Source organism: Novosphingobium sp. YAF33 (assembly GCF_052113265.1).
Taxonomy (GTDB): domain Bacteria; phylum Pseudomonadota; class Alphaproteobacteria; order Sphingomonadales; family Sphingomonadaceae; genus Novosphingobium.
This window is the reverse complement of record NZ_JBFRCW010000013.1, coordinates 1-57,671: the sequence shown is the minus strand read 5'-3', so window position 1 is coordinate 57,671 and position 57,671 is coordinate 1. Positions and strand designations below refer to the sequence as shown.

The 57,671-nt window shown below is 64.0% G+C and carries 47 protein-coding genes and 1 pseudogene (1 of these 48 running past the window's edge); 28 read left to right on the top strand and 20 right to left on the bottom strand.

Translation table 11 applies throughout. The annotated features are described in order from the left end of the window. The 3 genes in view from AB4Z00_RS21830 to AB4Z00_RS21820 are tightly spaced (at most 49 nt apart) and all read right to left on the bottom strand, a layout consistent with a single transcriptional unit that may run on beyond the window. A protein-coding gene (locus tag AB4Z00_RS21830; protein ID WP_442047227.1) for an L-fuconate dehydratase crosses the window boundary here: on the bottom strand, window positions 1-1,089 show its 5' portion. The gene continues 186 nt to the left of window position 1, outside the view; only the first 1,089 of its 1,275 coding nucleotides appear in the window; the start codon lies at window positions 1,087-1,089; its stop codon lies beyond the left edge, outside the window. Next, entirely contained in the window at window positions 1,086-1,829 is a 744-nt protein-coding gene (locus AB4Z00_RS21825; protein WP_442047226.1) for an SDR family oxidoreductase, read from the bottom strand. Before AB4Z00_RS21825 ends, AB4Z00_RS21830 begins: the two co-directional genes overlap by 4 nt. A 49-nt stretch (window positions 1,830-1,878) precedes the next feature. Beyond that, window positions 1,879-2,769: an amidohydrolase family protein gene (locus AB4Z00_RS21820; RefSeq protein ID WP_442047225.1), complete on the bottom strand. Its 891-nt coding sequence runs from the start codon at window positions 2,767-2,769 to the stop codon at window positions 1,879-1,881. Between the two features lie 165 nt (window positions 2,770-2,934). Here AB4Z00_RS21820 and fucP point away from each other — a divergent pair, with 165 nt between their 5' ends. The 6 genes from fucP (at window position 2,935) to AB4Z00_RS21790 (ending at window position 8,819) form a co-directional block, all read left to right on the top strand. Then, window positions 2,935-4,275, top strand: a complete 1,341-nt coding sequence (gene fucP, locus AB4Z00_RS21815; protein WP_442047224.1) for an L-fucose:H+ symporter permease — start codon at window positions 2,935-2,937, stop codon at window positions 4,273-4,275. Window positions 4,276-4,406: 131 nt separating this feature from the next. Beyond that, window positions 4,407-4,643, top strand: a complete 237-nt coding sequence (locus AB4Z00_RS21810; RefSeq protein ID WP_314466139.1) for a hypothetical protein — start codon at window positions 4,407-4,409, stop codon at window positions 4,641-4,643. A 130-nt stretch (window positions 4,644-4,773) separates the two neighbouring features. Further along, window positions 4,774-5,286, top strand: a complete 513-nt coding sequence (locus AB4Z00_RS21805) for a trehalase family glycosidase (protein WP_442047223.1) — start codon at window positions 4,774-4,776, stop codon at window positions 5,284-5,286. A gap of 131 nt (window positions 5,287-5,417) precedes the next feature. After that, on the top strand, window positions 5,418-6,611 hold the full coding sequence (locus tag AB4Z00_RS21800; protein WP_442047222.1) for a tyrosine-type recombinase/integrase: 1,194 nt from the start codon (window positions 5,418-5,420) through the stop codon (window positions 6,609-6,611). A gap of 84 nt (window positions 6,612-6,695) precedes the next feature. Further along, window positions 6,696-8,264, top strand: coding sequence for an alpha,alpha-trehalase TreF (gene treF / locus AB4Z00_RS21795; protein WP_442047221.1), 1,569 nt, complete (start codon window positions 6,696-6,698; stop codon window positions 8,262-8,264). Between the two features lie 303 nt (window positions 8,265-8,567). Then, the gene (locus tag AB4Z00_RS21790; protein WP_442047220.1) at window positions 8,568-8,819 is read left to right on the top strand and encodes a helix-turn-helix domain-containing protein; all 252 of its coding nucleotides are present in this window, start codon (window positions 8,568-8,570) and stop codon (window positions 8,817-8,819) included. 714 nt (window positions 8,820-9,533) lie between these two features. On the opposite strand, the gene AB4Z00_RS21785 is transcribed toward AB4Z00_RS21790, so the two are convergent. After that, window positions 9,534-10,433, bottom strand: coding sequence for a LysR family transcriptional regulator (locus AB4Z00_RS21785; protein WP_442047219.1), 900 nt, complete (start codon window positions 10,431-10,433; stop codon window positions 9,534-9,536). 51 nt (window positions 10,434-10,484) lie between these two features. Between AB4Z00_RS21785 and AB4Z00_RS21780 the strand changes: the two genes are divergently transcribed. From AB4Z00_RS21780 to AB4Z00_RS21770, 3 genes are all read left to right on the top strand, one after another. After that, a complete protein-coding gene (locus tag AB4Z00_RS21780; protein ID WP_442047218.1) occupies window positions 10,485-11,504 on the top strand; it encodes an SDR family oxidoreductase in 1,020 nt (339 codons plus the stop codon). 156 nt (window positions 11,505-11,660) lie between these two features. Beyond that, window positions 11,661-12,176: an RNA polymerase sigma factor gene (locus AB4Z00_RS21775; RefSeq protein WP_442047217.1), complete on the top strand. Its 516-nt coding sequence runs from the start codon at window positions 11,661-11,663 to the stop codon at window positions 12,174-12,176. Window positions 12,177-12,255: 79 nt separating this feature from the next. Further along, a complete protein-coding gene (locus AB4Z00_RS21770) occupies window positions 12,256-13,260 on the top strand; it encodes a FecR family protein (RefSeq protein ID WP_442047216.1) in 1,005 nt (334 codons plus the stop codon). A 108-nt stretch (window positions 13,261-13,368) separates the two neighbouring features. On the opposite strand, the gene AB4Z00_RS21765 is transcribed toward AB4Z00_RS21770, so the two are convergent. Continuing rightward, window positions 13,369-13,962: a hypothetical protein gene (locus tag AB4Z00_RS21765; RefSeq protein ID WP_442047263.1), complete on the bottom strand. Its 594-nt coding sequence runs from the start codon at window positions 13,960-13,962 to the stop codon at window positions 13,369-13,371. A gap of 453 nt (window positions 13,963-14,415) precedes the next feature. Here AB4Z00_RS21765 and AB4Z00_RS21760 point away from each other — a divergent pair, with 453 nt between their 5' ends. The 6 genes from AB4Z00_RS21760 to AB4Z00_RS21735 are packed head-to-tail and all read left to right on the top strand — an operon-like array spanning window position 14,416 to window position 18,902. Beyond that, on the top strand, window positions 14,416-15,405 hold the full coding sequence (locus AB4Z00_RS21760; protein ID WP_442047215.1) for an aldo/keto reductase: 990 nt from the start codon (window positions 14,416-14,418) through the stop codon (window positions 15,403-15,405). 1 nt (window position 15,406) lies between these two features. After that, on the top strand, window positions 15,407-16,174 hold the full coding sequence (locus AB4Z00_RS21755) for a glucose 1-dehydrogenase (RefSeq protein ID WP_442047214.1): 768 nt from the start codon (window positions 15,407-15,409) through the stop codon (window positions 16,172-16,174). A 53-nt stretch (window positions 16,175-16,227) separates the two neighbouring features. After that, window positions 16,228-16,968, top strand: coding sequence for a carboxymuconolactone decarboxylase family protein (locus AB4Z00_RS21750; RefSeq protein ID WP_442047213.1), 741 nt, complete (start codon window positions 16,228-16,230; stop codon window positions 16,966-16,968). Further along, window positions 16,965-17,450 carry a (R)-mandelonitrile lyase gene (locus tag AB4Z00_RS21745; protein WP_442047212.1) on the top strand — a complete coding sequence of 162 codons (486 nt, stop codon included), beginning with the start codon at window positions 16,965-16,967 and terminating at the stop codon, window positions 17,448-17,450. Before AB4Z00_RS21750 ends, AB4Z00_RS21745 begins: the two co-directional genes overlap by 4 nt. Before the next feature lie 22 nt (window positions 17,451-17,472). Further along, window positions 17,473-18,441, top strand: coding sequence for a LysR family transcriptional regulator (locus AB4Z00_RS21740; protein WP_442047211.1), 969 nt, complete (start codon window positions 17,473-17,475; stop codon window positions 18,439-18,441). Between the two features lie 29 nt (window positions 18,442-18,470). Next, window positions 18,471-18,902, top strand: a complete 432-nt coding sequence (locus AB4Z00_RS21735; protein ID WP_442047210.1) for a putative quinol monooxygenase — start codon at window positions 18,471-18,473, stop codon at window positions 18,900-18,902. A gap of 10 nt (window positions 18,903-18,912) precedes the next feature. Here the strand turns inward: AB4Z00_RS21735 and AB4Z00_RS21730 are convergent, their stop codons facing one another. Together AB4Z00_RS21730 and AB4Z00_RS21725 are read right to left on the bottom strand one after the other, a co-directional pair. After that, window positions 18,913-20,409, bottom strand: a complete 1,497-nt coding sequence (locus tag AB4Z00_RS21730; protein WP_442047209.1) for an ATP-binding protein — start codon at window positions 20,407-20,409, stop codon at window positions 18,913-18,915. After that, entirely contained in the window at window positions 20,399-21,079 is a 681-nt protein-coding gene (locus AB4Z00_RS21725) for a response regulator transcription factor (protein WP_442047208.1), read from the bottom strand. Before AB4Z00_RS21725 ends, AB4Z00_RS21730 begins: the two co-directional genes overlap by 11 nt. 250 nt (window positions 21,080-21,329) lie before the next feature. On the opposite strand from AB4Z00_RS21725, the gene AB4Z00_RS21720 reads away from it, so the two are divergent. Next, window positions 21,330-23,486, top strand: coding sequence for a TonB-dependent receptor (locus AB4Z00_RS21720; RefSeq protein WP_442047207.1), 2,157 nt, complete (start codon window positions 21,330-21,332; stop codon window positions 23,484-23,486). Window positions 23,487-23,907: 421 nt separating this feature from the next. Here AB4Z00_RS21720 and AB4Z00_RS21715 read toward each other — a convergent pair whose 3' ends face one another. The 3 genes from AB4Z00_RS21715 to AB4Z00_RS21705 form a co-directional block, all read right to left on the bottom strand. Further along, window positions 23,908-25,410, bottom strand: a complete 1,503-nt coding sequence (locus tag AB4Z00_RS21715) for an aldehyde dehydrogenase family protein (RefSeq protein WP_442047206.1) — start codon at window positions 25,408-25,410, stop codon at window positions 23,908-23,910. Between the two features lie 73 nt (window positions 25,411-25,483). Continuing rightward, complete coding sequence (locus tag AB4Z00_RS21710; RefSeq protein WP_442047205.1) at window positions 25,484-27,832, bottom strand: TonB-dependent receptor; 2,349 nt, start codon at window positions 27,830-27,832, stop codon at window positions 25,484-25,486. An 82-nt stretch (window positions 27,833-27,914) separates the two neighbouring features. Beyond that, complete coding sequence (locus AB4Z00_RS21705; protein WP_431569096.1) at window positions 27,915-29,216, bottom strand: cytochrome P450; 1,302 nt, start codon at window positions 29,214-29,216, stop codon at window positions 27,915-27,917. A 216-nt stretch (window positions 29,217-29,432) separates the two neighbouring features. Between AB4Z00_RS21705 and AB4Z00_RS21700 the strand changes: the two genes are divergently transcribed. Next, window positions 29,433-30,533 (top strand): NAD(P)-dependent alcohol dehydrogenase, encoded by a 1,101-nt coding sequence (locus AB4Z00_RS21700; protein ID WP_442047204.1) that lies wholly within the window; start codon window positions 29,433-29,435, stop codon window positions 30,531-30,533. A 36-nt stretch (window positions 30,534-30,569) separates the two neighbouring features. Here the strand turns inward: AB4Z00_RS21700 and AB4Z00_RS21695 are convergent, their stop codons facing one another. From AB4Z00_RS21695 to AB4Z00_RS21675, 5 genes are all read right to left on the bottom strand, one after another. Next, on the bottom strand, window positions 30,570-31,226 hold the full coding sequence (locus AB4Z00_RS21695) for a MerR family transcriptional regulator (protein WP_442047203.1): 657 nt from the start codon (window positions 31,224-31,226) through the stop codon (window positions 30,570-30,572). Window positions 31,227-31,257: 31 nt separating this feature from the next. Then, on the bottom strand, window positions 31,258-32,511 hold the full coding sequence (locus AB4Z00_RS21690) for a Bcr/CflA family efflux MFS transporter (protein ID WP_442047202.1): 1,254 nt from the start codon (window positions 32,509-32,511) through the stop codon (window positions 31,258-31,260). Further along, window positions 32,511-33,557, bottom strand: a complete 1,047-nt coding sequence (locus AB4Z00_RS21685) for an aromatic ring-hydroxylating dioxygenase subunit alpha (RefSeq protein WP_132265454.1) — start codon at window positions 33,555-33,557, stop codon at window positions 32,511-32,513. Before AB4Z00_RS21685 ends, AB4Z00_RS21690 begins: the two co-directional genes overlap by 1 nt. Window positions 33,558-33,697: 140 nt before the next feature. Next, window positions 33,698-34,477 (bottom strand): SDR family NAD(P)-dependent oxidoreductase, encoded by a 780-nt coding sequence (locus tag AB4Z00_RS21680; RefSeq protein WP_442047201.1) that lies wholly within the window; start codon window positions 34,475-34,477, stop codon window positions 33,698-33,700. 69 nt (window positions 34,478-34,546) lie between these two features. Continuing rightward, the gene (locus tag AB4Z00_RS21675) at window positions 34,547-36,826 is read right to left on the bottom strand and encodes a TonB-dependent receptor (RefSeq protein WP_442047200.1); all 2,280 of its coding nucleotides are present in this window, start codon (window positions 36,824-36,826) and stop codon (window positions 34,547-34,549) included. Window positions 36,827-37,075: 249 nt separating this feature from the next. On the opposite strand from AB4Z00_RS21675, the gene AB4Z00_RS21670 reads away from it, so the two are divergent. The 5 genes from AB4Z00_RS21670 to AB4Z00_RS21650 all read left to right on the top strand — a co-directional run bounded on the left by AB4Z00_RS21670 (window position 37,076) and on the right by AB4Z00_RS21650 (window position 44,070). Beyond that, window positions 37,076-38,401, top strand: a complete 1,326-nt coding sequence (locus AB4Z00_RS21670; RefSeq protein ID WP_442047199.1) for a Rieske 2Fe-2S domain-containing protein — start codon at window positions 37,076-37,078, stop codon at window positions 38,399-38,401. Window positions 38,402-38,550: 149 nt separating this feature from the next. Then, complete coding sequence (locus tag AB4Z00_RS21665) at window positions 38,551-39,483, top strand: PDR/VanB family oxidoreductase (protein ID WP_442047198.1); 933 nt, start codon at window positions 38,551-38,553, stop codon at window positions 39,481-39,483. A gap of 94 nt (window positions 39,484-39,577) precedes the next feature. Beyond that, entirely contained in the window at window positions 39,578-40,933 is a 1,356-nt protein-coding gene (locus AB4Z00_RS21660) for an MFS transporter (protein WP_314466118.1), read from the top strand. Continuing rightward, on the top strand, window positions 40,930-42,558 hold the full coding sequence (locus tag AB4Z00_RS21655) for a GMC family oxidoreductase (protein WP_442047197.1): 1,629 nt from the start codon (window positions 40,930-40,932) through the stop codon (window positions 42,556-42,558). Before AB4Z00_RS21660 ends, AB4Z00_RS21655 begins: the two co-directional genes overlap by 4 nt. A gap of 27 nt (window positions 42,559-42,585) precedes the next feature. Beyond that, window positions 42,586-44,070: an aldehyde dehydrogenase family protein gene (locus AB4Z00_RS21650; RefSeq protein ID WP_442047196.1), complete on the top strand. Its 1,485-nt coding sequence runs from the start codon at window positions 42,586-42,588 to the stop codon at window positions 44,068-44,070. A gap of 6 nt (window positions 44,071-44,076) precedes the next feature. On the opposite strand, the gene AB4Z00_RS21645 is transcribed toward AB4Z00_RS21650, so the two are convergent. Further along, window positions 44,077-45,309, bottom strand: a complete 1,233-nt coding sequence (locus AB4Z00_RS21645; protein WP_132265442.1) for a LysR family transcriptional regulator — start codon at window positions 45,307-45,309, stop codon at window positions 44,077-44,079. Between the two features lie 145 nt (window positions 45,310-45,454). Between AB4Z00_RS21645 and AB4Z00_RS21640 the strand changes: the two genes are divergently transcribed. Continuing rightward, on the top strand, window positions 45,455-46,594 hold the full coding sequence (locus AB4Z00_RS21640; RefSeq protein WP_132265440.1) for an acyl-CoA dehydrogenase family protein: 1,140 nt from the start codon (window positions 45,455-45,457) through the stop codon (window positions 46,592-46,594). A gap of 42 nt (window positions 46,595-46,636) precedes the next feature. Here AB4Z00_RS21640 and AB4Z00_RS21635 read toward each other — a convergent pair whose 3' ends face one another. Together AB4Z00_RS21635 and AB4Z00_RS21630 are read right to left on the bottom strand one after the other, a co-directional pair. Next, on the bottom strand, window positions 46,637-47,500 hold the full coding sequence (locus AB4Z00_RS21635) for a shikimate 5-dehydrogenase (protein WP_442047195.1): 864 nt from the start codon (window positions 47,498-47,500) through the stop codon (window positions 46,637-46,639). Window positions 47,501-47,505: 5 nt separating this feature from the next. Next, entirely contained in the window at window positions 47,506-48,513 is a 1,008-nt protein-coding gene (locus AB4Z00_RS21630; RefSeq protein ID WP_442047194.1) for a LacI family DNA-binding transcriptional regulator, read from the bottom strand. Window positions 48,514-48,690: 177 nt separating this feature from the next. On the opposite strand from AB4Z00_RS21630, the gene ptsP reads away from it, so the two are divergent. Genes ptsP through AB4Z00_RS21610 form a run of 4 tightly spaced genes read left to right on the top strand, consistent with a single transcriptional unit; the run spans window position 48,691 to window position 55,298 of the window. After that, window positions 48,691-51,213 (top strand): phosphoenolpyruvate--protein phosphotransferase, encoded by a 2,523-nt coding sequence (ptsP, locus tag AB4Z00_RS21625; protein ID WP_442047193.1) that lies wholly within the window; start codon window positions 48,691-48,693, stop codon window positions 51,211-51,213. Continuing rightward, window positions 51,213-52,193: a 1-phosphofructokinase gene (pfkB, locus tag AB4Z00_RS21620; RefSeq protein ID WP_442047192.1), complete on the top strand. Its 981-nt coding sequence runs from the start codon at window positions 51,213-51,215 to the stop codon at window positions 52,191-52,193. Before ptsP ends, pfkB begins: the two co-directional genes overlap by 1 nt. After that, entirely contained in the window at window positions 52,193-53,884 is a 1,692-nt protein-coding gene (locus tag AB4Z00_RS21615) for a fructose-specific PTS transporter subunit EIIC (RefSeq protein ID WP_442047191.1), read from the top strand. The genes pfkB and AB4Z00_RS21615 overlap by 1 nt, the downstream gene beginning before the upstream one ends. A 52-nt stretch (window positions 53,885-53,936) precedes the next feature. Further along, window positions 53,937-55,298 carry a carbohydrate porin gene (locus AB4Z00_RS21610; protein WP_442047190.1) on the top strand — a complete coding sequence of 454 codons (1,362 nt, stop codon included), beginning with the start codon at window positions 53,937-53,939 and terminating at the stop codon, window positions 55,296-55,298. 54 nt (window positions 55,299-55,352) lie between these two features. On the opposite strand, the gene AB4Z00_RS21605 is transcribed toward AB4Z00_RS21610, so the two are convergent. Both AB4Z00_RS21605 and AB4Z00_RS21600 read right to left on the bottom strand, forming a co-directional pair. Further along, on the bottom strand, window positions 55,353-56,543 hold the full coding sequence (locus tag AB4Z00_RS21605) for a CaiB/BaiF CoA transferase family protein (protein WP_442047189.1): 1,191 nt from the start codon (window positions 56,541-56,543) through the stop codon (window positions 55,353-55,355). Window positions 56,544-56,624: 81 nt separating this feature from the next. Further along, window positions 56,625-57,377 carry a FadR/GntR family transcriptional regulator gene (locus AB4Z00_RS21600; RefSeq protein ID WP_442047188.1) on the bottom strand — a complete coding sequence of 251 codons (753 nt, stop codon included), beginning with the start codon at window positions 57,375-57,377 and terminating at the stop codon, window positions 56,625-56,627. A gap of 127 nt (window positions 57,378-57,504) precedes the next feature. On the opposite strand from AB4Z00_RS21600, the pseudogene AB4Z00_RS21595 reads away from it, so the two are divergent. Next, a pseudogene (locus AB4Z00_RS21595) lies at window positions 57,505-57,671 on the top strand (electron transfer flavoprotein subunit beta/FixA family protein); the annotation flags it as partial.

Sequence of the window (57,671 nt, the reverse complement as noted above, 5' to 3'; positions counted from 1 at the left end):
CAGATGCTGGACATATTCGCAGAGGCCCACCCCGCCGGCATGGGGCCAGACCGGCAGGTCGTACTTCGCGGCCATGAGCAGCACGCCCAGGATCTCGTTCACCCCGCCGATGCGGCAGCTGTCGATCTGCACCACATCGATGGCCTCGCGCATCATGAACTGCTTGAACAGCATGCGGTTCTGGCACATCTCGCCCGTGGCGACACGAACCGGGTGGATCGCCTCGCGGATGGCCCGGTGCGCCTCGACATCGTCAGGACTGGTCGGCTCCTCGATGAACCAGGGCTTCGCGAAGGCCAGCGCATTGACCCAATCGATGGCCTGCTGCCGCTCCCATATCTGGTTGGCATCGATCAGCAGGCGGCAATCCGGCCCGATCACCTCACGCGCGATGCGCACGCGGCGGATATCGTCCTCGAGATCGCGACCGACTTTTAGCTTGATCTGCCGGAAGCCTGCATCGACGGCCTCCTGCGCCAGACGGCGCAGCTTGTCGTCGGGATAGCCGAGCCAGCCTGCCGAAGTGGTGTAGCACGGGAAGCCGCTCTCCAGCAGCCGTTCCACCCGCTGGGCCTTACCTTGCGCCTTGCGCGTCAGCAGTTCGAGCGCTTCCTTCGGGCCGATGCAATCGGTCATGTAGCGGAAGTCGATGGCGCGCACGATCTGCTCGGGGCTCATCTCGCCGATCAGCCGCCAGAGCGGCTTGCCCTCGACCTTCGCCCACCAGTCCCACACCGCATTGACGACGGCCCCGGCAGCCATGTGCATGGCGCCCTTGTCGGGGCCGATCCAGCGCAACTGGCTGTCGCCGGTGACATGACGCCAGAACCGGCCCGGATCGTCCCTGATCCAGTCCAGCTCCAGCCCCACCACCAGCGGCCGCAGGGCTTCGATCGCGGCGACGCAGATCTCGTTTCCGCGCCCGATGGTGAACGTGAGACCGTGCCCCTCGATATCGAGATCGTCGGTCTCCAGGATGACATAGGCCGCCGAATAATCGGGGTCGGGGTTCATGGCGTCCGATCCGTCCAGCGCCAGGCTGGTCGGGAAGCGAATGTCGGCGGTGCGCAGGGCGGTGATGCGGCTCATTCGACGGTCCATCCGCCGTCGATCACGGCCGTGGTGCCGGTCGTGAACGCGCTTTCGTCCGAAGCGAGGTAGGTCGCCAGCGCGGCGATCTCTTCCGGCCGGCCAAGCCGGCCCACCGGCTGACGCGCGGCGAAGGCGCTGCGCGTCTCCTCGAAGGAGTTGCCGGTCGCCTCGGCCTGCGCCTTCATGCGCCCTACCAGCGACGGGCTTTCCACCGTGCCGGGACAGATCGCGTTGCAGCGGATTCCCATCTCCACGTAATCGGCCGCGATGGACTTGGTCAGCCCAATCACCGCCGCCTTGCTGGCGCCGTAGGCGAAGCGATTGCGCACCCCGATGATCGAAGAGGCGACCGAGGAGATGTTGACGATGGATCCCGTTCGCTTGTCCACCATGGCCGGGAGATACTCGCGGATAACGCGGAAAGCGGCCGTGACGTTGAGATCGAGCGCCTGCGTCCATTGTTCGTCGGTGCAGTCCAGCAACGTACCGGGATGGACGATCCCGGCGCAGTTCACCAGAATGTCGCAGCTCCCCGTGGCGCGCGCCAGTTCCCGGATAGCCCCGGCATCGGTGAGGTCGACCACATGGGTCTCCACGCCCACAAGGTCCGCCAGCCCTTCGCGGTCCCGGTCGACGGCATGAACCGCCGCGCCTTCCGCCACGAACCTTTCCGCGATCGCGCGGCCAATCCCTGCTGCCGCAGCGGTCACGACCGCGCTCTTACCGGCAAGTCTCATCAAGTACCTCGTTCGAATGGAGTGTCGGGCGATCCGGCTGGGCGTGACGTCAAGCGCCGGTTCCCATGGCCGTTTCGCGGCAGGCAGCCAGATCGCCGTCACCGGCAAGCTGGAAATAGGCACGGCGGGCATTGCCGCCCATGATGGCGTCACGGTCCCCCGCGCCGAGCGGCGCCAGGAGTTTCAACGCGAGCGCGTGAACCTCGCGGTAACTGGCGGCCAGTTCGCAGACCGGCCAGTCGGAGCCATAGATGAGCCGCCCAGGTCCGAAGCAGTCTAGCAGATGCTCCATGTAGCGCAGCATCTGCAACTCGCTCCAGTCCCGTCCGCGCGCCTGGGTAACGAGGCCGGACAGCTTGCAGAACACCGGATAGGCCTGCGCGACATGGGCGATCCGGCTTGCCCAGGGCTCCCATTCGCCCGTCGCAATTCCCGGCTTGGCACCGTGATCGATGACGATGCGGCCCGGCCCCACGGCATCGAGAAAGGCCGGAACGCCGTCAAGCTGCGGCGCGTGAATGAGAAGGTCGTAGGCGTAACCGGCTTCCAGAACCTGCCGCACGCCGCGCCGGAAATCCGGGCGCTCCAGGAAGTCCGGATCGGGCTCGTCCTGCACATGGTGGCGAAAACCGATCAGGCGCGGCTCGTCTGCCAGCACGGCAAGACGTTCGGAAAGATCGGGAGCGGTCAGGTCAACCCAGCCCACCACGCCCACGATAGCGGCATGGTTCGCGGCCAGGTCCAGCAACCAGCGAGTCTCGCCTTCGCTCTGACGCGCCTGGACGGCAATGGAGCCCGCGATTCCGCAAGCGGTGAGATCGTTTGCAATGAGGTCGGGAGTGAAATCCCGATCGATGCCGGAGCCCGCCTCGATCCACGGGTATGCCCCCGGATCATAGGCCCAGAAATGCTGGTGCGCATCGATATGGCCCGACATCATCGATCGGCGCTCCTCTCTCTCACTGCCGTATTTGACAGCATCTTCTATATGTGAAAATTTAGCGAGCGATCGGGCATAGCGCAAGCGTCAATCTTTTGTGGAAGACGGTTGCGCGCGAAAGGCCGGCGAAGCACAAGTCCTGAGGACGGGACGGAGAGGATGGAAATGGAGACGATCCTGGCGGCAGACTTGCCGGCGGTTCCACCGACGGGGCAACTTGCACCGGAAGAACCCGGCACCGTTTCGCGCTTCGTATTTCCGGGGTTCTGGCCCGGCTTCGTGCTGGTAACGAGCGTGTTCTTCGCCTGGGCCCTGGCAAACAACCTGAACGACATCCTCATCCGCCAGTTCCAGAAGGCCCTCGCCCTCTCGCGCGGAGAGGCCGGTTTCATCCAGTTCGTGTTCTACCTCGCCTATTTCGTCTGGGCGCTCCCTGCCGGCTTCCTTCTCAAGCGCTTTGGCTACCGGGCGGGACTGCTGACAGGGCTTGGCCTCTACGCGCTGGGCGCGCTGCTGTTCTTTCCCGCGGCAGAAGTGCACCGCTACTGGGCCTTCCTGCTCGCCTTGTTCGTAATCGCCTCGGGCGCAGCATTTCTAGAAACTTCGGCAAACCCCTATGTCGCTCGCTTCGGCGACCCATCGCGCGCCTCGCAGCGGCTCACTTTGGCGCAGGGCTTCAACGGGCTTGGCGCCGTGGTCGCCCCGATCCTGGGCGGGCTCTTCATCTTCTCGGGCGTAGAGCACAGCGCGGCCGACCTCTCGGCCATGACTCATGCCCAACTCGAAGCCTGGCGCGGCACCGAGGCGGACATGGTCAAGATCCCTTACTTGTGCCTTGCCGGCTTCGTCGTGATCCTCGCCGCCGGACTGGCGCGGGTTCGCTTGCCGCGAATCGAGAGCGCGCCGAACGATGCCCTGACCGGTGCCTCCACCGGCAGCTTGCGCACCGTGCTGGCCAATCGCCTCCTGCTCGGCGCCGTGATCGCCCAGTTCTTCTACGTCGGCGCGCAAGTCGGGATCTGGAGTTTCTTCGTGGACTTCACCAAGCACCTCGCCCCGCAGACTCCCGAGCGGACCGCTGCATTCCTGCTCTCCGGCAGCCTCGTGCTGTTCATGGCGGGCCGCTTCGTGGGCGCCGCCCTGATGCACCGCGTGCCGGCGGCTAGGTTGCTCCTGGGTTTCGCGCTCGCCAACATCGTCATGGTCGCACTGGCCATGTCGCTGAGCGGCGTGGCCGCCATTGCCTGCCTGGCGCTTACCAGCTTCTTCATGTCGATCATGTTTCCCACGATCTTTGCGCTGGGCATTCGCGATCTGGGTGCGGGCACCACGATGGGGTCTTCGCTGATCGTCATGGCCGTGATCGGCGGCGCCGTGTTCCCGCCGCTGATGGGCCTCCTCAGCGAGCGCGCGGATCTTCAGGTGGCGATGGCGCTGCCACTGTTCTGCTTCGCCGCAGTGGCGCGCTTTGCCTGGGGCGCAGCTTCCCGTCCCTCGCCTGGATGACAATTGGCGTTAACTTCCTGGCCCTGGGAACTTTTCCGGATTGTCCCGCATTCTCAAGCCGGCAATGACAGGGCAGACAAGGCGCGGCGCCAGTGAGGACCGCAACGGTTCCCGGCGCCCGGAGGATGCAAATGAAGATCTACACCCTGAAGTTCGCACAGCCACACGGGGCTGGCGAAACCATCCATTTTGAAGCGTTCGATTTGCCCGAGGCCCTCATGCTCGCCCACCGAGAGGCCGCCACCCGCGACGCCGAGCTATGGGACGGCGAGACCCGGCTCTGTGCGATCCGCCGCTCGAAGGACGCCCCCTTGCGCCGCTCCCCTATCGTCGCGGCGCCCGATATCGACACTGACGTCGCCGCCTGAGCCTGCTCCACACCGTCCTCGAATAGAAATCCAGCGCGGGAAAAACCGGTTTTCCGCCACATACCGGGCACTTTGGCCCGGTATATCGGTTGAGCCTGCTGAACGCAGGCAAGGCTGGATGGGACCGGGCATGAGCAACAAGACAACACCTCGCGGCACCGCGCTGCGCCTTCGATTGGCTTCCGCGCTTGTCGTGACCAGTATCTGCGTCGCTCTTTGCGCCAACACGGCGCCGGTGCCTTCGCCTGCAGACCAGTATGGCGCCCTGTTCTCGGACGTACAGGAGAACAAGATCTTCGAGGACGGCAAGACGTTCGTCGATGCCGTGCCCCGCACTGATCCCGCAACGATCATGCGCAAGTTCGAGGCAGCGAAGCCCACGACGCCTCAGGAACTACGCGCCTTCGTCCTGGCCGAGTTCATCGTCCCCGGCATAAACGACACCGCGCCGACCGAGATGCGCGCCCACATCAAGGCACTCTGGCCGCAACTCGTTCGCCGAGACGCACAAACCCCGCGCGCGGGAGATTCCGCGATCCATCTCGAACAGCCCTACGTCGTTCCAGGCGGCCGTTTCCGCGAGATGTATTACTGGGTCGGAGGAAGGCTGTATGACGGTGTTCGCCAAGGTTCGACTGAGTAAGAATAACATCTATTTATCAGATATTTAATCGGATTTAGACTTCCCTGGCGTTCGATGGAACAAGCCCCGAGTTACCGCCAGAAAGCCCCTATGCGGCCCCTGGAGTTCGGGATCAGGTGAGGACTACTCAAATGCCAATCGCCAAATTGAACAGACGAACTCTCGACGCTTCCCAACCTCAGACCACGGAGTACGAGCTCCGCGATTCAGTTTTGCCAGGATTCCTTTGCAGGATCGCGCCAAATGGCCGAAAAACCTTCATGCTACAGTACCGTACCACCGACGGCAGGAGACGCAAACCAGCGATCGGCGCTTACGGCGAACTTACCGCAGAACAAGCGCGGGCCATTGCTCAAAAATGGATGGCGGATGTTCGAGCCGGAGGAGACCCACTCTTCGACAAGCAGCATCGCCGCGAGACCCTCACCCTCAAGCAGCTCTTTACTGAGTTTATGGATCGCCATGTGGCAAAGCGTTGTCGTCGGACAACCTACACGACCTACGACACCGTAATCCGCAGGCATATTTTACCTGTACTCGGTCATGTGAAGATTGACGCTATATCCAAGGAAGCAATGAAGGAGGTCATCGCAGATTTCAATAATTCACGTGGAATTGGCAATGTAATCATTACATCTCTAAAAAAGATGTTCAATCAAGCTGAATATTGGGGTTACCTCGAAAAAGGTAAAAATCCTTGCAAAGGCTTTAAGCCGTTCCCAGTTCAAGAATCTACGCGGCTCCTCCTGGACGATGAGCTAGCCAGGATATTCCGATATCTTGATTTGGCACATGAACTTTGTCTGGAAAATGAAGGGGTCTTGCTGGCGGCTCGGCTTCAATTCGCTTTTTCCGCTAGGATATCCGAAATCCTCACTCTTGAATGGAGTTGGATCGACTTCAGCACTCGTCGTGTCGTTTGGCCTGACACCAAGACTGGACGCCTTTGGAAACCCCTCAGCGTGGAGGCACACAAGCTTTTGAAGAAGGCCGAGCTCAGCGCGACGTCCATTTATGTCATTCCCGCGCCCGGCGATCAGAAGAGGCGTATGCCTTATGCCACCTACTGGGCTGCCTGGGGCAGAATCTTAAAACAAGCGAAAGTCACACATGTCGGTACTCACGCTGTCAGGCATCGTGCAGCAACTGATATCGCGAACTCAGGACTTCCCCTGAAAGTAGGCATGGCGCTCACGGGTCATAAGGACATCCATGTTTTCATGAGATATGTTCACATAGTGGACAATCAAGTTCATGATGCGATCAACCTCGTCGAGAAAAACCGCAGTGTGGCGGTCAATAACCATCGAAAATATCACCCCTAATTGGCGCAAAGCCAAGCTGTTAGATCGACGATCGCACCCAGCGACATAGCTGGTCACCACTTGCGCTACACCAAGGATTGCCTCGTGAAAAACAACCGTAAGATCCTTCGCCTTCCCGTTGCATTCCTCGGCTTGGTGCTGTGTGGTAACGCGCCGTCACCATCGCCAGCGGATTTGTATGGTGATCTTTTCTCGGCAATCCAGGAACAACATGTGTTTGAAGACGGCAAAACCTTTGCAGATGCCGCCGCGAAAACTCCCCCTCAAGACATCGTTGCTGCTTACAATCGCGAAAAGCCGAACACACCAGCCAAGCTGCGTGCTTTCGCACTGCGGTTTTTCATTGTGCCAGGAGTGAATGACAAAAATCCTTCAAACATCCGGGAGCACGTAAGGTCACTGTGGCCAACCTTGACGCGTATAGATAAAAGTTCTCTCGCAGAAGAAAACTCATCTCTGATAAACCTCCCTCATGATTACATCGTTCCAGGCGGTCGTTTCAGAGAATCCTACTATTGGGACTCTTATTTTACCATGCTCGGCCTCGTTGCAGACAAACGTGACGATCTTGTCGAAAGCATGATCGACAACTTCACCAGTCTGATCGAACGCTTCGGCCATATTCCCAACGGAACCCGCACTTACTATCTGAGCCGTTCACAGCCGCCGTTCTTTGCGCTCATGCTCGACTTGTCGAAGCAAACTGACTCCGCGGTGCGTGCCCGCCGTCTTGCGGCACTGCGCAAGGAATACGCCTATTGGATGGCCGGCGAAGGTTGCGCGCAGAAATCCAAGAAGCCTTGTGACCGCGTGATGCCGATGCCGGATGGCAGCCTGCTCAATCGCTACTGGGACGATCGCCATACGCCGCGCGACGAGTCCTTCGCCGAAGATCGCGCAACCGCAGCAAAAGCATCCGGCCGTCCACCCGAGCAGATGTACCGGAACCTGCGCGCCGGCGCGGAAAGCGGATGGGACTTCAGCTCACGCTGGCTTACCGATCCAAAGGATCTCTCGACGATCGAGACGACATCGATCGTGCCCATCGATCTCAATGCCTTGCTCTGGGCGATGGAGAGGCACATTGCCAAGCAATGTGCGCAAGCGGGCGACAGGCCCTGCGCTAACGAATTCGTCAAACGGGCCGATCTACGCAAAGCCTCCGTCGATCGGTATCTGTGGCTGGGCAAGGAGGCCCGCTACTCCGATTGGGCCTGGTACGATCGCAAGGCAACGCCCGTCCTGTCGAGCGCAACTCTCTATCCTCTGTTCGTCGGCATGGCCTCCACCGGACAAGCCAGAGCGGTTGCAAATACGACCCGGGACAAGCTGATCGCGCCAGGCGGCCTGCGCACGACAAACCTCCGCACGGGCCAACAGTGGGACGCTCCGAACGGCTGGGCTCCCCTTCAATGGGTCGCCATCGAGGGTCTGGAGCGCTACGCCCACAAAGACCTGGCGCAGAACATCGCGACCCGCTGGATCAAGACGGTCGAAGTCACGTACCATGAAACCGGCAAAATGCTCGAAAAGTACGATGTCGAGGAGCGTCTGCCCGGCGGCGGCGGTGAGTATCCGCTCCAGGACGGCTTTGGCTGGACCAACGGCGTGGCAAGCGCAATCCTGGAGCGCTACCCGATCAGCACAAACTGATCGGCACGGCGGGCGGGAATGTCTGCCAAACCCACCCAACAGGCGCATCTGATAACGGGCGGCCTCACAAGAGCGTGGCCGACACCGGGCAATTTTCCGGAAGGTTGCCCGGCTGCTATCCGTTGTATCCATGTGCAGAGAACAGCTAAGTCCTTTTCTCCAGTATCGCCGAGCCCGAGTCTGAGTTTAAACAAGCGATGGGAGCTAAGGCATAAGGGCACCCCCCAACCTTACGCACGAAATTCGCCCGAGAGGCACACTCCTGCACCGCATTGAACATGTTAGACGATCTATTTTTCTAATATGATGCGCCTCCTTGCGCAGTCATTCAGCTCGGGAGCACCCATAATTATGGCAGCAACGACGTCCCCATATCTCACAAATTCTGAAGCGGCAGAGTTTCTTCGTCTTTCCCCTAGGACACTTGAAAAGCTGAGAGTGATCGGCGGGGGCCCACCGTTTAAAAAATTTGGCCGTCGGGTGCTTTATTCGCTTGTGGATGTTGAGCTCTGGGCCAATCGCCGGTCATTCGATAACACCAGCCAAGCGAATTGAACTTGGCGACGCCGATGCCTAATTTCCGAAGGCGCAACCAGGTACAGCGCGCATCGCCATCGGAGCGGACGTAGAGAACTGATCTCGGATCTCTGTTGCGGCGCCCAGTTTATCGAATTGTCGATTAGCCGGAATAAGCGGAGGTGGTCGCCACTTGTCGATGGTCCAGGGGCCACCTGCGGCACCCAAAACGCCAACAGATTAGCGCTCCATATTTGCGATAGGCCGCCCGACAGCTGCGATTATACGATATTAACTCATAAAATCAGTATGTTAATAAATAGCCAGCAGGGCGCGTAGTAGGTCAATTTCCGGCTGGGAGCCATATAGGAGCCACGCGGATGGAAGTTGAGGGGTGTGTGATCGCATCCAACGAGCGCAATTTCGCGTGCGAATGAAAGTGTTGATCGCGGGATGCTATGGGCATCCGGCCGCGCTAACAGAGTCGACGGAGGTTATTTTCTTTCGGGGTGCCTTGGCCGAAATATTGCATAGACTTTGTTGTAGTGCTCGGCGCCCTCATTCATTCCTCACGGCGAGCGCCAAACCCTGTAAGGGTTGGATCAGACCGACCACGTCAGCATGCCTTGGAGCGGACATTCGGCTCCTGACCGGAGCTGGGACAGAACTGCCGTTCGAGAGCGATAGGCCGAACGGCAGCCCTTTCCGGGAGCGGTCCGACCGTAAAACCTCGGTTGATTGCTCCGTGAAGCTTCAGGATCGTGCAAACGATCGTTGTATGTGATCGCAGCACACATCGAAGGCGAGCCTAATCTGAGGCTCTTTAAGCCCATCGGGATGTGCCACGACATATACGTCAAGCGGCGGCAGTTCGACATGCGTGAACAACTGGACAAGACCTTCGGCGGATATGCAGGGCAACACTCCTACCCCCATTCCAGCTCTGATAGCCATCGTGAGTGCGTCGAACGAGGATAGACGGAGCGGCCTGGCGGCGAAACCCATGGCCCGAACTGCCCGCATTACCGCCATTTCGCTTAAGGGCGAGGCAAGATCGATCAGTTCTGCTTGATGCATCTGCGGATGCGATCCGAGGGTTCGGAAATACTCTTCACTGGCGTAGAACCCGAATGGAATCTGCGCCACCGTGCGATATATCAGCGACGGCTCGCCCAGGTGCACCGTGCGGACCGCTATGTCTACAGCGCCTTTCGCCATTTTGACCAGGCGCTGATCGGTCAATAGTTCGACCCAGCATCCCGGCATCACGCTACGAAGTTCTGCAATCACGTCGATCAGGATCGGTGTAAAGCCCTCTCCCGACGAGAGGGTGACAGTGCTGCCGGCCCCGTCACTAACGCCCACTTGTGGGGCAAGGGTCCGCTCCATCGCTTCGGCAACCGCCACAAGTTGCCGTCCTCGTGCCGTTGGCCTCACTCCTTCCGAACCACGATGCAACAGAGCTTGGCCCAGTGCGTCTTCAAGCCGGTCCATACGCCGCGAAAGGGAGGACGGTACCATGCCGACAATTCGGCTGGCCTGAAGGAAGCTCCCGCGCCGAACTACCGCCAGAAAGAGGCGAAGATCGTCCCAATCCAGATTTTGTTTTGCATTCATGAAAAGCTGATTTGCATGGGTGATCGTTCTACGCAAATCAATCTGTCGCTAAGTCGCAGATCCCGCTTTCAATCAAGGACGCCGATCATGTCGACTGCATTCGTAACCGGAGCAACCGGATTGCTGGGAAGCAACCTCGTTCGCCTCCTGCTGAAGCAAGGGTATCAGGTGAAAGCTCTCGCCCGATCTCGCGAAAAGGCACACCGGCAATTTGCCTCTGAGAAGGAAATCTCGGCGCTGACGGTCATCGAGGGCGACATGGCGCAGATCGACCAGTTTGCTGCAGCCCTACAGGGCTGCGATGTGGTCTTTCACACGGCCGCGTACTTTCGCGAAAGCTACCGCGGCGGCCGGCATTGGGCCGAACTGCAAGCCATCAATGTCGACGGCACCCGGCAGCTGATCGAGGCGGCCTACCAGGCCGGAGTGCGAAAGTTCATACACACGAGTTCGATCGCCGTGCTGGACGGCCCGCGCGGCGGCCTGATCGACGAGACGATGATCCGCGACGAAGCCGATGCTGACGATTATTATCGCAGCAAAATCCTATCCGACCGGGCAGTGGCAGAAGCGCTCGATCGCTATCCGGACCTCTTCGCCTGCTTCATCCTGCCCGGCTGGATGCACGGCCCCGGCGATCTAGGGCCAACCTCGGCGGGCCAATTCACACTCGACTACCTGCACGGCCGCTTGCCGGGCGTGCCGCCGGGCACCTTTGCGTTCGTCGATGCCCGGGATGTTGCGCACGCCCTGATCATTGCCGCCGAAAAAGGAAGGCGCGGCGAGCGATATCTTGCCGCCGGTCGGCATGTTGCGATGCGCGATCTTATGCAATGCTATGCGCAGGTCACCGGCATCGCGGCCCCAAAGCGAGCCATACCTCCCGCCGTGTTATGGGTCGTGGCCGGCTTTCAGGAACTGTCGGCCAGATTGATGGGCAAGTCTGCCCTCATGGGACTCGCCACCGTTCGTCTCATGTTGCGCGAAGCGGATCGTACCCGCTTCGACCACCGCAAGTCGGAGCACGATCTCGGTCTTTCCTTTCGGCCGATCCACGAAACCGTTGCCGACGAGGTGACATGGTTACGCAACGCGGAACGAGCCTGAAATTCGAACGGAAACCGTGTGTCATTAACGAGCGGCCGCTTGGGCTGCTCTCTTGATGATGCAAGAACGGCCAATTCCTCTCTCCCGGACGCTGCGAAGCCGCGATAGCTCTCGACTTATTGCGAATTTATCGCAACATCGCTAAGCGCGCACGAAATGTCCTCGAACGCCAGTGCCTTGACGCCTCTGCTGTTGACGGAACGCCGCTCGCTTCTGCGGCTGGCGCAGCGCATCGTCGGCAATGCGCCGGCGGCAGAGGATGTGACGCAAAGCCTGTGGTTCCGCGTCCAGCGGGTGGAGGACGATCCGCCTATCCTCAACAAGAAGGCATTCCTCTACCGCCTCGCCACCAACCTGGCGACCGACCATGTGCGTGCCGCTGCGCGCCACGGCAAGCTGTTCGACGGCGGCGAACTGCCATTGGAAGTAACGGCGGATACCCCTTCCGCCGAAACCCGGATGGTCGATCGGGAGCGGCTGCAACGGCTTGAGGCAGCTCTGGAGGAGTTGCCGTTACGCTGCCGTCAGGTCTTCACGCTTCGGCGCATCGACGGGCTGCCTGCGCAGGAGGTAGCGGAAAGGCTGGGCATCACGCTCAATGCCGTAGCGAAGCACGTACGCATCGCGGTGCGGCATTGTCATGCCAGACTTCAGGATGATACGGACGCGTGACGTTCTTTTTTCGCAGCGAACAGTCCCGATCCGCGCACGCCGGACGTCTCATTTTTGAAGGCGCCGACATGGCCATGGCATGTCGCAAGCCCAGGGAACCGCGCTGGTGATGGCAGACGACACCATTCCTGACAAGATCGCCGACGAGGCGGCGCGCTGGTTCGCAGAGCGCGACAGTGGGTTGCTGAACGACGAGGCGGAACTGGATGCCTGGCTCGCGGCCGACCCGCGCCATGCGCAGGCTTTCGCGGAAATGGAAGTCGTGTGGTCCGATCTTGGCGGCGTGACGGTCGCGCCGGACCTTCGTGAATCGCTGGCTCCCCACCGCGTCTTGCCGATGCCGTCTTCGCGCACGCGCGCTCCCGTTCGCCGATGGGTACCGACCGCACTGGCCGCCAGTCTCTGCTTGTTGATCGTCGGCAAAGTCTATGACGTGCCCACCCGCCTGCAGGCCGATGCCATGACCGCGACGGGCGAGCAGCGCACGATCGACCTGCCGGACGGTTCGCGCATCCTTCTCAATACCCAAAGCGCCGTGGCGTTCGACTATACGCCCGGCCAACGGATGATCCGATTACTGAAGGGAGAGGCCGCCTTCGCCGTGGCCCCCGATCGCGCCCGCCCGTTCACGGTCGAGGCGAACGGTGGCAGCACGACGGCACTGGGAACGCGCTTCCTGGTGCGCGCGGTCGATGACGTTACGCGGGTGAGCGTCACCGAGCACCGTGTGCGCGTGGCCTATCCGGCACCGGGCGACACGTCCGTCGATATCGGCGAGGGCGACAGCGTCACGTATGACGGCAAGCGCGGTATCGGTCCGCTGGAAGCCGGCAAGGTCGCCGATGCGGATGCCTGGACGCAAGGGTTCCTGACGTTCGAGAACCGACCGCTGTCCGAAGTCGTTGCCGAACTGGGCCGCTATCATCCGGGCTTCATCCAGGTCGTCGGCGAAGAGGTACGCGCGCGGCGCGTCAGCGGTGTGTTCAACGTTCACGATCCGGTCGGCGCAGTCGCCAAACTGCTGGGATCACTGAGCCTGAAGTCGGTTCGCCTGACCGACCGCATGATCTTCATTTACGGCTGAATCCGCGCTCCGACGCGGCCCGCGCGAAAAAAAACAAAAAATCCAGCCTCTGCAGTCCCGTTCTTCCTCCGTCACACGTCAAAGTTTTGAGAGCGCGTCGCAATAGCGTCATCCGCGCTCCCAGTTCCAGAAGAGACCATAGCCGCGCGTCGATACCAGCACGGGAACGCCGACATCGGTATTGGCCTGCTGGAGCCGCGTGGTCGTGCCGATAAGGTCCAGAACCCCGGTCTGATGCTGGCCGAGACCGTAAATGCCTTGCGAGCCTTCCAGCCGGAAGCGCTGTTGCACGGCACCGTCGAGATCTGGCGTAGAGCCCATTTTCTGGGTCAGTGGATCGCTCTCGGCGATGATCGGCGCACCATCTTCGCCTAGCATCGCGACTGCGCCTGACTTCTTGTCGACCGTTATTTGCATCGCCGATGTCGTCAGCAGAAACCGGGAATCATTTTCCGACATGGACCAGCGGATCAACTTCGGAACACCTACGATCGCAAGGTCGCGCCCTGCTGACTTTGAAGCAGACGTACCGCTCGTGATGTGCACGGTTCGGTCGTTCCAGAAGGTAATGGTGAAAGAGGTTCCGCTACGCCGAAACGTAGCACCCGTCGCGGTTTTGCTCTCCACGGCAACTGATGAAGACAAGCTGGTAGAGGGTGGCTGCCAAGGCGCCTGAGCCTGAGCCTGAGCCGCGGCCGTCATAAAAATGGCGCATGTCGCTATACAACGCCCTAACGTCTTCATTCCTGCCCCTCTCCTAAGCTATACTGCAAGGAGTATAATAATGACATCGATGGTCAAGGCAATTTTGAATAAATGTAATTGCGGAGTCCGCACGGATACTGGAACGAATATGGTTCATGCGCACTGGTCCATCGTCAGGTCCCCCTGCCGAGTGATTGCCGGAAGCTCCGGGAGCGCTTGAACGGTCCGATTTACTTCAGGGATCAGGCTGTAGCGGCGGCTTGGCCTGTCAACTCCCTCCCATCCCRCACTCCCGAGCATAGTGCGACCGAATCCACAACGAGACGTGAGACTATCTCAACGTTGCATGGCGGCGATCTCATGACACGCAACGGGTCCGATCGTGTTTTTATTACCGACAAGGAGGCACCGCTCCGCCCGGCGCCTGACCTGTAAGCAGAGGAATTCAACATGCAACAGCGTGAACTGGGCGCAAACGGCCCAAACGTGTCCGCCATCGGTCTGGGCTGCATGGGCATGAGCTGGTCCTACGGCCCGCCCAAGGATCGACAGGAGATGATCGCCCTCATTCGCGAGGCCGTGGAACGGGGCGTGACCTTCTTCGACACTGCCGAAGTCTACGGACCGCGCCTCAACGAGGAATTGGTCGGTGAGGCCCTCGCACCCTTCAAGGGGCAGGTCTTCATCGCCACCAAGTTCGGCTTCGAAGCAGCCCCCGGCGACACGGATCGCTGGAGCAAGCTCAACAGTCGGCCTGAGCACATCCGCAAAGTGGTGGAGGAATCGCTTGCCCGCCTGCGGGTCGAGGCGATCGACCTCTATTACCAGCACCGCGTCGATCCCGATGTGCCGATCGAGGATGTCGCGGGTGCGGTCAGGACGCTGATCGAGGAGGTAAAGCATTTCGGTCTGTCCGAAGCTGGCGTCGGCACGATACGCCGCGCGCATGCCGTGCAGCCGGTGGCCGCATTGCAAAGCGAATATTCGCTGTGGTGGCGCGGACCGGAGGGTGATGTCATTCCGGCGCTTCTGGAACTGGGCATCTCGCTTGTCCCGTTCAGCCCGTTGGGCAAGGGCTTCCTGACCGGCGCTCTGGGTGCCGATGCGGCCTTCGGCGGCGATGATTTCCGCAGCACGGTCCCGCGCTTCCAGGCGGAGAACATCAAGGCCAACCAGGCGCTGGTGGACATCATCCGCCGCTTCGCTGCCGATCGGGGCGTAACCCCCGCACAAGTGGCGCTGGCCTGGCTGCTGGCCAAGCATCCTTCGATCGTCCTCATTCCTGGCACCACGAAAGTGGACAGGCTCATCGAGAACCTGGGCGCGGACACGCTCGCCCTCTCTACGGAAGACGTCGAGACATTGGAGGCTGCATCCAGTCAGGTCCGCATCGCCGGGGACCGTTACTCGGCCGCACAGGCTGCGATGGTGGGGCGCTGACATGGCCGTACATTATGACTTCTCCGGCCAGGTCGCCTTCGTCACCGGCGCGTGCAAGGGCATGGGCCTCGCCGCCGCGCAGGCCTTCGCCCGTGCGGGCGCTGCTGTCCTGCTGGTGGATATCGACGGCGATCTTGCCGAAACCGAGGCCGCCAAGCTCCGCGACGCGGGACATCGTGCCGTCGGCATCGCCTGCGACGTGGCCGACGAGGCGCAAGTATCCGCCGCTGTCGACCGCGCGGTGGCGGAGTACGGCCGTCTCGACATGGCGTTCAACAACGCGGGCATCCAGGTGCCGCCCAGCGATGCTGCCGACGAGCCTGCGGAAAGCTTCGATCGGGTCAATGCCGTCAACTTGCGCCGCGTATGGGCCTCCATGAAACATGAGCTGCGCCCCATGAGCGCGCAGGGCTGCGGCGCGATCGTCAATTGCTCCTCGCTCGGCGGACTTGTCGGCCTGCCCGGTCGGGCGGCCTATCACGCGTCGAAGCACGGCGTGATCGGTCTTACCAAGAGTGCTGCGGTCGAATATGCGCCGCGCGGTATCCGGATCAACGCCGTGTGCCCCGGCACCATCGACACGCCGATGGTCGCCGAGATGCTCGACGGTCAATCGGACGCCATGACCGAAATCCTGAAGATGCAACCGATCGGCCGCCTTGGGCACGCCGATGAGGTCGCGCAGGCCGTGCTCTGGCTGTGCAGCCCCGGTTCCAGCTTCGTCCTCGGCGTCGCGCTGCCGGTCGACGGCGGCTTCGTCGCCCATTGATCGGCGCCGTTCCCATGCGCCTTCTCCTTACAGCCATGACAGGACTGATCCTCATGACCAGCACAGCACAGGCCCAGCAGCCCCATGTCGAAGGCCGCCGCCTTTCGCCCGAGCAAGTGCGCAAGGTGGCCCCGGCCCTCGAAAAATACACGCAGGACCGTCTCTACGGCGACGTCTGGAAACGCCCCGGCCTTGACCGGCGCGATCGCAGCCTCATCACCGCGGCCGCCTTGATTGCACGCGGGCAGGCGCCGGCGCTCACCTACTACGCCGATCAGGCGATCGAGAACGGCGTGAAGCCGCGCGAGATTTCCGAGACGATCACGCACCTCGCCTACTATTCGGGCTGGGGCAACGCGATGGCGGCAGTAGGCCCCGTTGGCGAAGTCTTTGCCCGGCGCGGCATCGGCAGYGATCAGCTTCCCGCCGAGACGCCGCCGCCGCTTCCTCTCGATGAGGCAGCGGAGGCCGTGCGCAAGCAGCGAGTTGGCGAACTCTATGACAGCGTTGCCCCCGGTCTGGTGGGCTACACCACCGACTATCTGTTCCGCGACCTCTGGCTCCGCCCGGACCTCGCCCCGCGCGACCGCAGCCTGGTGACGGTAGCCGCGCTGATCGCCGCGGGACAGACGGAGCAGGTCAGCTACCATCTCGGCCGCGCGATGGATGCGGGCCTCACCCAGGAACAGGCAGCCGAGGTGATCACCCACCTCGCCTTCTACACCGGCTGGCCCAATGCCATGTCCGCGCTGGCCGTCGCCAAAGACGTGTTCGCCCAGCGCGCCGCGAAATGAGCGGCGCCACGATCCGGCGTTCGGCGAATTTATTGGCGGTGGTCGCCGTTTGCCTGGCGTCTCCGGTTGCGGCGCAGACGGCGGAGGCCGGGGTCAGCCGCGCAGAAGAACGCACTGCCACATCCGGACCGACCTCGAACTTCACCGGCTCCGTCACGGTGCGTCCGGTTTTTCCCGCGTCGCCGCCCAGCGCGGTATCCGCCGGCGAAGTTACCTTTCAGCCGGGCGCCCGATCGAACTGGCATCGCCACCCGATGGGCCAGCACCTCATCGTCACCGCCGGCCTGGGCTGGACCCAGATCGAAGGCGGGCCAGTTGTGGAGATGCGGCCCGGCGATGCCGTCTGGTGTCCGCCCGGTGTGAAGCATTGGCATGGCGCATCTCCCCAAGAGGGCGTCACGCATATCGCGATCCAGGAAACGGTGGGCGGCGCGAACGTCGAACGGCTCGAACCGGTGACGGCCGCCCAGTACCGGCGCTAGGTTCCCGATAGAACAAACCCGCTTGGGATCGCGCGAAAGCACTCCTATGAGCAGAACAGCCACAGGAGTATCTTATCCCGCGATGAGCTTCAGCCGATCAGACATAGCCAATCTCAGCTACTTCCTGGCCATCGCAAGGCACAGAAACTTCCGGCGCGCCGGTGTCGAACTCGGCGTAAGTGCCTCGGCGCTCAGCCACTCACTGCGCGGACTTGAGGAACGTCTGGACGTGCGGTTGCTCAACCGGACAAATCGCAGCGTCACACTGACAGCTGCGGGCGAAGCACTGCTGGCCGAGATCGCCGATCCCTTCGAGCGTATCGATGCGGCCGTCGACACACTGAACCGGTTTCGCGGATCCCCGGCGGGCCGTATCCGGCTGAACGTGCCAGACCAGGCTGCGATCCACCTGCTCGCGCCAGTTATGCCGGCGTTCCTCGATCGCTATCCTGACGTCGAGATCGATCTCTGCGTCAACAACAGCATCGTCGACATCGTCAACCAGGGTTTCGATGCCGGCATCCGTTTCGGCGGAACCGTGCCTGCGGACATGATCGCCCAGCGACTGACGCGCGACTTGCGATGGGTAGTGGCCGGGTCCCCTGCCTATCTGGAGCGCTTCGGCATTCCGCAGCACCCCGAGGACCTGCAGGACCACCGCTGCGTGCAGATCAAGCTAGGCGACGACCGAACTTACAGCTGGGAATTCGACCGGGGTGAGGAAACGCTCTCGATCTCAGTTCCCGGCCGCATATCGATGAATGACAGCGAGACGGCCGTGGCTCTCGCCCGCCATGGTGCAGCCCTGATTTACGCCACGGAAGAAAGCGTGGCGGAAGAGGTGGCGCGCGGGGAACTGCAGCTGGTCCTTACCGAATGGGCTTCGCTCGATGATGGGCTGCACATCTACTATCCCGGCCGCAGGCAGCTGCCCGTCCCGCTGCGGCTGCTGATCGACCTGATCCGCGAATTGAATCCGATCGGCGATTGAAACCGACGACTGCATGCTGGAAGGCAACCATGAAGCTCATTCTGACAACGCTCTGTGCCCTGTCCCTCGCTACCGGCATTGCCCCCGCGTCTGCCCGGGACCAAGGGAAGCCGGATCTTGGCACGGCCATGGTTCGCATGGCCGAACTCGAAATAGATCCCGCACAGCTCGATGCCTATAAGGCGATCCTGGCGGAGGAACAGGAAGCCTCGGTCCGCCTGGAGCCGGGCGTCCTGATGCTCCATTCCTTCGCCATCGCCGAGGCGCCGGCCAAGATCAGACTGCTTGAAGTCTACGCCAGCAAAGCTGCCTATGAGAGCCACATTCGCTCACCGCAGTTCCTGAAGTACAAGATTTCGACGGAAAAGATGGTGAGGTCACTGCGACTGGTCGACATCGACCCGATCCTTCTTTGCGCCAAATCCGGCGAACAGGGCGTTTGCACCGGCCCGGTCAAGTAGCGCGCGCCGCTTACTCGCAGCCAGTGCTCCCTCGATGACGGGCGAAGGCCTTTGCCTTCAGGTTTTCGTCCTGATCTTTGAAAGAAGGAAGCAAGACTTCGATTGCAAGCCCCTCGTTTCCGCAGGAATCGGGGGCAAGCGCGGAGGCCGTGCCGCCATGAGCGGCGGCAATGGCCTGGACCATGCTGAGACCCAGCCCGTACCCCGGTCCGGACCTGCCGGGTTCCAACCGAACCAACCGCTCGAAGATGCGTTGACGATCCTCCACGGCAACGCCCGGCCCATCGTCGCGCACGCTCAACGCGATCTCCTCCGCCAGGTTGCGGACAAGGAGAGTCACGGTGGTACCGCGCGGCGTATGGACCAGCGCATTGTCGAGCAGATTTGCGGCTATTCGCTGAAGCAGCGCCTGATCCCCCAGCACGAAGGCTTGTTCGGTTTCGATCAGGAGGCGATGCCCGCTATCCTCGAAAGCCGGCCGGTGGGCCTCGGCGATCTGTTCAGCTGCCGCGCCAAGGTCAACGCGAACGAAGCGTCGCTGAGCCCGTCTACCATCTATTTCCGCGATGGAGAGCAAGCCGGCGAAGAGGTCGGCCAGTCGGTTGCCGTCGTCTATCGCCGCCTCCAGCAGTTCCTGCTGCTCCACGTCCCTGGCCATGCCGGCCGACCGCTCCAGCTTGGCCTGCATGCGGCTGAGCGGTGTGCGCAAGTCGTGGGCCAGGCCGCTCGACAATTCGCGTAACCGCGTCACCAGCGCAACGATCCGGTCGAGCATGCCGTTGAGAACTGTCGCAAGCTCGTCGAACTCGTCCGAAGTTCCTTCCACCGGCATTCGGCGAGACATGTCACCGGCCATGATCGCCTCTGCCCCGCGTGCCATGGCGTCCAGGCGTCGGCGCACCGCGCGGCCGAACCCGAGAATGAGGGCAAGATTGACGAGCAACAGGATTCCGAAGGCGGCAAGGAACAGCCGCAGGAGGACCGCATCGATCTGGTCGACCGCCGTTCTATCCGCTGCAACGAGCAGATATCCGCCACCGCCGAGCCGGGAATTCAGGCCCTGGGCAATCGCATCTCGCCCGTCCGGATGTCTGAAATGGATGAATTCGCTCCAGCCAGACGGCGGCATGTCCGCGTCTAGCCCTCCCGCCCGGCGCACCCCTTGGCCATCTGCGACGATATAGCCCATCGTCCGATCCAGAGCGATGTCGACCACCGCCAGGTGCCCGGTCGGCGCGGGCGGCGTATAGGCATCCTTGGCACGCACCAGTTGCACCAACGCCTCGAACCCGTGCGTACGCTCGAATTGAAGGAGTGTTCGAGCATCGACGGCAATCCGTTCATCGATCTGACGCTCGACCTCCTCGTGAACGTACCAATAGGTCAGTCCCCCCAAGGCTGCGGTGATCAGGCACGATACCAGCGCCACGACCAGCGCGAGCGTCCGGACGGTTCGAGGATGCGGCAGGCGTCGCGGCAACCGTCGGCCGGGCGGGTCAGTCGGCATCGCAGTTCAGAATATATCCCGATCCCCGGATGGTTCTTATCGCGTTGACGGAAAAGCCTTCGTTCAGCTTGGATCGGAGGCGGCTCATATGGGTTTCCACGATATTCGTCTGCGGGTCGAAGCCGAAGTCCCAGACCTTCTCCAACAGCAGCGTGCGGGTCACGATCCTGTCCGCGTTGCGCATGAGATGTTCGAGAATGCTGAATTCGCGGGGCTGAAGTTCCACGGCCCTGCCCCCGCGCTTTACCGTTCGGCGCAGCAGACTCATCTCGATATCGCCGGCCGTCAGCACTTGCTGGCTTGCGACCGGCGCAGCGCGCCGCGCCAACGCATTAAGCCGCGCGGCCAGTTCGGAAAAGGCAAAGGGCTTGACGAGATAATCGTCGGCGCCTGCTTCCAGTGCTTCCACCCGGTCCTCGATACCCGCAAGCGCGGTGAGCATCAGTGCCGGAGTCTGGCAGCCATCCCGGCGCGCGCGCCGTAGCACGGAAAGGCCGTCCAGTCCTGAAACCATCCGGTCGAGGATGGCGACGTCGAAGGTCTCGTCAAGAATACGGTACAGGGCATCAAAGCCATCGCCGGTTACCGCCACATTGTGGCCCAGCTCGCGCAAACCGTGCTCAAGATAGGACGATAGCTCGGCGTCGTCCTCCAGAACGAGTAATTTCATGCCCCTTCCGTATCCTTGATTACAAAATGTGGCTCGAACATTGGGATGACCTTGGGGTCAGTACAATTATTGTCCATGTTCGCCGCCTCCTCTTGGGCTGGACCATGCCTGCCTGTATCGGCGCCGACAAGTGCGAATGGTTCTCATTATCTTTCGTGCTTTCAATCGCAGGTTCAGGGGAACATTCAAGATGTCAAAACCGCTTTCGATGCGGCACGCCAAAGCGCACGCTCTTACCGCCGGCGCTATCATGGCCGTAGTCAGCGCACAGGGTCATGCTCAGGATGCAGGCAATCTCGGCCGCATCACCGTGATCGGCACGGCCATCCATGACGATGAATCGCAGTCGTCCTATCGCACCGAGCGCAGCACCACGGCGACCAAAACCGATACGCCGCTGCTCGACGTACCGCAGTCGATCAACGTCGTCACGCTGAAGCAGATCCAGGACCAGGCCGCGAACAGCATCGGCGATGCCGTCCGCTACATCCCGGGCGTCTTCTCCGCCCAGGGCGAGGGCAACCGCGAGACGCTGGTCCTGCGCGGCAATGCCACCACGGGCGACTTCTTCGTCGACGGCATGCGCGACGATATCCAGACCTATCGCGACTTCTACAACATCGAACGCCTGGAGGTCTTCAAGGGCCCCAACGCCATGATCTTCGGCCGCGGCGGCGTGGGCGGGGCCGTGAACCGCGTGACCAAGGCAGCAAACGGACAACTGATCCGCGCCTTCCGACTTGAAGGCGGCAGCTTCGATCACGTCCGCGGTCAGTTCGACCTCGGCGCGCCGCTGGGCAGCCTGCTCTCCGCTCGGGTGACCGGCGTCTACCAGAACAGCGACAGCTACCGCGACGGCGTGACCAACCGGCGCTGGGGCTTCAACCCGACCGTGACCTTCACCCCGGGCCCGGAAACCACGGTCACCATGGGCTACGAACACTTCGAGGACGATCGCGTCGCCGATCGCGGGGTATCCAGCTATCAGGGCAAGCCGCTAAGCACGCCGCGCTCGCAATTCTTCGGCGATCCCGACCAGAGCCCCACCTGGACGAACACCGACGCCGCCTCACTCTATATCGAGCATAGCTTCAGCGACCGCATCTCGCTGCGCAACCTCACGCGCTATGCCGATTACGACAAATTCTACCAGAACGTGTTCCCCGGCGCTGTCAACACGGCGGCCATGACCAACCCGGCCGGCCTTCCTGCCGGAATCTATGCACCCGGCACGGTCGTCGCGATCCAGGGCTACAACAACCTGACCCACCGCGAAAACTTCATCAACCAGACCGACCTCAACCTCCAGTTCAACACCGGATCGATCGAGCATACCTTGCTGCTGGGCGGCGAATACGGTCACCAGAAGACCGACAACCTGCGCCAGGAAGGCTTCTTCCCCACCCCGACCAACGCGCTGGGCGTGCAGACGATCTACGCGACGGTGGCCAATCCCACGATTTTCCGGCCGGACATGCTGTGGCGTGCGGCCGCCAGCAGCGGTGCGAACAAGGGAACCACGGATCTCGTCGCCGGCTATGTCCAGGACCAGATCTCTCTTTCCAGCATGTTCGACGTGATCCTGGGCATTCGCTATGAACACTTCAAGACCGACGTCACCGACACGCGCACGGTTGGCTTTCCAGCCACCCAGCAACGGAATTTCTCCACCACGGACGACCTGTGGTCGCCCCGCGCAGGCCTGATCTTCAAGCCGGTCGAGAACGCGTCGATCTATGCCAGCTATTCGCGCACCTACCTGCCGCGCGGCGGCGATCAGCTGACCGGGCTGACCCTCAGTAACGAGAGCCTGGCCCCGGAAAAGTTCCAGAACTACGAACTGGGCGTGAAATGGGACGTGGTCCCCGCATTCAACGTCACTGCTGCGGTGTTCCAGCTCGATCGCGACAATGTGCTGGCGCTCAGCGATCCCAACAACCCGTCATCCGCGACCGTACCCATCGGCCGCCAGCGGACCAAGGGCGTTGAATTGAGCGCAACGGGCAACATCACCGACCAGCTCAGCATAGTGGGTGCCTATACCTATTCCGACGGCACTTTCCTCGACAACGTCTCGGGCACCGTCAAGGCGGGCAACATCCTGCCGAACATGCCCAAGCATGCCGCCTCGCTGTGGACGCGCTTCGATCCCATCGAACAGATCGGCGCCGCCGTCGGCATTCTCTATCAGGGCAAGCGCTATGCCTCGACCGACAATGCAGTGTCGATGCCAGGCTACACGCGGGTCGACGCCGCGCTGTACTATAATCTGAGCGAAAACGTCAGCGCTCAGCTCAATGTCGAGAATGTCTTCAACAAACGCTACTTCGTCTTCGCGCATAGCAACACGAACATTACGCCCGGATCGCCCACAGCATTCAAGATAGGACTGAACGCTCGATATTAACGGCACTCGCCGGTTCCCTGGAATACATCCGGGGGACCGGCTCTGCTCAACCGCACCCTCTCAATGCCGGCTCAACCCAAGAAAAGTAACGGGCAATCCGGCGGCGGTGCATCACTGGCAACGCGCGAACGAAGCGGAAACCAACTCGCGGCAGGCCAAACAGCATAGCATTGTGGCGTTCGGCAGTTCGCCCCGGAATTCGACCTGCACTCCTGTAGTTGGAGTCGCCCAGCCAGGATGCATAATTGTACCTACCGACTGCTCAGCGCGGTCAATTCTAGGTCGGTCGTCGGCAGGTGCGAGCAACCAGTTCGTCGCCTTTTGCCAGTCGGGCAGCCCTACAAGAAAAGGCCATTGCCAGATGCTGCCGACCTTCTGACCATCAAGCTCTTTCGCAGCCGATCTCAGCGTCCAACCATTTTTACAAAAGCACCGTCACGGTTTTCGTTTCAGTGTAATTGATCACGCCCTCCTCGCCGACTTCACGGCCCCATCCCGACTCCTTGACGCCGCCGAACGGTGCAGAAGGATCGTTCATGCCATGCGTGTTCACCCAGACCACGCCGGCCTGAAGACGCCGCGCCGTCAGATGCGCGCGCGAGATATCCCGCGTCCAGATATTGGCGGCAAGGCCGTAGCGCGTGTCATTCGCTGCGCGCACCACCTCGTCGGCATCGTCGAACGGCGTCGCCACCAACACTGGCCCGAAGATTTCCTCGCGCACGATGGCGGCATCGGGATCGGGGTTGGCGAAGATGGTCGGCTCGACAAAGTAGCCCTCGCGATCGCCCGTACCGCCGCCGCAGACCAGTTCCGCACCGGCCTCCTTGCCCTGCGCGATGTAGTCCAGCACCCGGCTCTGCTGGGCACGGGACACGAGCGGACCCAGCATGACCTCGGGATCTCGCCCGTTTCCCAACTTGAAGCCCGCCGCCGCCTCGGCCACCCCTTCGACCACCCGGTCGAACACCGAACGCTCCACATAAAGGCGCGACGCCGCCAGGCAGACCTGCCCGGAATTGAAGAACACCGCCAGCGCCGCCCCCATGGCCGCCGCGTCCAGGTCGGCATCGGCAAAGACCAGCGAGGGCGACTTGCCGCCGAGTTCCAGAGTGACCCGCTTCAGGTCCCGCGCAGCGGTCTGGACGATCTGCTTGCCCACGCGGGTCGATCCCGTGAAAGCGATCTTGTCGATCCCGGGATGCTCGACCAGCGCCTGTCCCGCTTCATGGCCGTAGCCGGTGACGACGTTGAGCACGCCTTCAGGCAGACCCGCCTCCAGCGCCAGTTCGGCCAGGCGCAGGGCAGTGAGCGGGGTCACTTCGGACGGCTTCAGCACGATCGTGCAACCGGCAGCGAGGGCGGGCGCAATCTTCCAGGCGGCCATCGCCAGGGGATAATTCCAGGGCACGATCTGCCCCACGACCCCGATCGGCTCTCGAACGGTATAGGAATGATACTGGCGGCCGTCACCCGAGAACGGGTTGACCTGCCCGCTGATCTTGGATGCCCAGCCCGCCATGTAGCGGAACACGTCGACTGCCGAGGGCACGTCCACCGCAAGCGCGTGATGGTAGGTCTTGCCATTGTCGTAGCTTTCCAGCAGCGCCAGTTCGTGGGCGTTCTCCTCGATCTTGCGCGCGATCGCCTCGATGATGCGGCCCCGATCGAGCGGGCGCATGCGCGACCATTCCGCGCTCTCGAACGCCTTGCGCGCACGCATGACGGCACGGTCGACATCTGCCGCGCTGCCCGCCGGCACACTGGCGAAGACCGTGCCGGTGGCGGGGTCCTCTACCTCGATACGCGCGCCGCTTTCCGCCTCGCAGCGCACGCCGCCGATCAGCATCTGCGTGACCGGCAGGTCCACTTCGTGCCCGGGCTCGCCATGGCGGGTCGCTGCAAAAGTCGAGGGTGCATTCATCTTGTGTCTCCAGTGAAAGCGCAAAAAGGAGCCGCATCGGGATCGGTCCCGGCGCGGCTCATGGGGAGGAGCTTCAGAAACTGGCCGACACGGTGAGGCCATACGTGCGCGGCCGACCGGCGAAGCGCACGGTCGTGTCAGTGATGCGGGTGGCGTTGGACCAGTAATACTTGTCGGTCAGGTTGCGCACGAAAGCGGTTACCTTGTAGCGCTTGTCGTCGAAACTGAGGCCGGCGCGCAGGTCGATCAGGGTATAGTCGGCGATGGTCAGCCCGCCCCTGCTGGTCAGTTCTGCCGAAGGCGTGTCACGCGCATCGCCGAGAACCGCCTTGGTATCGCTCTGGAAGCTGAGGTTGCTGCCGACKAACGCACCGGTGGTTTCGCCCAGTGCCCAATCGTACTGCCCGTCGATCACGATCTGATACTTCGGTGTATAGGGGAACGACGATCCGCCGAAGTCGACCTGATTGCCATAGGAATCGTAGTTGACGAAGCTGCCCTTGATCTTCGTATCGAGGTAGGTCGCCCCGATCGAGACGCGCAGTCCGTCCGTGGGGGCAAGGTCGAGCTGGATTTCGGCGCCCTGCACGCGGGACTTGGGCACGTTCACCAGCGCTTCCAGCGGACCGAAGATGTTGGGATCGGCGACGACCCGGCCCTTGAACTGCTTGTTGCTGTAATCGTAGTAGAACACCGCGCCGTTGACTTGCGCGGTCCTGTTCAGCAGCGTCAGCTTGGCGCCGATTTCATAGGCGGTGACGGACTCCTGCTTGACCGGCGCGAACTGGTTGGCGTCGCTGGCCGAGAGCAGCGGGAAGCTGCCCGACTTGTAGCCCTTGCTGACCGAGGCGTAGAGCAACGCGTCCTTCGAAGGCTTGAAATCCACGCCCGCGCGCCAGGACACGTTGTCTTCGTCCAGGCTATCCTGCACTTCGACTGCCGTCAGTGTGGAAGCGTCGATGGTGACGCAGGCACCGGGCGCGATCGAAATCGGGTCCAGTCCAGCCCCGCCGCGTATCGCGTTGAGCAGGTTCTGGATGCCCTGGCCCAGCGCGAAGCCACGGTCGGCGGTGCATCCGGCAAAGTCTATCTTGGTATCGGTGTAGCGAATGCCGCCGTGTAGCGTGACCATGTCCCCGATGTCGTAGTCGAGATTGGCGAAGACGGCCTTGTTGACGAACTTCTGCCGCGCATACTGGCTGTAGACGAAGAATGGCACGCCCAGTCCGGCATCCACGAAGTTATAGGCCGATGTGGACTGATCGTAAGGTCCGGCGTCATCTTGCTGATAGGTCTTTTCGCGCGCGTAATTGGCACCGATGATCCAGGTGAGGCCGCCCGTCTTGCCCTGAAGGCGAAGTTCCTCAGACAGCGCGGTGATCTTGCCGGTGGTGTTGTAGAAGTAGTCCCGCAGCGCCACGCCGTCAGGGTCGATATCGGCGTCGTTGTGATACTTCGAAAAACTGGTGATCGAGGTCAGCGTGATATCGTCGCTGAGGTCCACGTCGCCGCGCAGCGAGGCCTGATAGAACCAGTCGTCGCGCCTGGGCGCCTGTTCCGGTGTCCAGTCGGCATCGCGGTTGTTGGCAGGCGCGATCGGATAAGTCGCAAGATCACCGAGCCGCGCCGGATTGCCGAGCGGCACCACGCCGATAAGCTGCGCGGCCTGTCCATCGCTCTTGTCGATGAAGCCGTTGAGGTTGAGTTCGAAACGCACGCTGTCGGCGGGCTGGAAATCGAGCAACAGGCGCCCGGTGGTGAAGTTGCGGTCCCCCAGCTTGTCGTCGCGCGTATAGCTGCGCTGCCACGCCCCGCCCTGCTCGGTGCGCACGGCGGCGCGGGCGCTCAACGTGTCGGAGATCGGGCCGCTGACATAACCGCCTGCGGTGATTTCCCCGAAGTTCTGGATGCCGGCATCGACACCGGCCTTGAATGTGGAGGTCGGCTTGGCGGCGATGTAGTTGATCGCGCCGCCCGTCGCGTTCGATCCGAACAGCGTGCCCTGCGGGCCTTTCAGCACCTCCACGCGTTCGAGGTCCAGCGTCGCGCCGCGCGTCATGATCGAGAACGGCAGCGGCACCTGATCCTGATATATGCTGACGGTGGGCTTCGCGGCCAGGCTGGTATCGTAGAAGCCCACGCCGCGCAGCGTGTAGACCGGCGTGGCGTAGGCGCTCTCGGTATAGTTGAAGCCCGGCACGATCTTCACCAGATCGCCGACACTGGTGATGCCCTGATCGCGCAGCTTTTCGCCGGAAGCCGCGGTGATGGAAAGCGGCACGTCGTTGATCGCCTCGGAGCGCTTCTGCGCCGTGACGACGATCTCCTGGATGCCCCCGGTGGGGGCCGATTCCTGAGCATGAGCTTGTGCCGAGATTGCCAGCGACGACGCGCCTGCCATCAACAAGACGTTGCGATTCATGGTTCTTACCTCTCCCGTATGTCCGCGCTTTTGCGCCGGACTGTTCTTGTCTCGGCCCGGTCCCATGCCGGGCCGGTACTCCTCAATTTTTGACGAAGCGGATCGGCAGAGACTTGTAGCCCCCGACGAAATTGGTCTCGACCAGGCGCGGATCGCCCGCGAGTTCCACGGATTTCAGGTGCGGCAGCAGTTCCTGGAACAGCACCCGCATCTCCAGCTTGGCGAGGTGCTGGCCGAGGCACATATGCGGCCCGAACCCGAAGGCGACGTGCTGATTGGGTGAGCGGGTGATGTCGAAACGGTCGGGATCGACGAACACGTCGGTGTCACGGTTGCCGGAGGGGTAGCACATCATCAGGCGGTCCATCGCCTTGATCGACTGCCCGCGCAGGACGGTATCCTCCGCCGCATTGCGCATGAAGTGCTTGACCGGGCTGGTCCAGCGGATCGCCTCGTCCACCAGGCCGGGGATCAGGCCGGGGTCCTCCTTCACCTTGGCGAAATTCTCCGGGTTCACGATCATGCCGTGCAGGCCGCCGGCTGTGGAGGACGAGGTCGTATCGTGTCCGGCCGTCGCGATGGCGACGTAGTATCCGTTGGCCTCAGCGCGCGGGATCGGCTCGCCGTTGATGCGGGAATTGGCGATCAGCGAAAGCAGGTCGTCGGTCGGTTCCGCACGGCGTTTGGCGCTGAGATCGTCGAAATAGGCGTAGAAGTCTTCCAGCGCAGCAGCCCACATTTTTGCCCCGGCCACCGGGTCGGCGATCATCTCGGGCCGTTGCTCCTCGGGGTCGTGGACGCCGAAGAATTCCTGCGTCAGCTTGAGCATGCGCGGCTCGTCCTCGGGCGGAACACCGAACAGCGTCATGATCACCCGGAGCGGATAGTGCAGCGCGAAGTCACGCACGAAATCGCACTCGCCATCGAAGCTCAGCAGGTTCTCGACCGACTGGCGCGCAAGACGGCGCACCTGTTCCTCAAGCTGGCTGACCCGGCCGGGCAGGAACCAGTTCGACGTGAGGTTGCGATAGGAAGCGTGTTCCTTGCCGTCCATGTAGGTCAGCGAGGAAATGATTTTCGTCGATCCGCCGTTGATCGAGCGGGTGAACTCATCGGAGGCCCGGTCGTTCAGCACCGGGTTGAAATCGGCGTTGCGGAACAGCTTCGAATTGCGCTCTGCCTCGCGAATGTCCGCGTGCTTGGTGACGATCCAGATCGGATCGAAACCCGGAACGTGCGCCTTGGCCAGCGGCATGTTCTCGCGCAGCCAGCGGAAGGTGCCGTAGATCAGCGCGTCGTCGGTGTAGGATCTGGGCGAGATCACGATGCGTGCGATCTCCTCCGGTATGACGGGGCAGCTCTCGGTATCGAGCGAAACGGTCATGGGCTCTCCCTCGGGCGGTTGGTTCCGCCCCAAATTGCGTGTTACATACACGTAACTGTGGACAGGGCCCGAGGTCAATCGTAGATCTAGGTCTGACCATTCGAGGGATGAAATGCCAAGAATGGCTGTTTCCCGGTGCCCAAAGCACCGATCAGCCATAGGACCATCCCGCTAATCGAATGGCGAGGCGAAGATCGAATAGGAGAGAGATGCGCCATGGAAATTCGTGCAGCAGTGGTTCACCGCCCGGGCGAGGACTTCGCCGTCGAGACGCTCACGCTTTCAGGGCTGCGACCCGACGAAGTGCTCGTGAAAGTCGTCGCAACGGGCCTGTGCCATACCGACCTCGTCGTGCGCGACCAGATCCTGCCGGTGCCGCTACCCGCCGTTCTGGGTCATGAGGGTGCGGGAATCGTTGAGGAAGTGGGAGCAGAAGTGACGACGCTGAAAGTGGGTGACAGCGTCATCCTGGGCTTCGCCGCATGCCGGGCATGTCCGCAGTGCGACGCCGGGGATCCCGCCTATTGCCGGGACTTCGCAGCGCTGAATTTCGGTGGGCGCCGGATGGACGGCAGCACCTGCATCCACGACGGCGACCACGACGTCAGCAGCCATTTCTTCGGGCAATCGTCTTTCGCCACTCACGCCATCGCCGCCGCGCGCAACCTGGTGAAAGTGCCCAGGGAAGCGCCGCTGGCGCTGCTCGGCCCGCTCGGCTGCGGGATAATGACCGGGGCGGGAGCCGTGCTCAACGCCCTTGATGTCAAGCCGGGTGAGAGCCTGCTGGTGACAGGCGCCGGGCCGGTGGGCCTGAGCGGGGTGATGGCCGCTGCCTGTGCCGGAGCGCGCGCGATCATCGTCTCCGACCCGCTTGCATCGCGGCGTGAGATGGCGCTCGATCTTGGCGCAACCCATGCCCTCGATCCCGCTGAGGGACCGCTGGCCGAGCAGGTCCGTGCCATCCTGCCGCTCGGGACCGAAGCCATGCTCGACACCTCGGGCGTGCCGGGGGTGATCGAGGACGGAATGGGCGCTATGGCCGTGCTGGGGCGCCTCGCCATGGTCGGCGTACCGCGCAGCGCGGACGCCGCAATCTCGCTCAATCTCCTGCACATGCTCTCGCTCGGCCTGAAGGTCTGCGGGGTGACCGAAGGGAACGCCGACCCGCAGGAATTCTTGCCCAGACTGATCGAACTCCATGCCGCCGGGCACTTCCCGTTCGACCGGATGATCCGCACGTATCCGCTCGACCGGATCAACGAGGCCGTTGCAGACCAGCACGCGGGCCGCTGCGTCAAGGCCGTGCTGACGATGTGAACCGATGGACCGGGCGGCCTCGAAGGCTGTCCGGTCTCAGGCTTCCGTCTGCCCCCTGATCGCGTCGAAATGGCGGAAGAACGCGCGCTGGCGCAGGACCCCGAAGAAATCCAGCATCAGCGGCAGCGCCTGTTCTACCAGATCGGCCGCCTCGCCCACTTCCACCCGCCCGGTCACGCGTTCGAGGAAGGTCGTGGCTTCCCACTTGCCGACGAAGTCCGCCGCTTCAACATAGAATCCCAGCACTTCGGGGGTGTAGTCCAGATGCGCGTCGAAGCCGGCCTTGCGCATGTCCCCCCAGATGCGGACCATCTGCGCATCGGAAATGGATAGCGCATCGCCGTCGGGCGTCTCGATCACCGCAAGGACGCCGATGGCCGCGAGGATGCGGGTATCCTCGGCGGCGGAAGGATAGGTTTCCAGCAGCGAGGCGACCGTGACCGGCCCCTGGTCTTCGCCCGCGCGGTGCGCCACGAGTTGTTCCAACTGGTCCAGCGCCGTCGTATCGACGCGGGGCTGCTGGCCCCCGCCCTCCATCAGCGCCTTGATCTGCGACAGGCTGAGGCGACTTTCATGCTGGAGCTTGCGGACCGTGGCGATCGCCTGAACATGGTCCTCGCGGTAGATCGCGACCGTGCGCTTGGGCCGGTCCGGCTCCGGGATGACACCGCTGCGCAAATAGAGGCGGATCACCTCCCGATGCACGCCAGTGCGTTGTTCAAGCTCACGCATCTTCATGGGCACGTTTAGAGCATGGCACGGGGGCCTTCGCAATGCGGCGCGCCCGGCCTGCGAAAAGGCACAGCGCAGCGATCTCGCAGCCGATCAGGATCGCGATGGCCGTCATCGCGCCGTCTCGCCCGAAGCTTGCCCCTGCCGCCGCCAGCGCGCCAACGGCCATCTGGATCGCTCCATAAAGCCCCGAAGCCGATCCGAAGGCGGCGGGATCGACGGACGTGGCCAGCGCCAGTGCCGCCGGTCCGGCAAGACCGACGCCGCAGGTGAAGAGGAACATCAGTCCCGTCACGAGGACCGGACTGGCAAGGCCCGAAAGGAATGCCGCCAGCAGTCCGAAGGCCGCGCCCAGCGACAGCCGGCATCCCAGCGCCAGCATCCGGGGCGCCGACCAGCGGTGGCTCTGCCGCGAGGCGGTAAAGCTACCGATCCACGCCCCGGCCACCACCACGCCAAGGTGCATGCCGCTCGCATCGGGCGTCAGTCCGAAGCGCTGCTGGTAGATGAGCGGCGCAGCGCTGAGGAAGGCATACCAGCCCGTGGTGACGCAGCCGCCACCAATCGCGTAGGCCGCGAAATGACCCGAGGTGACCAGCCGCACATAGTTTCCCAGCACGCTCCGTGTCGTTGCCGAACGCTGCGTACCGGTCTCCGGCAGGAGCGAGACGATCGCAGCAGTGTTGAGCGCGCCCGACAGTCCCAGCAGGATCATGATGGATTGCCAGCCCGCGTGAGTGACCAGGAACCCACCGATCACCGGGCCCAGCCCCGGCCCGACCAGAATCATCAGGTTGAGCTTGGCGAGGCTGCCGGTCGAGCCTTCCTGCGTGCTTACGTCGCGCACGATGGTCCGGGCGATCACCATTCCCGCGCTGCCGCCCAGCGCCTGCGCGAACCGGCACACGTTGAAGAAGCTCGCCGAAAACGCCGTTGCCGCGATGAAGCTTGCCAATGTGAAGACAGCGCTGCCGGCAATCAGGACAGGCCGCCGGCCGAAGCGGTCGGACAGCGGGCCATGCACGAGCTGCCCGAAGGCGAGACCCCAGATGTAGAGACTGATGCCGAGTTGCAGTTCGGCATTGCGAGCACCGAAGGCCTGCGCGGCGACTACCAGCGCGGGGGCGAAGATATGGATGCCCAGCGTTCCGCTCAGTGTCATCGATCCGAGCAACCAAACCGGCACCCTAGCGCGGGTGCCGGTCTCTGCTTCGCTCACATTGGCCTCACCCGAACCGGCAGGCATTACTCGGCGGCGACGAGTTCGCCCTGCTCCGCCTCGAACAGATTGCTCAGGACGCGGCGGGCCTGGTTGACCGCACCATCGCTGGCGATACCCACGAAGCCGCGATGCGGTGCATCGTCGATGCGCAGCTGCTGGGCCTGGAGCGTTTCCTCGTCCTCGGTAATGGTGTCGAAGAACTGGTCGAACAGCACCTCGGGCACGCCGCTTTCCTTCGAGGCGGTGGTGCAGATGGTCCAGAGGTAGTGGCTGGTCCTGTCGGTCTCAGGCGTGATGAAATGATTGTTGGCGAGCATGAAGCCGTTATCGCGCTTGCCTTCGTAGGCTCCGGTCCCGACATCGCAGCCGCCCGCATTGACGCGGCAGGTCATGCCCACGCGCGGTTCGAAGCGCACTTCCTGCCAACGATCGACCCGGCCCTTGAAGCCGCCGGCGTCGATGTAGGAACGCGGCGGAACCGAGTTGGGCATCTTGCGCAGCAGCGTGACCTTGTTGCCGTCGAACTCCACCTTGGTGTCGGCGCCGTAATGCTGTTCCGGATTGCCGCCGATGGTACGCGCGTGGATGTAGGGGACGTGCGTCAGGTCCATGATGTTGTCGATGATGAGCTGCCAGTCGGCCTTCACATGGAAGTTGTAGGGGCGCCAGGTCCAGGCCGGATCGTTGTGCTCGGGACTGTCGATCACGGTGGAGGGATCGGCCAGCGCCTCGTCGCCCATCCAGATCCAGATCAGGTGATCCTTTTCCAGCACCGGATAGTGGCGGACATTGGCCGAGGGCGGGATGCGGGTCTGGTTGGGGATGCGCGTGCAGGCACCCAGGCGGTTGAATTCGACGCCGTGGTAGCAGCAGCGGATGACATCGCCTTCGACATGGCCCGCGCTCAGCGGCATGGCGCGGTGACTGCACCGGTCCTCCAGCGCGGCGATCTGGCCGTCCGAGGTGCGGAAGAGCACGACCGGTTCATTCAGAAACCGCCGCGCCAGGGTCTTGCCGGGCTCGATCTCGGCAGCAAAGGCGGCGACGTACCAGGTGTTGCGAATGAACATGAGACTCTCCTTGTCCGGATCGGTCTTGCCGCCGTCCGGATTGCTTTACGGATAGAAGCTATCCCGGCGGAAATCCCGCCTCCAATCGCAATTGAATAAAGCCATTGGAAAAGCGGGACGAGCGCCGGTTTGCCATGCGCTTACCGGAGGTAGAGGCCGCCGTTCATGTCGAGCGTGGCCCCCACGAAGAACCCGCCGCGATCCGAGGCGACCAGTGCGACGGCAGCGGCGATCTCGCCCACTTCCATGAAGCGGCCGACCGGCACTTCCGCCTCCACGCGGGCGATCTGTTCTTCCGAAAGCCGGCCCTTGGCGGTGTCGATCGGGCCGGGCGCGATGGCGTTCACGGTCACGCCGGTTCCCGCAAGGTAGCGCGCGAAGTACTTCGAGAGCATGATCGCGCCTGCCTTCGAGGCCGCATAATGCGGCGAGGCGACGGTGCCGCCGTTCTGGCCCGCCAGCGAAGTGACGTTGACGATGCGGCCATAACCGTTCGCCTTCATGTGCTCGGAAAAGATCTGGCAGCTGAGGAATACGCTGCGCATGTTGATGGCGACGATCTCGTCGAATTCCTCCGGGCTGATATCCTGCGTCGGCGTGCGGCGCGCGAGACCGGCGTTGTTGACGACGATATCGACCCGTGCCCACGCGTCCGCGATCCGGTCGCGCGCGGCGAGGAAATGGTCCTTGCTGCGAACGTCGAGGGCGATAGCCATGGACGTCTCGCCCGAAGGATCGAGCGAGCGCGCCACCGCTTCGGCAGCGTCCAGATCGAGATCGCTTACGGCTACCCTGCCTCCGCCCGCATGGATCTCGCGCGCAACGGCCTCGCCCACCCCGCGCCCCCCGCCCGTGACGAGCGCGGTGCGCCCCGAAAAGGAGAAGCTGCCGTTGGAAGGAAGCTGGGTCGGCACGGTCATCACGATTTCCTTGATACCTGAATTTCATTGAAAAAGGCGGGGAACGGCGCACCGCTCCCCGCCAGGCCGTCAGCGCCGAATGCTGAGAGTGATGCCGTAAGTGCGCGGCGTGTTGGTGAAGATCTTCCAGTAGGTCGTGCCGTTGCCCGGCACCGCAAGGAAGGCGGTGATGTCGTCGGCATTGACGATCTGGTAGTTGTTGGTGAGGTTCTTGCCCCAGATGCCCAGGGTCAGGCGGCCATCGGAAGACTCGTAGTTCAGGCGCGCGTTAAGCGTGCGGCCGCGGGTATCGTCGTAGAGGTTCTGGTACAGGCGCAGCGTGTTCGCATCGTCGGTCGAAATGCGCGCGGAATAGTTGAAGTCCACCTGCGGTGTCAGGCTGGCGCCATTGCCGAGAAGTGCCTGATAGCTCGCACCGATGGTGAAGGCGTCACGCGGCGCGAACTTCGCGGGATTGCCGGAGTAGTCGAGGCCGACCAGCGGGTCTTCCAGCGAAGTATATTTGCCGATGAGGTGGGTATAGTTCCCCGTCAGGCGCAGTCCGTCCATCGGCCGCAGCACGGATTCGATTTCCCAGCCCTTCATCTTGAGCGTGCCGTTGTAGGTATGGGCGATGCCGCCTGCGCCGGAGAAGTTCTGGAGATCCTTGGTCTTCTGGTGGAACAGGGCGACGTTGAAGTCCAGCATGTCGCCAAACAGGCGGGTCTTGGCGCCGACTTCGTAGTTTTCGGCATGTTCGGGTGCGAGCGGGATGGTGGGATCGCGATAGGCGTTGTCCACGAAGCCGCCCGATTTGAAGCCCTTGGCGTAAGTCGCGTAGAGATTGACCTTGTCGAAAGGCTCGTACTTGACCGTGAAGCGCGGGGTGAAGGCGTTCCAGGTCTTCCCGCCCGAGGCAATCACTTCACCGGGGAAACCGAAGCCCGGGATGGCGCCTGCATCGGTGGTCGAGAAGGCATGGTAGTCGATCTTCTTGCGGTCTGAAGTGTAACGCCCGCCCGCCACGACCGAGATCTGGTCGGTGACGTTCAGCGTCGCCTCCCCGAACACCGCCAGGCTGCGCACGTCGCCGTCCTGTACGCGGGTGATGTTGGTCACACCGGGATTGCGGCGGATGCTGGCGGGCACGGCCGAGCCGGGCAGAGGGCTGTAATTGAAGATATTCTCGGTCGAGACGTCGGCCGAGAGATAATAGGCCCCCACCACGTAGGACAGCACGCCCGGCGCCGAAGCGAAGCGCACTTCCTGCGTGAAGCTGCGGTTGCGCACCACCTGGCGGCGGTCGAAAACGGGCACTTCGGTGCCGACCGGCACGTCGTCGTTGGTCGCCCGGCTGTCGTTCATGCGGTAGCCCGTGATCGAAGTCAGCGTGCCGCCCAGCAGGTCGAGATCGCCGCGCAGATAGCCGCCGCGCAGGCGCTGGCGATAGGGCGAGGCCGCATAGTCGTTGTTCACCCACTCGTCATTGGTGAAGTCACCGAAGGTCGCCGGCACGACCTGGTTGCCGCCGATCCCCAGGCCGATGGCGCCGCCATTGCCCTTGGTGTAGCTGTAATCGCCCGAAAGCACGACTTTCAGCGTGTCGGTTGGCTGGAACAGCAGCTTGCCGCGCATGGCATAGCCGTCCGTCTTTCCGTAGCTGCCCGACTGGTTGGGCGTATCGATCTGGCCGTCCGAAGTCTCGGTGCTGAACGAGAAGCGCGCGGCAATCTTGTCCTCTACGAGCGTGGTGTTCACCATGCCTTCGCTGCGGAAGTAGCCGGCGTTGCCGCCGGTGCCCTGGAGGAAGTAGTCGTCCTTGAATTCCGGGTTCTTGCTGATGACGGCGATGGCACCGCCCACCACGTTGCGGCCGAACAGAGTGCCCTGCGGCCCGCGCAGCACTTCGACACGCTCGATATCGTAGAAGTTGGCGTTCAGGTCGTTGTTGAACACATAGTAGATGTCATCCATGAAATAGGCGACCGGGGTGTCCAGCGTCGCCGTGCGGAACGTCGAGACGTTGCCGCGAATCGCCACGATCGAAAGCGACTTGTCCGAGGTGTTGATGGTGATGCCCGGCATCTGCTGCGTGAGAGCGGTGGGGCTGAACACCTGATCGGTGCGGAGCTGCTCGCCGCCGAACGCAGCAATGGAGAAAGGAACCTCGCGCACGGTGGAGGCGCGGCGCTGGGCGGTGACAATGATATCCTGCGAATCGACGCTGGGGCGCTGAGCGGCACCGGCATTGTCGGCCAAGGGATCGGCCGGCGCGGCGTCGGCAGAGGCCTCCGATTGCGCGAAAGCCGGTGCAATCGTTATAGTAGACAGGGCGCAAACGGCCGCGGAAGTCATATACTTGAATGTCATGGATGGCATCTCCCCAAGGGCTTTATCGCGGCTTCCCTGCCGCCTTGAGACGCTGAGAAGCGGCAAACGCCAAGCCTTGCAATAGTTTCATCCCGGTTTTCGAATGGTAAGACCATATTCCGATTGGGGTTGGCGGAAATCTGCGGCTAGCTCGAATGGGCAAACGAGAACCGCCGCCTCCTCACCTGAAGGACAAGCTTCAAGAGGACGGTCGAGGCGATCGAAGACGACCAAGGAAGAGCCTGAACCATGCAGCCACAAGACAGCACCGACCTCACCCGCGTTGGCCCCGGAACCGTCATGGGTTCCTTCATGCGGCAGTACTGGATGCCTGCCTGCCTCTCCTCCGAGGTGAAGGCCGACGGCGATCCGGTGCGCCTGATGATCCTGTGCGAAAAGCTGATCGCCTTCCGCGACAGCTCCGGCCGGGTGGGCATCATGGACCACCGCTGCCCGCACCGCTGCGCCTCGCTGTTCGTGGGCCGCAACGAGCAGAACGGCATCCGCTGCGTCTACCACGGCTGGAAGTTCGACGTGGACGGCAAGTGCGTGGACATGCCCTCGGTGCCCGCCCGCATGGACTTCAAGGAAAAAGTCCACGCCAAGGCCTACAAGACGCATGAGGCGAACGGCCTGATCTGGGTCTACATGGGCGAGAACCAGGCGAGCCCGCCGCCGCTTCCCGAGATCGAGGCGACCATGCACGCCGATGCCGAGATCTGGTGTCTCCAGCGCGACTGCAACTGGCTCCAGGCGCTGGAAGGCGACATCGACACCAGCCACGTCGGCTTCCTCCACGTCGGCTCGATCGAAGCCGAGGATCTCGACGAAGATCACCCGATGCGCCCGACCGTGCTCAACCGCGCGCCCGAATACGAAGTGCTCCAGTCGGACTGGGGCGTGATGTACGGTGGGTACCGCCCTAACGACGACGGGCAGATGTCGTGGCGCGTGGCGCACTACATGTTCCCCTTCTGGACGCAGACGCCCAACAACCGTTTCGCCACCCGCGCCATCGCCCGCGCGTGGGTGCCGATGGACGACGAGCATTCGATGCTGTTCGACATCACTTGCGGCGTCGATGCCGGCAACCCGGCCTATACGTCCACGCTCAAGGACGGCACGCCGCTGTTCGGCCCGCTGGAATATGCGCCGCAGACCACCGACTGGTTCGGCCGCTGGCGCTCGCCCGACAGCGAGGCCAACGACTGGGCTATCGACCGCGAATCCCAGCGCAACGGCACCCAGTTCACCGGCATCGCCAATATCACGATGCAGGATCAGGCCGTGACTGAAAGCATGGGCCCGATCACCGACCACAGCTTCGAGAACCTGGCCCCAACCGACCAGATGATCGCCCGCGTCCGCCGCCGCGCGCTGATCGCCGCGCGCGCCTTCGCGAACAAGGGCGTGGTGCCGCCGGGGGTCGAAGACCCGTCGATCTTCTATCGTGCCCGCGCCGGATCGTTCCTTCACGATCCGCAGGACAGCTTGCAGAATGCGTATGAGTCCGCGCTTGCGAAGGCCGTCCGCTGGCCCGAAACGGCCCCTGAATTGCTCGGCGCGGCAGAGTAATGAAAACCGGCGGGAGGGTGCGATCCATGCACCGTCCCGCCCGATAGAAAAGGACAGAGGGTGACGAGACGCATGAGGGTCTCCATCGGGCGCCGATCCATCGCGCACCGGGGTGGCCACCGGACGCATCGTGCCTCAAGGAGAGTGTGATGCAGGCATTCATTCGGACCATTCGCTGGGAAGCGGAAGGCATCAATTCCTACGTGCTCGAACCCGTCGGCGGCGGCCTCTTGCCCGCCTTCGAACCGGGCGCGCATATCGACGTTCAGCTGAAGCCGGGCCTTGCCCGCAGCTATTCGCTGGTCAACGATCCCGCCATTCGCGGCCATTACGAGATTGCCGTCCACCACGCGATCGACAGTCGCGGCGGCTCGAAGCACATCCACCAGGAATGGCGGGTGGGCGAGCGCGTGGAGATTTCCGAGCCCAAGAACAACTTCCCGATGGTGGAGGATGCGGCGCATACCGTGCTGGTCGCCGGCGGTATCGGCATCACGCCGATGCTGCCCATGATCGCCCGCCTCGAAAAGCTGGGCCAATCCTGGGAACTGCACTATGTCGCCGCCACGCCCGAGCGCGCTGCCTACGTCGACCGGATCGAGGACCATGACCGCGTCAACGTCGTCTATGACGGACTGCCCGGCGCGCAGCGGCTCGACCTTGCCGCGATCTGTGCCGCTGCCCCCGCCGATGCGCATCTCTATTGCTGCGGCCCGAACGGCATGCTCGACGCTTTTGTCGCCACCAATGCCGCGCGGCCCAAGGGCCATGCCCATATCGAATACTTCTCGGCCGAGACCGAACTGGCGACCGAGGGCGGCTATACCCTCGAACTCGCCCGCAGCGGCAAGACGCTGACGGTCAGCGAGGGCGAGACGATGCTGGACGCCCTGCTCGGCGCCGGGGTCGATGTCGGCTTCGCCTGCTCCGAGGGCGTCTGCGGTACTTGCGAGGTCAAGGTTCTGGGCGGCATTCCCGACCACCGCGACCACTTTCTGAGCGAAGACGAAAAGGCGGCCAATCGCTCCATCATGGTCTGCTGTTCGGGCGCGAAGACAGCCAGCCTCGTACTCGACATCTGACATGCTCGACATCTGATACGCCGGCCACCAACAGCGGGATTGGCCATCCCGGCGATAACAAAAAGGGGCAGAGACCCCATGAAGAGGAGAAGCTGTGGCGATCATCGCGACAGACCGGGACGCGAAGGGCTTGCTGGACGACGCACCGATGTCGTCCTTCCAGGTATGGACGGTTCTGATGATAGCGGCGACCGTCGTCCTTGACGGTCTCGACAACCAGATGCTGGGCCTCGCCGCGCCGTCGCTGCTGAAAGAGTGGGCGATCGGGCGCGAGGCGCTCGGCGGCGTCTTTGCGCTGGGCTTCGTGGGCATGGCGATAGGAACACTGGCAGCGGGCTATATCGGCGACCGTTTCGGACGGCGCGGCGCACTGCTGGCTGGGGTTGCCCTGTTCGGGGTAGCGACACTGCTGACCGGCGCGAGCACCAGCCTCTGGCACATTGCCGCGCTCAAGACCCTGGCTGGGGTCGGCCTCGGCGGCGTGCCTGGAACGGCCAGCGCCATGATCGCGGAATTCACGCCGACCCGCTGGCGCAGCGTGGCGGTGACGTTCGGGGTCGTCTGCGTCTCGATCGGCGGCATCCTCGGCGGGATCGCGGCAGCGGCGGTGCTGCCGGTACTCGGCTGGCGCTGGCTGTTCTATCTGGCGGGCGCCGCGACTATCGCCTTCACCGTGCTGCTCCACTTCATACTGCCGGAATCCCCGCGCTTCCTCGAAAGCCGTCCCGAGCGCCGCGCGCAGTACGAACGGCTGATGCGCCGGATCGGCCATGCACCGCTGCGCAGCGGCCCCGGCACCGCGGAAGCGGGCGAAGCCGCGGGGTTCGGCGCGCTTCTGCAAGGAAAGCTGCTGCGGGACAGCCTCGCGCTTTCGCTGGCGATGTTCTCCGGCATGTTCATGATCTACCTCATGTTCAACTGGTCGCCGACGCTGCTGTTCTCCTCCGGCTTCAGCCTCGCCTCGGCGAGCCTCGGGCTTACCAGCTTCAACATCGGCGGCACGCTGGGCGCCATCGGCGCTTCGCTGTCGATCATGCGCTTCGGCTCGCGCCCGACGCTCATCCTGATGGCGCTGGTCGGCGCTGCGGCATGCCTGTTCCTCGCCTTCCTGAAGACGGGCGGGGGCAGCAACGAGATGGCCGTGCTGGCAGGCCTGGGCGCGCTGGGTCTCTTCGCCAGCGCCGCCCAGTCGGCAATGTTCGCCGTGGGCGCCCATGCGTTCCCGACAGCGGTGCGCGCACGCGGTCTGGGCCTGATGGGCGCCGCCGGACGCGCCGGGGCCATCGTCAGCTCGGTGGCGGGAGCGGGCCTTATCGGCGGCGGCAATTTCCTGTTCTTCGGGGTCCTGGCCGCGCTCATGCTCGTCAATGCCCTGGGTTTCATCGCCGTGCGCGGGCATGTACCGCCGCTCGGCCGCTCCTCATTCGCTCGCAAGGAAATGACCGCGTGAACGACAGCTTCGACTATATCGTGATCGGCTCCGGTTCGGCGGGCAGCCTGATGGCCAACCGCCTCTCCGCCGATCCCGCCAACCGCGTTGCGCTGATCGAAGCGGGACCGTCCGACCGGAAGTGGCCGGTAAATCTCAAGACCGTCATGCCGGTGGGCAACATCTTCCTGCTCCCGAGCGACCAGACCAACTGGAAGCAGGCGCTGAAAGGCAACGCCGCGGTCGGCAACCGCACGATCAACTTCCCGCGCGGCAAGCTGCTGGGCGGATGCAGCGCGATCAACGGCGGCGTCTACATTCGCGGCCAGAAGGAGGACTACGAGGCCTGGGAAGCCGCCGGCAACGCAGGCTGGTCCTACGATGACGTCCTTCCGGCATTCAAGGCGGTCGAAAACTATGCCGGCCCGGACAAGCCGTGGCACGGCAAGGGCGGCGAACTCGACGTGCAGAAGCCGCGCTCGTTCAACCCGGTAACGGGCGCCATTCTCGACGCCGCCGAGCAGGCCGGGCATCACCGCAACGACGACTTCGCCGGAGAGCGCAAGGACGGGTTCGGCCGCTACGATCTCAACCAGCGCAAGGGCACCCGCCTGTCGAGCGCCCGCGCGTTCCTGCATCCTGTGCTGAAGCGCCCCAACCTGACCGTGCTCGACGAGACTCTGGTGCGCCGGATCGTCTTCGATCGTGGCCGCGCGATCGGGATCGAGATCGAGCGTCAAGGCGCAAGCAGCATCGTGGGAGCCCGGCGTGAAATCGTGCTTTGCGCGGGCGCGACCAACTCCCCGCAATTGCTGATGCTTTCCGGCATCGGCCCGGCAGACCATCTTCGGGAAGTTGGCATCGAGACGCTCCACGACCTTCCCGGCGTCGGTGCGCATCTCCAGGACCACCCCACCGTCCATGTCGCGATGGAAAACCCGAGCGGGGAATCCTACGCCGTCTCAGCCAAGTCGCTGCCGCGCATTGTCGCCAGCCCGCTGCAATACCTTGTGAACCGCACCGGCATGCTCGCCTCGAACGTCGCGGAATGCGGAGGCTTCCTCTGCACCGACGGCAGCGGAAGGCCGGATATCCAGATCACCTTCCTCGTTGGCCTGAAGCTCGACGCGCGCGCCATTCCGCGCCGTCACGGCTACATGGGGCTGGTCCAGTTGCTGCGCCCGCGCAGCGCGGGATCGGTGCGCCTTGCCAGCAACCGGCCCGAGGACAAGCCGGTGATCGATCCCAACTTCTTCGCCGATCCCTACGACATGAAGACGCTGATCGCCGGCTTCCGCGAAGCGCGGCGCATCTTTGCCCAACCCGCACTCGCGCCCCTCACCGGCGCGGAGATAGAGCCCGGCGCGCAGCTCCAGAGCGACGCGGAGATCGATGCCGCGCTCCGCAGGATCGTCAACACCGCCTACCATCCCACCGGGACCTGCAAGATGGGGCCGGACTCCGATCCGATGGCCGTAGTCGACGGCCGCCTGCGGGTGCGCGGCGTCTCGGGCCTGCGTGTGGTCGATGCCTCGGTCATGCCCGAGATCATCAGCGGCAACACCAGCGCCCCCACCATGATGATCGCCGAACGCGCCGCGCGCTTCATTCTCGAAGACGCCGCCCGCTCCAACATCGCCGCCTGACCGGCGCTCCATTCCAAGGAAACCGACATGGAACTGACCTCTATCGCCCGCCCTGCCCTGCTCGAAACGATGGAGCAGGACATGCTGATCGGCGGCCGCCGCGTGGCCGCCGCCTCGGGCAAGCGGTTCGAGACCCGCAACCCGGCGACCGGCGAACTGCTCGCGATGGTCGCACAGGGCAATGCCGAGGATGTCGACCGCGCGGTCAAAGCCGCGCGCGCGGCGCTGGAGGGGCCATGGCGCCGCATGAAGCCTGCCGAGCGCCAGCGGATCATGCTGCGCCTCGCCGATCTCGTCGAGGCGCATTACGACGAACTGGCGATGCTCGACACGCTGGACCTCGGCGCGCCGCTGTCCCGCACCGTGCTCGGCAAGACGCGCGCCGCCGCGCTGCTGCGCTATTATGCCGGGCAGGCGACGCTGATTGCGGGCGATACGCTGAACAATTCCGCGCCTGGCGACGTGCTCTCGCACACCCTGAAGGAGCCGGTCGGCGTTGTCGCCGCGATCAACCCGTGGAACGGCCCGGTCGGCATGGCCGTGTGGAAGACCGGCCCGGTCCTGGCGAGCGGCTGCACCTTGGTGATGAAGCCCGCCGAGCAGACCCCGCTTTCGGCCCTGCGCTTTGCCGAACTCTGCCTGGAAGCGGGCGTACCGGAAGGCGTCATCAACGTGGTCACCGGCCTCGGCGATGCCGGAGCGGCGCTCTCGGCCCATCCCGGCGTCGACAAGATCGCCTTCACCGGATCGACCGGCGTGGGCGAGAAGATCATCAAGGCCGCCGCACCGACCATGAAGCGCGTGACGGTCGAACTCGGCGGCAAGTCGCCTAACATCGTCTTCGCCGATGCCGATCTCGACAAGGCGGTACCGGCCGCCGCCATGGCCGTCTTTGCAAATTCCGGCCAGATCTGCAGCGCCGGCACGCGCCTTTTCGTCCAGTCCTCGATCCGCGAGGAATTCATGGAGCGCCTTGCCGCCTTCACCCGCACGATCCGGGTCGGCGATCCGCTCGATCCCCAGACGCAGATCGGCCCGGTCGTCTCGGCCCCGCAGATGGACAAGATCCTGGGCTATATCGAAGGTGCCCGCGGTGAAGGCGCGCAAGCCTTGGTCGGCGGCACTCGTCTTGCAGGGCCCGGCTACGACGATGGCTTCTTCGTCGCACCGACGATCTTCACCGATGTGCAGGACGGCATGACCATCGCGCAGGAGGAGATCTTCGGCCCGGTACTTTCGGCATTCTCCTTCGACACCGCCGAGGAAGTTCTGGAACGCGCCAATGCCACGCCGTTCGGCCTTGGCAGCGGCGTCTGGACGCGCGATCTTTCGACGGCCCACCGCATGGCGCGGGGCATCCGCGCCGGTTCGGTCTGGGTGAACTGCTACCAGATGCTCGATCCGGGCGTGCCGTTCGGCGGCTTCGGGGTCAGCGGCTTCGGCCGCGAGTCCGGCCCGCATCACATCGAGGAATATCTCGAAACCAAGGCCGTGTGGATCAACCTCGACTGATCGAGACTAGACCCAGCCCGACGCGCGCAAGTCGGGCTGGGTGAAGTCCGAACGGATCTGCCCCGCGCTTTCCTTCAGCAGGTCGAGGAAACGCCGCTGGATCGCGGTGGGCCGCCAACTCCGCCGCGTGGTGATGCCGACGACGCGGCGACTGTGTTCGAGCGGCGCGCCGATCTGGGTAAGAAGCCCGCTGCGTATCTGCAACGCAACCTGATCGGGCGAGAGCAGCGTCAGGAAATCGCCGTCAGTCAACAGGCGGCCGATGATCATCACCGATCCGCATTCGATGGGAGTGGGCGGCAGAGCGCGGCCTTCGAACAGTTCCTGCCACTGCTCGCGCAAGGGCGAGTTGGCCGGCGCGACGATCCAGGGAAAAGCCGAAAGCTGCTCCATCGTCGGCCGCTCCACGCCCGAAAGCGGATGCTGGCTTCCGGCGGCGATCACGAGACGGTCCTCCACCAGCGGCATCTGGTAAAGGTCAGCGATCTCGTAAGGCCGCAGCGCGCCGACCACCATGTCGATCACGCCGTCGCGCAGCGGCTCCACCAATTCGCGCCAACTGCCTTCCAGCACCTTGAACGCGGCACGCGGCTCTTCTCGCGCAAGCCCCGCCATGGCGGCAGGCGCAAGATAGGGCCGCGCCAGAGGCAGCGCGCCGAACGCGATCAACTCGCTGCCGCTGCGGCTGTCGAGCCCCAGATCGGCAATGGCGGCGGCGATCTCGGCACTCGCGAGGCGCGCCCCGCGCGCCAGTTTCTTGCCCGCCGGATTGAGCCAGACCACCCGGCCCCGCCGTTCGAGCAGCTTGCCGCCGATCATGTGTTCCAGATCGCCGACCGCGCGGTGCACGGCCGTCTGCGACAGGCCGGTGGACTGGGCGGCGGCGGAGAAACTTCCCGCCTCGGCCAGCGCCATGAAAGCGCGAAGCTGCGTCATCGTCATCAGCCGTTCGGGATGGGCGAAGACCGCCGAAAGCCCCTTCGCCGCCGTGGAGAGATGTTCGAGCGCCAGGGTCGCGCGCTCGATGACGATCTCCCCCATCGGGGTCATCACCATCCCGCCCGAACGCCGTTCGAACAGCGTGTAACCGAACTGCTGCTCCAGCTTGGCAAGGCCCTGCGTCAGCGCCGGTTGCGAGAGGCTGACCACATCGGCCGCGGCCGTGATGCTGCCATGCTCGCGGATCGCGAGAAGCGCGCGCAAATGCCGCAGGTTCAGGTCGAACGGATCGGTCGTCATGGACTCCAATGCTCTACGCCATGGGGACTTGCCCACCAAGCCCGTAAAAAATCGCGTGGACGACCTATATATTGAATGGTACGACCATTAGGTCAATGACTCGTGACGGGCGATGGCCCGTCCAGGCGAAAAGGAGAGGCTTTCCGTGGATTTCGAACTTCCCGAAGACGTCCGGAACATCTGTGACGTCACCCGCGATATCGTCCGCGACCTGCTGCCGCTGGAACAGCAGTTCGTGGAGACCGGCGAAGTTCCGCCGATCGTGCGCCAGACGCTGGTGGAGAACGGCTACTTCGGCATGGCCCTGCCGGAAGAATACGGCGGCCTCGGCCTCGGCGCGCTGGCGCAGGCGGCGGTGCAGATCGAACTGGCCCACCTGCCGCCCCAATTCTGGACCGAGCTGCGTCCGCTGATGGGCCCAGGCGCCAAGAACATCATCTACCACGCCAGCCAGGCCCAGCGCGAACAGCTCCTGCCCGGCATGGCCAGCGGCGAAATCGGCATCGCCTTCGCGCTGACCGAACCCAACTCCGGTTCCGATCCCGGTTCCATGCGCACGACCGCCGTTCGCAATGCCGACGGCTGGGTCATCAACGGCAGCAAGACCTTCATTTCCAACGGGAAGAAGGCCAAGTATGTGATCGTCTATGCCTATACCGACAAGTCGGCCGGCACGCGCGGCGGCATCTCCGCATTCCTCATGCCGGCGGACACCCCCGGCTTCTCGGTGACCGGCACCATCGAGCTGATGGGCACGGCCACGCCGGGCGTGTTCGAACTGAGCTTCGACAATTGCCAGGTCTCCGCCGACGCCCTGCTCGGCGAAGAGGGACAGGGTTTCCGCTACGCGCTGGAAGGGCTTAACGAGGGCCGCATGAACGTCGGCGCGACGGCGGTGGGCATGGGCGAATTCGCGCTCCAGCTTGCCATCGAGGAATCCAAGCAGCGCCCCGCTTTCGGCGGCGTGATCTCGGACTTCCAGGCGATCCGCCACTACATCGCCACCATGGCGACCGACATGCGCGCGGCGCGGCTGATCCTGCTCGACGCTGCCTGGCGCTATGACCAGGGCGACAAGCGCCGCGAACTTGCCTCGATGGCGAAGCTCTTCGCGACGGAGGCGGGCAGCCGCACGGTCGATACCGCCGTCCAGATCTTCGGCGGCACCGGCTACTGCCGCGGCTTCGCTGTGGAGCGCCTCTATCGCGACATCCGCATCACCCGGATCTACGAGGGCTCCTCGGAAATCCAGCGCAACACGATCGCGAAGGAACTGCTTCGCTGACGATCGGGATGGAACTTCGGAACCGGTGACCTGGTCGCCGCATCAAACGGCGTCGCGCAGCCGCGCGGCGACGTTTGAGCCGTGAGCGAAAGTGGCTGCTTCGATCACCGCTTCGGCGTCCGGACGGATGCCGGTGTAGAGCACGAATTGCTCGACGGCCTGAAGCACGATCACTTCGGCCCCCGAGATGACGATTTTCCCTGCCGCGAGCGCCGCCTTGATAAACGGTGTCTCCGCCGGCTGCGCCACGACATCGAATGCCACCTCGCAAGCCGCGATCTGCCCGGCGGTGAAGGCCAGTTCGCTTTCCTGAGCGCCTTCCATGCCGAGCGGGGTCACGTTGATCAACATCGCCGCGCCCTGTTCAGGCAGTTCGGGACGCCAGCCAAACCCGTATTGCCGGGCCAGCGCCTGTCCTGCCTCGGCATTGCGCGCGACGATCGTGCCGTCCCGGAAGCCGAGATCGCGCAGCGCCGCGGCCACTGCCTTCGCCATGCCGCCGCTGCCGCGCAGCAGGAACGGCGTCGCCGGATCGATGCCGCGCCGGGACACGAGGTCGCGCACGGCGGTATAGTCGGTGTTGTAGCCGGTCAGCACCCCGCCGTCGTTGACGATGGTGTTCACGCTGTCGATGGCGCGAGCGGAATCCTCAAGGCCGTCAAGCAAGGGAATGACAGCTTCCTTGAACGGCATCGAGATCGCGCAGCCGCGAATGCCCAGGGCCCGGATACCGCCGATCGCGGCGGGAAGGTCGGTCGTGGTGAAAGACTTGTAGATATAGTCCAGCCCCAGCAGCCCGTAGAGCGTATTGTGCAGGCGCGAGCCGGCGTTGCCGGGGCGACCGGACAGCGACATGCACAGCTGCGTGTCGCGGCCGATCGATTGTTTTTCGCGGAAGGCAGTCATTGGGATCAGGCTCCGATGGTCTGGTCGGCGGAAGCGCGAGGGCCGCTCGATCCGCGCGTGATCAGGCGTCCGGCCAGCACGACCCTGCGTGCCGGGGTGTCGGGATGTTCCAGCCGGTCGAGCAGCATCGTCATCGCCGTTCGGCCGATTTCCTCGACCGGCTGCTCGATGACGCTGAGGCCGCCGACGACGAACTCCATCCAGTCGTTGTTGTCGAAACCGGCAAGGGCAATGTCACCCGGAACGTCGAGTTGCAGGCCGCGCAAGGCACGCAGCACGCTGAGCAGCATGACGCCGTTGCTGGCAACGAGCGCATCGGGGCGGATGGGACCCGCGAGCAGCTCCTTCACGGCGCGCTCCGCGGCACCGGCGTCGTGCGGCATCTCGAGGGTGGAGGCGTCCATCCCGAGTGCGCGCGCCGCCTGTTCGAAACCCGCACGCCGCTCGGATCCGGTGCTGCTGGCGCCGAACAGCCCGGCGACCCGGCGATGGCCCTGCGCGTGGAGGTGCGCGACAAGTTCGGCGGCCATGTTGCCATTGTCGAGCAGGACGCTGTCGAGCCCGGCGCTGGGCAGGTTGCGGTCGATCAGGACGACCGGATAGCCGGGCTCCAGCCGCTCGCCTTTTTCGATCCACTGGCGGCACGGGGCGAATATCACGCCGGTGACGCGTTCCTCGTGCATGAGTTCGAGGTAGGCGGCTTCCCTGGCCGGGTCCTCGTCCGTGTTGCACAGGATCACGCGCATGCCGCGGGCCGTGGCAAGGCCTTCCACCGCGCGGGAAACGGCCGTGAAGAAAGGGTTGCGGATATCGGCCACGATCAGGCCGATCGTGTTCGTATGCTGCGAGCGCAGGCGCCGTGCGGCAAGGTTGGGCCGGTATCCGGTGGATTTGACCGCCGCCAGCACCCGTTCGTGCATGGCGGGATCGACGCTTCGCCCCGACAGCACCCGCGAGACGGTTGCGGGCGAGACTCCGGCAACCCTGGCCACGTCCTTGATTCCGATAGTCATCAGCGCATCGCCATTTGAGAAATCGTTCTCACATTTCAGGGCGTCTCGCCCTCTCCGGTGACGGACTATGCATCACTCGATCCAAGTCTCGCAAGCCTTCTCTTGACAAACGACCTGAGAAAACGTTTTCTATAGGAGGTACAGACCCGTCGTCAAAACGGTCAGGAGAGGCCTGAAATGCTCGCAAATGCGCCCGCCTCGAGGATCGAGGATCTCGTTCGAATCGATGCCAGCGCGGCCGACAAGGTCGATGCGATTCGCCAGGTCGGCCAGCTTCTGGTCGCTGCCGGCTGCGTCGCTCCGGGATACGAGGACAGCATGGTCCGCCGTGAGGGCCTGGCGAACACGTTCCTGGGCGCCGGTGTTGCGATCCCGCACGGCCTTGGCGAGGACAAGGGCCTCGTGCGCAAGGACGGGGTGGCGATCCTCCAGCTGCGCGAAGCGGTGGAATGGAACCCCGGCCAGCGCGCCCATCTGGTGGTCGGCATCGCCGCCAATTCGGACAGCCACATCGCCATCCTGCGCCGGCTGACCCGCCTCATTCAGGACGAGCCGCGCCTTGCCGCGCTTGTCACCACCGACGATCCGGCTGCGTTTTCCCGCGCTCTCTGGGAAGACGGCGAGGCTGCCGCCTCCACCGAGCCGGTCGCCGACTATGCCGAAACCACCGAATGGACGGTCGATTACCCAACCGGCCTCCATGCCCGCCCCGCCTCGGCCTGGGTCGAAGCGGCGCGTGCCTCTGGCGTGCGCTTGCGCGTGCGCCACGGCGGGGAGAGCGCCGATCCTCGCAGCCTCGTTTCCCTCCTCCAAATGGGGCTGCGTGCTGGTGATCGGGTGACTCTCTCCGCCGAAGGGGCAGGCGCGCGTGCGGCGCTGGACAGCTTCGCCGCTGCCGTCCGCCGCCTGACCGCGCGCGAGAAGGAAGACGCCGCGCGCGCCGCGGAAAAGGCCGCCGCGCCGATCCGGGGCTGGAAGCCGGAAGGCGAAGCCCAGATGATCGCGGGCGTGGCCGCCAGTCCGGGCCTCGCCATCGGCAGGGTCCATGTCCTCGCCGCGCAGGCGCTGGAGGTGCCCGACCGGCCGACCGACCTTGCCGGTGGTGGCACCCTGCTCAACGATGCGCTCACCCGTACCCGCGCGCAAATGAAGGTGCTGATCGACGATACCACCCGCCGGCTGGGCGCTGGGGATGCGGCAATCTTCAAGGCGCAAGCCGAACTGCTCGACGATACCGACCTCATCACGCTCACCTGCCAGCTGATGGTCGAGGGGCACGGCGTGGCATGGGCCTGGCACCAGGCGGTCGACCGTATCGCCGGGCAACTTTCCGCGCTGGGCAATCCGGTGCTGGCTGCCCGCGCCGCCGACCTCCACGACATCGGCCGCCGCGTATTGGCCGAGATCGACCCGGCGCTGGCGGCCGGATCGCTGACCGATCTGCCCGAGGAGCCCTGCGTCCTGGTCGCGGCGGACCTTTCGCCTTCCGACACGGCCACGCTCGATACCGCGCGCGTGGCCGGGATCGCGACCGCGCTGGGCGGTCCGACGTCGCATAGCGCCATCCTGGCCCGCACGCTGGGCCTGCCTTCCGTGGTCGCCGCCGGCGCGGATCTGCTGAGCCTCGCCGCTGGAGCAACGGCCATCGTCGATGGCGACAGCGGCCGTGTCTGGCTCAACCCGTCCGCGGCCGACCTGGCCTCCGCGCGCGACTGGATCGCGGCGCTGGCCGAAAAACGCGCCGCCGAAGAGGYGGAACGCAGCCAGCCCGCCCAGACGCGCGACGGTCACCGAGTGGAAATCGCCGCCAACGTCAACCGTCCCGATCAGGTCGCTTACGCGCTCTCGCAGGGCGGCGAAGGCGTGGGCCTGATGCGCACCGAGTTCCTGTTCCTCGAACGCAGGGACAGCCCGGGGGAGGAAGAGCAGGCCGCCATCTACCGCGCCATGGCCGAGGCACTGGATAATCGTCCGCTGATCGTGCGCGCACTCGATATCGGCGGGGACAAGCAAGTGCCGCATCTGGACCTGCCGCTTGAGGAAAACCCGTTCCTCGGCGTGCGCGGCGCGCGGCTGCTGCTGCGCCGCCCCGACTTGCTCGAACCGCAGCTTCGCGCGCTCTACCGCGCCGCGAAGGCAGGCGCGGATCTTTCCATCATGTTCCCGATGATAACCTCGGTCCACGAACTGATCGCCTTGCGCGCACGGTGCGAGGACATCCGGCTGGAACTCGATGCACCGACGGTTCCCGTCGGCATCATGATCGAGGTGCCCGCCGCCGCGATCCAGGCTCGCTCCTTGGCCGCCCATGCCGACTTCTTCTCGATCGGCACGAACGATCTCACGCAGTATGTCCTCGCCATCGACAGGCAGAACCCTGAACTGGCGGGCGATGCGGAGAGCCTGCATCCGGCCGTTCTGCGCATGATAGCGGCAACCGTGGAAGGCGCGCAGGCGCACGGTCGCTGGGTCGGTGTTTGCGGCGGCATTGCCGGCGATCCGTTCGGCGCGGCTCTGCTTGTGGGCCTGGGCGTCAGTGAATTGTCGATGACCCCGCGGGACATTCCAGGGGTGAAAGCCCGTATTCGCGGCGCGAGCTTCGATGGCCTGCGCGCGCTGGCCGCCAAGGCGCTCGACATGGAAAGCGCCGCCGATATCCGCGCTCTGGACGGGTGCGATTTCAGCGGAAGGGAAGACTGATGCGCACGTTCACGGTCACCTTCAACCCGGCCATCGACCAGACCGTCACGCTTGATCGCCTGGTCCCGGGCGACGTTCACCGCGCCCGTAGCGTGCGCCAGAACGCGGGCGGCAAAGGCGTGAACGTCGCCAGTTGCCTGGCCGACTGGGGCATGCCGGTCGCCGCCTTTGGCTTGCTGGGCAGCGACAACGCCGCTCCATTCGACGCGCTGTTCGCGGCCAAGCCGATCGAGGACCGTTTCACCCGCATCGCCGGCGCCACCCGGGTCAACCTCAAGCTGGTCGACGTCGCGGGCACCACCGACATCAATCTCGACGGGATCGCGGTGGACGCGGGCCAGGCCGAGATGGCCGTGGCAAACCTCTGCCAGGCCGTGCGCGAAGGCGATCTGGTCGTCCTGGCCGGGAGCCTGCCGCCGGGATGCGCGCCAGACACTTACGCCGCGTTGATCGCCCGCCTGCGCGCCGCCGGATGCCGCGTCGTGCTGGACACCAGCGGCCTGCCGCTCAAGTGCGCGCTTGCGGCCGATGTGCTTCCCGATGTCGTCAAGCCCAACCGTGAAGAACTGGCGCAACTCCTGGGCCGTCCGCTGCCCGATCTGGCTACGCTTGCCGAAGCCGCCGCCGCGCTTCACGCGCGCGGGGTCTCGCTGGTCGCCGTCTCGATGGGAGAGGATGGCGCGCTGTTCCTGTCCGAAGCGGGCGCGGTAACCGCCCGCCTCGCCATCGGGCAGATCGCCAGCACCGTCGGCGCCGGAGACGCCATGGTTGCCGGCATCGTCGCCGCCCTGGGCGAGAACGCCGACCTCGAACGCACCGCCCGGCTCGCCACCGCTTTCGCGGTCGCCAAGCTGGGCATGGCGGGGCCGAACCTTCCGGACCTGCCGACAGTCCACGCGCTGGCCGAAGATGTCAGCATTACGCCCGTGATCTCGCGAAGCGGGGCGATAGAGAACAAGATCGAGGCCGGAGAGGAATGATGGGCAAGCTCTACGCAGTTATCGAAGCGGCCGATTCCGCCGTCCAGGGCGTGCTTGCCGGTGAGGCGCTGCGCAAAGCCGCGCGTGCCGGCGGCCGCGATATCGAGATCGAAGTCCGCACCGGGCAAGGCGTGCTCAATCCCTTGCCCGAGGATTTGCAGCCGGGCGACACGCTGCTGCTGGTCGCCGCCAATGACGATGCGGCGGCCTCGCTTCCCCTCGCCCCGCATCGCCGGGTGACGCTGGAAGCCGTGCTGGCCGATCCGGAAGCCGCACTTGGGCAGGCCCCGCAAGCGGCAGCGGATACGCCGCGCGTGGTGGCGATCACCTCATGCCCCACCGGCATCGCGCATACGTTCATGGCCGCCGAGGGACTTCAGGAAGGCGCGAAACAGCTCGGCTACCCGATCCGCGTGGAAACGCAGGGTTCGGTCGGTGCCGGCTCGCCGCTGACGCCCGAAGAAATCGCGGCAGCCGACGTGGTGATCATCGCCGCGGACCGTGAGGTGGACCGCGCGCGCTTCGCCGGCAAGCGGGTCTTTGCCTCCAGCACCAAGCCTGCCATCTCCGGCGGCAGGGCGCTCATCGAACGGGCGCTGACGGAAGCGAAAACGCAAGGCGGCAGCCTCTCGGCCGAGGCAGGCGCCGCCAGCACCGAACGCGCCGGTCCCTACAAGCACCTGATGACCGGCGTCTCCTTCATGCTGCCCTTCGTGGTCGCGGGCGGCCTGTTGATTGCCATGGCTTTCGCTCTGGGTGGCATCGATGCCAACAGCGCGGCGGCCGAGGGCACGCTGGCGAATGCGCTGTTCCGCATCGGCGCGCAAGGCGGCTTCGCGCTGATCGTGCCGGCGCTCGCGGGCTATATCGCCTATTCCATCGCCGACCGTCCGGGTATCGCGCCGGGCATGATCGGCGGCATGCTGGCCGCCAATCTCGGCGCGGGCTTCCTGGGCGGAATCGTCGCCGGTTTCATCGCCGGTTACGGCGTCGAGTGGCTCAACCGGCTGATAAAGCTCCCGAAGAACCTCGCGGGCCTGAAGCCGGTGCTGTTCTTGCCGCTGCTGGGCACGCTGCTGACCGGCTTGCTGATGATCTACGCGGTGGGCACGCCGGTTGCCGCCGCCCTCGCCTTCCTCACCGAGTGGCTGCGCTCCATGCAGGGATCGAGCGCGATCCTGCTGGGGGTAATCCTGGGCGCGATGTCGGCCTTCGACATGGGCGGGCCGGTCAACAAGGCGGGTTATGCCTTCTCGGTCGGCCTGATCGCCAGCCAGGTCTATACGCCGATGGCCGCGACGATGGCGGCGGGCATGGTGCCGCCGCTGGCCGTGGCCCTTGCCACCCGCCTGTTCCGCGACCGCTTCACCACCGAAGAGCGGGAAGCCGGAGGCGCCGCCGCCGTCCTGGGCCTCGCCTTCATCACCGAAGGCGCGATCCCCTTCGCGGCGCGCGATCCGTTCCGGGTGATCCCGGCGCTGATGGCGGGTTCCGCGATCACCGGAGCGATCTCGATGGCGGCGGGCGTCGAACTCAAGGTGCCGCATGGCGGCGTGTTCGTCCTGCCGATCCCCGGCGCGGTCACGCATCTGGCAGTCTACGGCCTGGCCATCGTGGCGGGTGTACTGGTGAGCGGCGTCCTCGTCGGCCTACTCAAGCCGCGCCCCGTATCGGCAGACGCTGCCGCCTGAACGACAGCGGCCCGGCACAAGATCGGGCCGCCTCAAGAGAGGATTTCATTCGATGCGGTTCGCACTGCTCAAGGGCGCCTGCTGCGCAGGCGTCGCGGCCCTTTCCTTGTCCGCTGCCACGGCGCAGGAGGTCACCTCCGAAGACCCGCCCGCCGAAGACCGGTCCGCCGAAACCGCGAAACCCTGGCAGCCGCTCGCGGATGACGGGATCACCCTCGCGCTCAGCTATACCGGAGAGGCGGCCACGAACGTCAGCGGCGGCCTGCGCCGCGATGCCGCTTTCGCGGGGCAGGTCTATGTCGGCGCCGATCTCGACATGGATCGCATCGCCGGCATCGGCGGCGGCACGCTCCACGCCGCGATCACCAACCGCCACGGAGAGAGTCTTTCCGCGCTGGCGCTCGGCAACAACACTTCGGTTCAGGAGATCTGGGGCACCCAGAACACGCACCTCGCTATCCTGACCTGGGAGCAGAAGCTGCTGAACGACCGCCTCATGATCGAGGCCGGCCGCAGCCAGGCGAACATCCACTTTCTGAACTCACCGATCTACTGCAATTTCCAGGGTAATTCAGGCTGCGGCAATCCGACGTTCGTCTTCAAGAACAGCAATTTCACCTATTTTCCGGCATCGAGCTGGATGATCCGTGCCAAGGCCGAAGTCGTGCCGCATGTGACCGTCCACGTCGGCGCCTATGAGGTCAATCCCGACCGCAAGCGCGCCAATGACCATGGCTTCAACTTCAGCACGGAGAACGCCACCGGCGTGATCGTGCCGTGGGAACTGGGCTATGCGCGCGAGGGCGAACGCGGGGGCGGTGGCCTGCGCCTTCCCGGCCACTACATTGTCGGCGGCTGGTTCGACCGCGGCGACTATGCCGATCCCCTGCGCGACGATCAGGGCGGCATCGCCATCCTCTCGGGGCGGGATCCAGCGGTACACAAGGGCCGGTCAGGCCTTTACTTCCGCTTCGACCAGCGCCTGACGCGCCCCGATCCCCATTCCGAGCGCGGCCTCAGCGTGTTCGGCGTGGCGATGACCAACCTGTCGGGCCGGGTGGAAGAAAGCCGCTTCTTCGATATGGGCGCGGTGCAGACCGGCACTTTCGCCGGCCGCGATGCCGATACCATCGGCTTCATGATCAGCGACCAGCGTTTCAGCGACCTCGCCATGGAGCGCATGCGCGCAGCACGGCTCTCGGCCGGCGGGAACGGGAACATCCACCGGCACGAATACATGATGGAACTCGCTTATGGCGCCCAGCTTGGCCCGGCGATCCGGATTTCGCCGAACATTCAGTACATCCTCCATCCCGACCAGACCGGCGCCCCGTTCCGCACCCGCAACATCAAGGACGCGCTGATCCTCGGCTTCAAGTTCACGATCGACGCCCCGACGCTGCTGTCGCACTAGCTCCCGACCCTGGGCTTCAGAACGAGAGAAATACCCAGCGCCCTTCCAGCCCGCTCAGAGCAACTGGTTCGATCCGCGCAGGGCGGCCACCGTTTCCTCGCTCAGGCCGAGTTCCTCCTGCAAGACGGCCGCGCCGTGTTCTCCAAGTTCGGATACGAACGGGCGCACCTGCACCCGGCTTCCGCTCATGGTGAACGGCGGGTTCGGCACCAGATAGCTCCCGGCCGCGTCATTGATGTGCGACATCGCCCCGCGCGCGGCAAGTTGCGGATCGGCCAGCACCTCGTCCATCTCGCGGTAGCGTCCGCAAGGCACGCCGTGCCGGGACAGGATCTCCTCCGCCTCCGCGGACGAACGCTGGCTGGTCCACTCCTCCACCAGGCAGAGCATGGTCGCCCAGTTCGCATTGCGGTCGGCATTGGTGAGGAAACGGGGGTCTTCCCGCCATTCCGGATGGCCCACCGCTTCGGTGAGCTGCTCGAAGTTCTTCGGGCTGGTGGGCGCGACCATGACGAAGCCGTCCTGCGTCCTGAGCGGCGTATAGAGCGGCCGCCGCGGGCCGCCGGGGAACTGCGCCTCCTGCGTTTCGAACACCAGCATCCCCACCATCGCTTCCAGCATGGACAGATCGATGTACTGTCCCTTGCCGGTGCGCTCGCGCTGGTAAAGGGCGGTCTGGATCGCACCGAAGGCGTGGGTACCGCCCAGGACGTCGGCCACGAAAATGCCCGAAGTTGCGGGCCGGCGGGCATCGTCCTGGTAGTGCAGGTTGACCATATCGAAGCCGCTGGCGGCATGGATCACCGGGGCATAGGCGGGGAAGTGCGCCTTGGGACCTTGCTGGCCATAACCGGAGATCGAGCAATAGATCAGGCGCGGATTGATGGCGGCAAGCGTCTCGTAATCGAGACCCAAGCGCTTCATCACGCCGGGACGGAAATTCTCGACCACGACGTCGTGGCTTGCCGCCAGCCTCTGGATGAGGTCACGCATTTCAGGCGACTTGAGGTTGCAGGCAAGGCTTCGCTTGCCCGCATTGAGATGGCCGAAATAGGCCGAATGACCATCGCGAACCGGCGGACGCGCGCGGACCTGATCGCCTTCCAGCGACTCGATCTTCAGCACCTCCGCACCGAGGTCCGCCAGCATTCGCGTGGCGAAGGGCCCGGCCATGACCGATGTGAAGTCCAGCACTCGCACGCCTGCCAGAGCGTCTCCGGGCCCGCGTTCCGCCTGTTCGTCCACCCTCACCGCTCCCATAGGTCCATATATCTAATGGTCCTACCTATTACACCGATGGGAGTTGCGGTCAATGACCGCCCGGGATCAGGCCTTGCGCGCGCCTCTCGATCCGGTCTGGGCCTTGATGTTCTTGCGGACGTGGCGATAGACACGCTCCAGATGCTTGCGCATTTCCTCCGCGGCAGCCTCGGCGTCGCGGGCGCGCAGGAAGCGGATCAGCTTGAAGCGGGAGTCGATCAGCGTTTCCTGCAAGGTCTCGTAACCCGGCCCCTGCACGAATTCGTGAAGGACGCCGGACAGGGAGTCGACGAAGATCCCGAACATGCGGTTCCCGGTCGCGCGCGCAAGCACGTCGTAATAGGCGGCCGCGCATTCGTAGCGCGCTTCCACCGAGGTCTCCGCGCGCGTACGTTCGGCGATCTGTTCGAGTTCGGCGAAATGCGCCTCGGTCCCCCGCTCGCAGGCCAGGCGCACGACGATGTCCTGGATCGCGATGCGCGCTTCGGTCAGTTCGTCGAGAGTGACGTCGCCGAGGTGGACATAGTCCTGCATGGCCTGGACGATGCGGTCCGGTTCCGCCGACTGGATCACCGCCCCGCCCTTCACGCCCTTCAAGTTGCGGATGATTCCCGCCACTTCCAGACTGCGCAGCGCCTCACGCAGAGCGCTGCGGCTGACCTGGAACTGCGCGGCGAGTTCACGCTCGGCAGGCAGCTTGTCGCCTGCCTTCAGCGTACCGGCCGCAAGCTGGGCACGGATCTGTTCGCAGATGACTTCGAACGCGCGCTGCGTCTTGATCGGCGCGAACGCGGGTTTTTCGGTATTTGCTGTGGCCACGGCTGTTCTCTCTTCGACGGTGCCCCAAGGTATCCCGATCCCACCCGCTTGAGCAATGCCCCGACCACTGAGTTGACAGACAGATACAAAACTATAATGGTCTGACCATTCAAGATGGAGTGGAGAGATGAAGATCCTCGTGCCCGTAAAGCGGGTGATCGACTATAACGTGAAGCCCCGCGTGAAGGCGGATGGCACGGGTGTTGACCTGGCCAACGTCAAGATGAGCATGAACCCGTTCGACGAGATCGCGGTGGAAGAAGCCATCCGCATCTGGAAGAAGCCATCCGCATC

Bases quoted from the DNA above. Each gene is read 5' to 3' on its own strand.
- AB4Z00_RS21825 (WP_442047226.1), bottom strand. From the start codon at position 1,829: ATGAGACTTGCCGGTAAGAGCGCGGTCGTGACCGCTGCGGCAGCAGGG.
- AB4Z00_RS21820 (WP_442047225.1), bottom strand. From the start codon at position 2,769: ATGATGTCGGGCCATATCGATGCGCACCAGCATTTCTGGGCCTATGAT.
- fucP (WP_442047224.1), top strand. From the start codon at position 2,935: ATGGAGACGATCCTGGCGGCAGACTTGCCGGCGGTTCCACCGACGGGG.
- AB4Z00_RS21810 (WP_314466139.1), top strand. From the start codon at position 4,407: ATGAAGATCTACACCCTGAAGTTCGCACAGCCACACGGGGCTGGCGAA.
- AB4Z00_RS21805 (WP_442047223.1), top strand. From the start codon at position 4,774: ATGAGCAACAAGACAACACCTCGCGGCACCGCGCTGCGCCTTCGATTG.
- AB4Z00_RS21800 (WP_442047222.1), top strand. From the start codon at position 5,418: ATGCCAATCGCCAAATTGAACAGACGAACTCTCGACGCTTCCCAACCT.
- AB4Z00_RS21790 (WP_442047220.1), top strand. From the start codon at position 8,568: ATGATGCGCCTCCTTGCGCAGTCATTCAGCTCGGGAGCACCCATAATT.
- AB4Z00_RS21780 (WP_442047218.1), top strand. From the start codon at position 10,485: ATGTCGACTGCATTCGTAACCGGAGCAACCGGATTGCTGGGAAGCAAC.
- AB4Z00_RS21775 (WP_442047217.1), top strand. From the start codon at position 11,661: ATGTCCTCGAACGCCAGTGCCTTGACGCCTCTGCTGTTGACGGAACGC.
- AB4Z00_RS21770 (WP_442047216.1), top strand. From the start codon at position 12,256: ATGTCGCAAGCCCAGGGAACCGCGCTGGTGATGGCAGACGACACCATT.
- AB4Z00_RS21765 (WP_442047263.1), bottom strand. From the start codon at position 13,962: ATGACGGCCGCGGCTCAGGCTCAGGCTCAGGCGCCTTGGCAGCCACCC.
- AB4Z00_RS21760 (WP_442047215.1), top strand. From the start codon at position 14,416: ATGCAACAGCGTGAACTGGGCGCAAACGGCCCAAACGTGTCCGCCATC.
- AB4Z00_RS21755 (WP_442047214.1), top strand. From the start codon at position 15,407: ATGGCCGTACATTATGACTTCTCCGGCCAGGTCGCCTTCGTCACCGGC.
- AB4Z00_RS21745 (WP_442047212.1), top strand. From the start codon at position 16,965: ATGAGCGGCGCCACGATCCGGCGTTCGGCGAATTTATTGGCGGTGGTC.
- AB4Z00_RS21735 (WP_442047210.1), top strand. From the start codon at position 18,471: ATGAAGCTCATTCTGACAACGCTCTGTGCCCTGTCCCTCGCTACCGGC.
- AB4Z00_RS21730 (WP_442047209.1), bottom strand. From the start codon at position 20,409: ATGCCGACTGACCCGCCCGGCCGACGGTTGCCGCGACGCCTGCCGCAT.
- AB4Z00_RS21725 (WP_442047208.1), bottom strand. From the start codon at position 21,079: ATGAAATTACTCGTTCTGGAGGACGACGCCGAGCTATCGTCCTATCTT.
- AB4Z00_RS21720 (WP_442047207.1), top strand. From the start codon at position 21,330: ATGGCCGTAGTCAGCGCACAGGGTCATGCTCAGGATGCAGGCAATCTC.
- AB4Z00_RS21715 (WP_442047206.1), bottom strand. From the start codon at position 25,410: ATGAATGCACCCTCGACTTTTGCAGCGACCCGCCATGGCGAGCCCGGG.
- AB4Z00_RS21705 (WP_431569096.1), bottom strand. From the start codon at position 29,216: ATGACCGTTTCGCTCGATACCGAGAGCTGCCCCGTCATACCGGAGGAG.
- AB4Z00_RS21700 (WP_442047204.1), top strand. From the start codon at position 29,433: ATGGAAATTCGTGCAGCAGTGGTTCACCGCCCGGGCGAGGACTTCGCC.
- AB4Z00_RS21690 (WP_442047202.1), bottom strand. From the start codon at position 32,511: ATGCCTGCCGGTTCGGGTGAGGCCAATGTGAGCGAAGCAGAGACCGGC.
- AB4Z00_RS21685 (WP_132265454.1), bottom strand. From the start codon at position 33,557: ATGTTCATTCGCAACACCTGGTACGTCGCCGCCTTTGCTGCCGAGATC.
- AB4Z00_RS21680 (WP_442047201.1), bottom strand. From the start codon at position 34,477: ATGACCGTGCCGACCCAGCTTCCTTCCAACGGCAGCTTCTCCTTTTCG.
- AB4Z00_RS21675 (WP_442047200.1), bottom strand. From the start codon at position 36,826: ATGACATTCAAGTATATGACTTCCGCGGCCGTTTGCGCCCTGTCTACT.
- AB4Z00_RS21670 (WP_442047199.1), top strand. From the start codon at position 37,076: ATGCAGCCACAAGACAGCACCGACCTCACCCGCGTTGGCCCCGGAACC.
- AB4Z00_RS21665 (WP_442047198.1), top strand. From the start codon at position 38,551: ATGCAGGCATTCATTCGGACCATTCGCTGGGAAGCGGAAGGCATCAAT.
- AB4Z00_RS21650 (WP_442047196.1), top strand. From the start codon at position 42,586: ATGGAACTGACCTCTATCGCCCGCCCTGCCCTGCTCGAAACGATGGAG.
- AB4Z00_RS21645 (WP_132265442.1), bottom strand. From the start codon at position 45,309: ATGACGACCGATCCGTTCGACCTGAACCTGCGGCATTTGCGCGCGCTT.
- AB4Z00_RS21635 (WP_442047195.1), bottom strand. From the start codon at position 47,500: ATGACTGCCTTCCGCGAAAAACAATCGATCGGCCGCGACACGCAGCTG.
- AB4Z00_RS21630 (WP_442047194.1), bottom strand. From the start codon at position 48,513: ATGACTATCGGAATCAAGGACGTGGCCAGGGTTGCCGGAGTCTCGCCC.
- pfkB (WP_442047192.1), top strand. From the start codon at position 51,213: ATGCGCACGTTCACGGTCACCTTCAACCCGGCCATCGACCAGACCGTC.
- AB4Z00_RS21615 (WP_442047191.1), top strand. From the start codon at position 52,193: ATGGGCAAGCTCTACGCAGTTATCGAAGCGGCCGATTCCGCCGTCCAG.
- AB4Z00_RS21610 (WP_442047190.1), top strand. From the start codon at position 53,937: ATGCGGTTCGCACTGCTCAAGGGCGCCTGCTGCGCAGGCGTCGCGGCC.